Raw genomic sequence first — 53,861 nt, forward strand, 5'->3', positions numbered from 1 at the left:
TTCCCCATTCGGACATCCCCGAGTCAACGCGTATCTCCAGCTCGTCGGGGCTTTTCGCAGGTAATCGCGTCCTTCATCGGCTCCAGTGCCAGGGCATCCACCGTGGACCCTTAGTATCTTGACCCTTCCATTCATTCACGCACGTCCCGACCCACCCAGGCGAACCTGAGCGGCGCCCGGAAGGCGCTTTCTGTGCTTGTTCTCTCGCACACCTCTTCGCTTGTCATGCTCCCCGCCTCGCTTGAGGCTCAGAAAAGATACAGGCGCCGCCCGAACTTGTCAACTCTCCCCACCGAGTCCTAGAGAAGGGTTCAGAAAATGGCGTGCTAGCCTCCTTCTATGCGGGTTCATGTGGTCTTCCTGGCGCGGCTCAAGCGGGAGGCGGGACTGGAGACGGCCAGCCTGGAGGTTCCCGATGGCACGACCGTGCGCGACCTCGCAGCCCTGGTCGAACAGAGCCACAGCTTGAGCCTGCGCGGCTGCATGGTGGCGGTCAATGAAACATATGCCCGGCCTGAGCAAGTCTTGGCGGCTGGAGACGAGGTGGCCTTCCTGCCTCCTGTGGCTGGGGGTGCAGCACCTGAATTGGAAACGCGTTGCGAGGTTCGGGACACGCCCCTGCTGCTATCGGAGGCTGAGCCTTTCCTTATCCGGCCTCAGTACGGAGCGCAGGCCTACTTTGTCGGGACAGTGCGTTCACCCAACCAGGGCAAGGTCGTAGATTTCATCGACTACGAGGCCTATGCGCCGATGGCGATCCGGGTTATGGAGGCGGCGGCGGGCCGGGCACGCGAGCAGCATGGAGAGTTGCGCGTCCTGATTCAGCACCGAATTGGACGCCTGCGGCCTGGGGAAACGAGCATCCTGATCGGGGTTGCCAGCGCCCATCGCCGGGCGGCCCTGGAAGCCTGCGACTTCCTGATTGAGTATCTGAAGGCTCACCTGCCCGTCTGGAAGCACGAGGCGGATCAGGACGGCACTCACTGGGTTGACGGACAGAGCGAGCATCCCACCCTGTAGCCGTCAGGGAGACTGGGGATTGTCGCGGGCATGGGCCTCGAAATGCCGGTAATAGCGGCCCGCGAGAAGCGCCATTAGGCACAGTACGGCAGCCAGGGCCAGGAACTGAGTCCAGCCCGCCGCTCCTGTCAGCAGGCCGTTGAACACGAAATGCAGCGTGATGCTGAGGAGCAGGCCCCGAGAACGCCACCAGCGACCGCCCCGCAGGTGGCGTCCGCCCAATGCGTAGCCCTGGGGCGCACTGAAGAGGGCGTGAACGAGCGTGGTGAGCGGCGCGTGCCAGGCAAGGGCCGAGGCCCCGAAGCCCAGGGAGTAGGTCACGTTTTCCACGAAGGCGAAGCCCAGCGCAGCGGTCACGGCATAGACCAGGCCGTCCATCGGCTCGTCGAACTCGTGCTCGGTGGTCGCCGTGATGGCGGCCAGAAACTTGCTGCCTTCCTCGACGATGGCGGTCAGGAGGAGTACCAGGAATGGAGTCAGCAGGCCCAACTTGGCGGGGAGGTGCTCGAAGGTTCCGCCGAACGCCGCCGAGACGCCCCAGGCCACCATGCCCCATCCGAAGGTCCGGGCCAGCAGCCAGGCGGGCTCCGGATGGCGGTCGCGCCGTACGAAAAACCACAGCCATCCCGCTGACAGAACCAATGAGACCAGCAGAGGCCAGAACAGGGGCATGGTGTGCTCGGCCCGGCGTCAGCCCAGATGCTAGGCCCGCACCAGACGCTTGGCCGCCGCCTGCATAGGCTGATGGGCCAGGTGCGTCAGCGCGAGCGCCAGGGCATCCGCCGCGTGGTTGTTGAACAGCTCGCGGACTCCCAGGGTGGCCTTGACCATGTAGATGATCTGCTCCTTGTCGGCGCGGCCCGTTCCCACCAGCGAGCGCTTGACCTGCATGGGGCCATAGGCGTGGATGGGCACCCCCGCCTGGGCGCAGGCAAGTTGAACGACCCCAAAGGCCTGCCCCACCTTGAAGGCCACGTCGGCCTGACGGCGCAGAATCTGGTCCTCGATGGCGACGGCGTCGGGCTGGTATTCGGCCAGCAGGCGGGAGACCTCAGTGTGCAGGTATTGCAATCGGCGGGGCATCACCCAGGCACTCTCGGTGGTCAGGCAGACGTGGTAGAGGTGACGGGCCTTGCGCACGTCGCCCTCCACCAGTCCCAGACCCAGATTCGCCAGTCCAGGGTCCACCCCAAGCACGATCATGCCCGCAGCATAGGGCAAAAAAAGGACCGGCCGTGCTGAAGCCCGCCGCACCACAGGGGAACAGGCCACCCAGGACTGTCCTGGGTGGCCTGCTAAAAGAACCTGACTTAGCGGGTGCCGCAGCCTCCGCTGCCCTCGCCGTCGGGCGACTGGGCGCCGTCGGTGCGGAAGGAGTGGCCGCAGCCGCAGTTGCTGGTGGCGTTGGGGTTATGTACGGTAAAGCCCCCGCCCATCATGTTCTCGACGAAGTCCACCTCGCTGCCGCGCAGCAGGGGGAGGCTCATGCGGTCGACGAGCAACTTGACGCCCCGGTCCACCACGATGGTGTCGCCGTCGAGTTCGCGGTCGTCGATCGCCATGCCGTACTGGTAGCCGCTGCAGCCACCGCTCTTGATAAAGACCCGGACGCCCGCATTCTCCTTACCGCTCTGGGCCAGGATACCGAGGGCCTTCTGGGCGCCGAACTCGCTGATTCGAATGTCCTGGGTCGGCAGCACGCCGCCAGATTCGGGAAAAGAGGTCGCCGTCATGGGTGAAGCGTAACACCATTGGAACAAGAAAAAAGTGTCCGACTGGCAAAGTGATCCGGCCTTGCCAGACAAGCCTGTCCTCATCGGCGCTTACATTCCTTGAGCGTCCTTCTGTTAGGATGCGCCCATGACGAACCCCTACGCCGAGTGGTTCGAGCAACTGCGGGCGGAGTATGGCGACCAGCTTCAGGCTATGCCGCTGCCCGACGGGTTGCCCGAGCATCTGCACACCCTGATCGAAAGCGGGGATCAGGAAGCCATCCAGTTCATGATCAAGCTGGCCTGGCAGTTTGGTGCCCAGGTCGGCTACGCGGCGGGTGCCCGCCAGCAGGGCGGCGAGGTCAGCCCGACCCGGCCACCCCGCGTTCAGGCCTGAACGCCCCCGCACGACCCGAGACGCCGAGGATCCGGCGTCTTTTTCATGGTCTTCCTGGTCCCGACGCTGTGAAATCAGTTCGTCCGCGAGCGAGGACGGCTCCAGCATCCGACCTCCGACCCTCCGGGCATCAGGCCACGCGCCGCGAGTTCCTCCAGCACGACCAGGGCGAATGATTGGAGCGCCTCGGCATCGGCCTGCTCCAGGGCGGCTCTTTCCAGGCCAAGCTGCCGGGCTCGCCGGGCCAGCCAGAAAGCCAGGCTCTCGTCGGTGGAGGACATACCCGCGCACCATAAAGCAAGCCGCCCCGGCGGGAGCCAGGGCGGGATTGAGAGAGGGGGGTTCAGTCGTCGGCGGCCTGGAAGTTGGCACGGTCGCGGGCGTCGGACTCACGCAGGGCACGGATGCCGCGCACGACCGCCTGCACGAAGAAGTAGGACAGCGCCGGAACCAGGAAAGTGGCGATCCACAGCACCGTGTTGGCGTTCTCGGTAGTCAGGATGCCCGCGCTGATCAGTTCCGGTTTGTAGCCTGCCACCGACCACACCGCCAGCAGCATCATGAACGCCACGCCGATCCCCAGCCGCACCGGGTGGTTGGTGGGGTTTTCCGCGTAGTAGAGGTTCTCGCGGCTGCGGTCAAGCATGGGCACGGCGAACATCGCGCCCAGGGTCAGGGTCGGGAGCAGGATCGCGCCCACGAACTCGGAGTTGATGTTGCCGCCCAGAAAGTTGAACTCGAAGCCGGGAATGATCGCCAGCACCCCGAAGACCCACAGCAGGTACCAGTCAGGCTTGATGTTGTCGATCGGGGTGGTGCTGGGCGGCCCGAAGTACTCGACCGGGTGCACCGGGATAAAGGCGCTGAACAGCACGATGATGCCTGCGAACAGCAGCGTCAGCATCAGCATGATGGGGGTCTGCTGGGTCATCAGCGGCACGCCCACGATCTTCTTGTAGGCGATGCGCTTGGCGTACTGCGGCTGGGTGTGCTTCTGCTTGATCATGATCAGCATGTGCGCGGCCGTCAGCGCCAGCAGGATGCCGGGCAGCAGCATGATGTGGTAGCCGTACACGCGCGGAATCACCCCGTCGCCGGGGAACTTGCCCGCGAACGCCGCCTGCGCGACCCACTCGCCCACCCAGGGAATTGACGCGGCGATGGAGTAGATCACCTTGAGGGTGTTGTAGGCGTAGTTGTCGTAGGGCAGCACGTACCCGGTCACGGCGGTCAGCGCCGCGAAAATCAGGAGCAGCATGCCGATCCACCAGTTGATCTCGCGCGGCTTCTTGAAGGCACCCGTGAAGTAGATCCGCATCATGTGGATGACCGAGGCGGCCACCATGATGTTCGCCGTCCAGTGGTGGATGCGCCGCAGCATGTCCCCGAAGGGGGCGGCGTTGATCTTGAGCGCCGAGTGGTAGGCCGCCGGAACGAGGTTGGGCGCGTCGGCGGTACCGGGGTCAAAGGAGTTGACCACCATGGAGTTGCTGGGCTCATAGGAGAGCGCCAGCAGGATGCCTGTCAGGATCAGGATGATCAGGCTGAAGAGGGTGATCTCGCCCAGAAAAAAGGAGTGGTGGACAGGAAAGGCCTTGCGCAGGAACTTGTCGTTCAGGCGCGAGATGTGCAGACGGTCGTCGAGCCACTGGTTCATGTGAGCGCCTCCTCCACTTCCTGCTTGACGTTGTTCCACTCGGCTTCACTGTTGTGGTAGGGGTAGGGCGGCGTCAGGAAGAAGCCTGCGACCACCAGCCGGTCCCCGTCCTGCCGGATGGGAAGCTGCGCGAGGGGCTTGGGAGGCGGCCCACCGGTGACAATGGCCCCGCGCTTGGGGTCGTACTCGCCCGAGTGGCAGGGGCAGCGCATCTGCCCGGCGTTGATGTCGCTGTCGCTCACCGAGCAACCGGCGTGGGTGCAGATGTCGCTGTAGGCCACGATCTGCCCGTCCACCGTCGCTTCGAGGTTGGTGGGAGCCACGAGCTGTCCCTGCGGAAAGCGGTAGAGCGCGAGGATGTTGTTGGGATCGCCCTTGCGAATCACGTCGTTGCCATCCTCATCCTTGCCCATCGCCCAGGCCCGCACGAGCTGCGTGCTGAGGTCCGCGACGGTGATGGGACGGCCCTCCTTGCTCTCCTCGGCGTGCACGAGGATGTCGCCTTCGAGGGGCGGCATCTTGTCGGCGGTGAGGCGGAAGACGGGGTTGGCGGCGCCCAGCGTGCTGAGCAGGCTCACGCCGCCCACGGCCGCAGTGGTGCCCATCGCCACGTTGATGAACTTGCGGCGGGTGATCTCGGGGTCTTGTCTCTTGTAACGGGTCATCTGTGATTCCTCCGGTCGGGCGTCGGGGGGAGCGGCAGGCTTACCAAGGGAACTCGCCGCTGGCGTCCTCGACGAGCACCTCGCCGTCCATAAAGAACTTCTTGTACAGGCCAGTCGCCACCGCCAGGGTCAGCAGGATCATGGCGGCGTAAAAGCCTTCCATCGCCACGTTGGGCATCACCCGGTCGGCCCAGCCCGCGTAGTCGGCGACCATCTGGCGCACGAACAGCACGCTGAACAGCAGGCTCAGGCCCAGGGTCACCACCATCGCCAGCGTGGCGACGGGCGTAGCGCGGACCTTGTGAATGCCGGGATGCAGTTCCTGGCCCTCGGCCCAGACGCTGTACAGGCCGATCAGCCCGTAGGTCAGCAACACCATCACGAAGGTCGCCAGGAAGATCTCGGGCAGCTTGATGTCCTCGGGGACAAAGCGGCTGCGGTTTTTCAGGACGGCGGGGTCGATCTTGCTCTGGCCCTCGGCAACCTGCGCGGGCGTCAACGGCTCCTCGATGGAGTTCCCCCACGAGTTCAGCACGTAGTTGGCGACCGCGTACACTTCCTCGTCCTTGAGCTGGTTGAACGCAGGCATCTGCCCCTTGCCCTCGACAATGATGGTGTGCACATACACCGGGTCCTGGGTGATGCGCTCGTTGCCCGCGAGCACCGGGCCTGCACCGCCCTCGCCATTGGCGCCGTGGCAGCCCACGCACCCGGCCGAGGTGTACACCTGCGCTCCCAGGGTCGGCCACGTCTGGTTGATGGTGGCGACCACCTCGGGGTCCACCACGACGGGCTCGGGCGCTGTTTCCTTGTTAAAGAGGAACAGCAGGATAATCCACATGATGGCCGCACTGACGATGGCGACCCAGGGCATGACAGCGTCGTTTCTCTCCACGTTCCTTCTCCTCGCGCTCCCCAGGGGTGTCCCCCCCAGAGTGCCTCCCCGGTCTCGCCTTCATGTCTAAAGGCAGTCGGCTGGCGGCCAGCATAGCACGCACGATTGGCGCCTCCCGCCGTGCCATACGGCGAAAAACGCCCCTTCCTGGAGTCATCAGCCTAGTCCCTGACCGAGCGGTTAAATGTCCCCCGCGTGAGGCCCGTGAACCCCGCCCAGAAGCGCCAGCAGGGGCCACAGCGCTCCGGCCAGCGCTTCCACATCGCGGTTGTCGGGATGCTCACGGGGATCGAGGCCGCCTTGCGAGAGCAGGGCCACCACCAGCGGACGCGGGGTAAAGAGCACCCCCACATCGTGGTGGACGCCGCGCAGTTCGCCGCTCTTGCTCGCTACCCGGTAGAGGGGTTCGCCGTCGGCGTCACGTGGCACGTGCCGTCCCAGAATGTCCCGGAACTGTTGCCGGGTCAGGATGGACAGGGCCAGCTCGGTGTGCGGAGGATCAAGCAGTTCTCCACGGACCAGCCGACCCAGCAGGGCGACCTGATCCTGGGCCGACGTGCGGTTGCGCTCGCCCCGGCGCTGGGCCTCGTTCTGGCGCTCGGGGGGCAGTTGCAGCTTGCCGATGAGGTGGGTGTGGGTGAGCCCACGCAGCGCGAGCCAGGCGTTGACCGCCCCCTCGCCCAGACGGCCGATGACGAGGTTCGTGGCCGTGTTGTCGCTCACCACGGTCATCAGGGTAAGCACGTCCTGCCAGGTCAGGGCCAGACCCGCCCCCAGCTCGTGCAGCACTCCCGAGCCCGGCACCCGGTCCTGCGCCGTCATCGTCACGCGGGCCGAGAGGTCGAGTCGCCCCGCCTGCGCCTCCTCCAGCGCCTGCACGAGCAACGGCACCTTGACCGTGCTCGCGGCCGGAAAAGAGCGGTCGGGGTTCAGGGCGAACAGTTCGGTTTCCGCGAGATCGGTGACGAGAAGGCCCACCTCGCCCACGTACCCGCGTGAGCGCAGGTCGGCGAGCCACAGGTCAGGTGAGGTCATTCGGGAAGGTGCCATCCGGCGAGGGCCGCAAACGGATGGGCCGCACCGACGGGGCGGAGGGTGCAGAAGGGCAGCGTCCCCTCCGGCTCGACCCGGTGGGGGCAAGTGGGGCACTCGGGAAAGGCCTGCTCGGTGTACGCGAGGTCGGCCTCGGCGGACGCCAGGGTCCACTCGCGGGCACAGCCCGACCGGAAGGTGACGGGGGAAGCGGCAGGAGCAACTTTGGCGGGACGGGTCGCCGACTTGGACCGGGCCACGTCTCCCCTAGTCCAGATTGGCGATGCCCTCGCGGATCGCGTAGAGGGCCGCCTGGGTGCGGTTGTTGAGTTGCAGCTTGGTGAAGATCTCCGAGAGGCGGTTCCGGACCGTCTTTTCCGAAATGTCCAGCCGCAGGGCGATGTCCTGGTTGGAAAAACCCTGGGCCAGCAGCTTGAGGATCATCGTCTCGCGCTCGTTGAGGTCGGCGTGCTTTTCCGAGGGCAACTCCTCGCGCTTGTCGCGGAAGTCGTCGAGGACATTCTGGGCCATGTCGGCGTCGAGCAGGGCCTCTCCAGCGGCCACCCGGCGGATCGCGTCGATCAGGGTGGCTGCGTCGGCGTCCTTGAGCACGTAGCCGCGGGCCCCGGCCTTGACCGCCTCGAAGACGTAGCGGTCCTGGCGGTACATGGTGATCATGATGACCCTCGACTTGGGGTCGATCTCGAGGATGCTCTGGGTGGCCTTGACCCCGTCAAGTTCGGGCATCTGGATGTCCATCAGGATCACGTCGGGATGCGTCTCGGCGGCGTAGCGGATGGCCTCGCGGCCATTGGCGGCTTCCCCGATCACCCGCATGCCCTCGCTTTCGAGCAGGCTGCGCAGCCCCTGACGGAACAGCGCGTGGTCGTCGACAAGCAGGACACGGATCATGCCCCCAGTGTAGACGCCCCTCCGCCGGGGACGGCAGCCGCGCCCACCATCTCCCGGCTGGGCCGCTAGACTGCTCTCCGTGATCACCTGGTTCGACGCCCTGCTCGTGACGGTCTGGGCCGTGTTGACGGCGCTGGGTGCCCGGCGGGGACTGGCGGGGCTGGCCTGGGGCGCGGGCGGCGTGCTGATCTGCTGGCTTGCCAACCGGGCCGGGCAGTCGGCGGGCGGGTGGCCGCTGGCCCTGGGCGCCGCGCTGGTGCTGGGGCTGGCCCTGAGCGTGGGGCTGCGCCGCTTGGTGCTGACGCAGGCGGGGCCCACGCCGCGCTGGCATGCCGGGGCTGGGGCGGCAGGCGGACTCCTGCTGGGAGGCGTGCTGGTGGCGACCCTGACCCTGGGCTTTCCGCTGGGGGTGCGGGTGGGTGCCCAGGGGCGCACCGGGGTCTATCCGTCGGCCGACCTGCCCGCCCCGCTGCACACCGCCGTGCGCCGCTCGATGTTCCGCGAGGGCCTGATGGGTGTCTGGAACGCGTCTCCAGCGCTGCGCACCCTGCTGGTGCCGGACCGGCGCTGAGGCTTCAGGAGGCTTCGGCCTGTGGGGTGGGCGTTTCGGGGTGCGCCTCGCCCGCCCGCTGGCCCAGCAGGGTGGCGACCACGACAAGCAGTCCGCCAAGTGCGCCGCGGAGGCCGATGCGCTCCCCGATCAGCAGGAAGCTGAACAGGGCAGCGGCGACGGGTTCGAGCGCGTAGATCAGGCTGGCTTCGGCGGCGCTCACCCGGCGCTGGCCCACCGTCTGCAGCAGCGTGGTCACGGCGGTCGCCGCCACCCCCAGGTACACCAGCGGCCCCCAGGCAGCGGCGGGCGGCCAGAGCTTCCCCGGCTCGGCCAGCAGTGCCCACACCCACGCGAGGGCAGTCACGGCGAGCAGTTGTGCGAAGGTAAAGCGCAGCGCCCCATGCCGACTCGCGGTGCGCTCCAGCGCGATGATGAATCCCGCGTAGGTCACCGCGCAGGCCAGCGCCCAGGCGTCCCCGACGACGAGGGCGCCCCCCTCCCAGGAGAGCAGGGCCAGTCCACCCACGGCCAGCGGCAGCGCCAGCCACAGCGCCCAGGGCAACGGGCGGCGTTGCGCGACGGTGAGCCACAGGGGAACGAGGACCACGCTCAGGGCCGTGAAGAAGGCGGCCCGGTTCGCCCCCGTCGTTTGCAGGGCGATGGTCTGGGTGCCGTACCCCGCGATCAGCCACGCCCCCAGAATCAGGCCGTCGCGCCAGAGGGGCCGGGCCGGGTCGGTGGGGGCCGTCGCCGTCCGCTCCCGCGAGAGCAGCAGCGCGGGCAGCAGCGCGAGGGTGGCGATCAGGAAGCGCCACGCGATCAGGACGGCGGGCGGCAGCAGCTCCCCGAGTTCCTTGACCACCGCGAAGGTGCTGCCCCACAGCAGGGTGACGAGCACGAGCAGCAGCAGGCCACGGGCGTGAGAGGACACGGGGAGGATTGTAGGGCGGCCCAACCAAACAGGTGCCACTCCTGAACTGCTCGGAGTGGCACCGGGGAACGTGGAAGATTCGGCTTACTTCACCCGCACCTGGAAGCAGGTCCGCACAGTCTCTCCGGCGAGCAGGGTCCCGAGGGTGACGGTCAGGGTGCTGTCGGTGAGCCTGCCCGCGTCGGCGTCCGCCGCTGCCGTGAGGTTGTCGGTGATGGGCGGTCCGCTGGCGGGCGTGCGGGTCCGCTTGATGGCCCTGCCGCCGTAAGCGGCATCACTGGCGATGGGGACCGCAGTCACCGAGGTGCCGTTGCTGTTCAGCGCGTCGCTCAGGACATAGTTCAGCAGGTCCGCGCCGCCCCGGTTCTGGGTATCGATGCAGTACTCGAGCAGGTCGCCGGGGCGGATGGAGGCCGCCGTGCCGAAGGTGCCCCCCGGCAGGGTCCGCACCTGCTTGGTCACTTCCGTAAGCACCAGGCGCGTGACGAACTCTGCCCCGTTGTCGTCGGTCTTCGTCTCGCCCGGATTGCTGACGGTCGCCTTGTTGGTGATAGTAGGACCCGCTGCCGCGCCCGCCGCCACCTTGACGTTGTTCAGGGTGATGGTCTGGGGTTTACCGACCTCGATGGGGCTCGTCGTCGTGCAGGTGATGGTCTGCGCAACAATGCTGCACGTCCAAGTGCCGGGAGTCGCCGTGTAGTTCGGGGTGCCCCCCGTCGCCACCGTCCAGCTTAGTCCCGGGGGCAGGGTGTCGGTCACGGTGGTGGTGCCCGTGGCGTTGGCGCCCGCCGTGTTCACGGTCAGGGTGTAGCTGATGAAGCTGTCCTGCGCGGCCACCACGGGACCGGCGGCGGGGTTGGAGTTGGCCGCGGTGCTGGGGCGAGCGAAGGCAGGGCCTTTCTTGGTGAGGGTGAGGTTGGGGGTGATGACGGGCGCGGTCACCGTGAAGCTGGCCGTGGCATTGGTAGCCGCTGGGAGCGCCTGACTGTTGATGGTTCCCGTCACGCTCGTGCCGACGATGGTGTTCGTCTTGCTGCCCGTGGTGGCCGAAGTGGGGACCTGCACCGTGAGGACGACAGAGCACCCCGCCGCAGGAAGGGTGCCGCCCGTAAGAACGTACTTGCCGGAGGCCGTCGTGACCGTGCCGCTGCCCTTGCAGGTGTCGCTGCTCACAGCGGTGATCGTCAGGCCCGTGATGCCCATCGTGCCCGCCACGTCATCCGTCAAAGCAAAGGCGGTGGCGTCTGCACCGTTAGGGTTCGTCACGGTGATCGTGAGCTGAGTGGTGCCCCCCTGAGGCACGTTGGGTGAGTTGAAGCTCTTGCTGACCCCAGCGGCGAGGGGCCTGACCGTTAGGTTCGCAGTGTTCGAGACTGTACCGGGCGTGGGCGTCTGTGTCGAGGTCACCCCGCTGGTCGTGTTGGGATTCACGCCGATCCGCGTGCCCTTGACCTGCACGGTGATGGTGCAGTTGGAGTTGGCTGCCAAACTTGGAATGGTCAAGTCCAGCGCAGTAGCGCCCACAGTGAGCGCCGAGGCATTCGTAACCGAGGCGCAGGTGCCGCCCAGGGTTGTATTCGCCACACTCATCCCCGTGAGGGTATCGGTGAACTTCAGGTTGGTCAGGGCGCCACCGGTATTGGGATTGGTGACCGTGAAGGTGATGGTACTCGCGACGTCGAGAGGTACGCTCGCTGGCGTAAAACTCTTGGTGATGGTCGCGGTCTGGGGAGGCAAAACCGTGGTGGGATCGCTCGAACAGTACGCGCCCGAAGTGCAGCTTGATCCTGGTTCAGGTGCCGTCCCGTTCTTGTTGGGGCCAGGATCACCGCCACCGCCCACTGAGACGTAGTTCGTCACGTTCCCCCGGGCAGCCAGGTTGACGTTAACCGTCAGCGTGATCTCGTGGGACTGTTGCGGGATGAGGGGAGATGTGGGAGTGAACGTAAGACTGATGGTCCCCGCTGTGCCTGGTGTAGGTCCCGATACCGTACCAGTGCTGGAGCTGGCACCGGCATAGGTCATACCGTTGGGCAGCGCGTCCTTGAGGACAATCGCCGAAGAAGTAGCGAACTGACCATTGTTGGTCACTTTGATCGTATACGTTCCCTGCTTCCAGACCTCAAAGTTTCCAGTATGGGTCTTGCTGACACTGAGGGCAGGTTTGGGGTAGTAGCACGAGCCGAGGTCGGTGATGGCGTTCTGACCGTTCACCGGTGTGACGCCATCCTTAGCCACGGTAAGGGTGCCTGCGACAGTGTTGTACTTGTACAAGTCACTGCCGGAGGTAGAGATGTAGAGCAAGCCGTCAGGACCGAAGGCGGCGCCAGTCACCCAGTTCGTCGTGGCCGAGAGCGCCCCCGCTGTTGGAGCGAAGGAAGCTACCTTCTTTGCCTGGAATGCAGTGGCACTTGTGCGCGTTACCATGTAGATGACGATGTTGGTCGTGGTGGACGAAACGAACCACATCCGGCCCTGGCCCACCCCGTCGAACACCCCGTCGAATGCCATATCGCCGTCTTGAAGGGAGTTCCACTCGGTCGCGTCCGCCGCGACGGCGGGAGCCGCGATGGCATTAAGATAGCGGGTGACGGTCCCGCGCGAATACTGATAGATATCGCTCGGCGCAGCCCAATCGGTTGCCCACAATGTCCCTGCCTCATCCACACCTGCCTGGTGTTCAGTTGTGGGATTAGAGAAAACAGGCGCCCCCGACGCATCTACGGTGAGCTGGGTGAAGGTGTCGCCATCGTAGTCATAGAGACGGGCGTATCTGGCGGTGTTGTACCCTGTCCCACCGTAGCCGTCCACGTAGTAGATGCGCTTGTTCACAGGATCGACGCCAAAGCCGGCCGTGACGCTGCGGCCCCTGACGCCGCCGTTGGTAGTGCTGGTCTGATCTGCACTAGCGGGTAACTGAACGGCGTTGCCGAGAACGCCCCCAGTGCTAAGGGTGGTGAGATAACTGCCCACCCCAGCACGAGCCGGATTTGTCCCGACCGCAGCATAGATCGTGTTGCAATCGAGGGCCGCCGCTGCCGCCATTTGGAAAGCCCCCAGGCTAAGCAAGGCCATGGCAGCCACTCCCCCGCGGAGAAGGTTGGTTTTCACCCTCTGGTATGAAATTCGACTCATGACTCTTCCTCGTTGTGACGCACAGCGGTTCGCCGGGGGCTGTTCATTTCCTTCGAGCTCATCGGCGGCTCACCGTCTCGTCCACCGTCAAATCCAGTCGCAGGTACAGGCCCTGCTTCGTGTATGTCCCCGCGCTCGGCAGGCCCTCAAAGCCCGCGAAGTTGTATCCGGCGGTCAGCCAGGTGCCCGGCAGGGCGCGGACGCTTCCCTCCAGTCCGTAGCCGAGCTGGGTGGTGCCCGTGGCAGGTTGGGTGAGCACCCGGCCCCACGCACCGACACCGAAGCGGTCACTCAGGTAGTAGGTGCCGCCCAGATAGCCCTGCGCCGTGAAGCTGCCCGCGTCGTTCAGCAGGGCGTGGGTGTCCACGCCGCCGCGCACGGCCCAGCTCGGCTGGCGGTACTCGGCGCTGACGCCCGTGTTCAGCTGGGGGGTGCCGCCTGCCAGCGTGCCCTGCACATACCGGACATAGCCCAGGCTGTTGAGCGTGCGGTTCCGGTAGGCGTAGCCCAGCGAGAAGCGCTGCCCGTTCTTGCCCAGGCCGAACTCAGCGAGGCCGTCGGCGCTCAGGGTCAGGTGGTCGGTCACGCTCCCGGTGATGCCCGCCCGCAGGACGGTCCCGAAGCCGCCGTCCCGGTAGATCAGGTCGGTGCCCGCCGTCACGCCGAAGGTGTCGGCGCGGTGGGCGAGGTCGGCGCCCGCCGTGACTTCCAGCTCGCCCCCGCGCACGTCGTACAGGGCGCTGCCGCGCAGGCCCACGGTGGTGCGGTCGTTCAGCGGCAGGGTGGTGAACACCCCGAAGCGGGCGCGGTTGCCCTCGCCGCTCGCGGTGGGCAGCTCGTAGCCCACGGCGTAATTGGTGTTGCCGATCCGGGTGTCGAGCGTCAGGGCGGCCACGTGGCCCTTGCCCCAGGTCACGTCGTCGCGCAGGCCCAGGGTCACCTGGTCGGTCAGGCGGTAGCGCACCGCGAAGGAGGTGGTGGGGTCGAGGTTGCCGGTCAGGGGCTGGGTGTGGGTCACGTCCACGTCCAGCGGCTGCTGGTGGTAGCCCGCGCTCACCACGGCGCCCAGGCCGTAGGTGTCCCCGAAGGCGTACTTCAGGCCCGCACCCACGCTGAAGGGCGCGAGGCGGTAGTCGGCGCGGGCCGTCACGCTGCCCCCCTGCGCGGTGGGGGTGCGGTGGTACTCGCCGTCCACGGAAGCGCCGAGGTTCGGCCCCAGCCGCGCCGCATAGCTGCCGCCCACGTTCAGGCCCACGGCAAAGGGAGCCAGGCCCATGTATCCGGCGTCCTGATAGCGAATCCGGAAGGAGGCCGAGTCGTCCCCGATGCGGGTCTGGAGGTCCGCGCTCGCCTGGACGCCGCCCGAGTAGGCGACGCGGCTCTCGGCACGGGTGGTGCCGTTGTCGAAGGTGCCGCGCACGCCGAAGGTCGCCCGACCGTCGAGGCTCACGACGGCGGCGCCGACGGTGTACCCGTCGCCTTCTCCCTTGACCTGCACCCCGTAGGCGAGGGTGCGCCCGGCGGTCGCGGTGCTCAGGCGGTAGCTGGCGAGGACGAGCACGTCATTGAAGTCGGCGTCCACCCGGTCCAGGGCACGCACCAGCGTCACGATGCCGGTGGGATAATCCACGAGGTAGTCCACGTTCCGGACGAGGCGGCGGCGCTCCAGCTCCTTGCCGCTCCCGCGCTCGCGGGTCACGACCTCCAGCGTCTCGCTGTCCGGGGCAAGGCGGGCGTCGGGCAGGCGCAGGATGCGGGTGCCGTCCGGCGTCACCTCCGCCTCCGACACACGGTCGCCCGGCACGCCCGCCACGAAGCCGGAGACGACCGGATTGCTGCGGGTCACGGCGGTCAGCCCAGTGAACTGCTCGCCCACGGGCAGCACGTCAACCGGCACCGGGGCGCGGCGGTAGGCCACCCGGAAGCTGGGGTGGTCGTACACGGCGGCCACCGGGTCGGTGCCCTGCAGGGGAATCTGCTCGGTGCTGGCGTCCCCGTACACCGGGGAGCGCACGGTGGGGTCGGTCGTGAGGGGCAGGCCGTCCTTGTCGGCGGCGGCGTAGAGCTTGCCCGCGCCGACCGGCGTTTCCACGTAGCCGCGGGCCTGCCAGGTGAGGTCTTCCGCGAGGTTGAGCTGGCCGTCCAGCCCCAGGGTCGCGCTGAGCACGCCGACGCCCACGCGGGAGCGGTCGGGCGTGACCTCGAAGCGGCGGGTGAGCACCTGCTCGCCCAGCAGCACGTCGAGGCGCAGCGGCGTGGGGGCCGATTGCGGTTGCAGTTCCAGCACGCCCTCGCCGTCTTCGAGGCGCACCTGGTACCCGGCCTCGCCGGGGTTGGCGTCGGGGGTACGGGGTTCCAGGCTGGGGCGTACGGTCAGGGTGGACTGGCCCGAGGGGGTGCCGAAGGCGTCCAGGGTCCGCACCCGCAGGCGCAGCGGCGTGCTGCCGTCGGCGATCAGGCTCAGCGGGGTGACCTCGACCTGGGCGGTGGCGCCAGCCAGCATGACCGTGATTTCCTCAGTACCCACGCGCAGCCGGTTGGGACCGGGACGCAGCGGCACGCCCACGTAGGTCAGGCGCTGCACGCCGCGTTCGCCGTCCTGCACGTCGGTGCCCAGACGGTCCTCGCCCACGGGGGCGCCGTTCACGGTGAGGGCAGGGCGCTCGCCCTGCGGCACCTCGACAACCACGTTGATGCGGTCGCGGATACGAATCACGCTGTCCGCGAGGGGGAGCTTGATCGCGCCCGCATTCTCGGTCACCTCGTCGGCCTGCGCGGAGAGGAGGACCGCGCCCCTGAGGTCGGCGGCGTCGATCTGCCCCATCAGGAGTTCGGTACGGTCGCCCGGCAGCTGGACCTGCAGGGCAGGAGCGGGAAGCGCCCCCAGGGGAGCCGTGTGGGTCAGGTCGTAGGTCAGCACGCCGCGAGGCTGGGCGGGCAACACCCAGTACAGGGTGCCGCTTGCGCCCCGGCGGGGGTCGGGCACAGGCTGGCCGTCGAGACGGCTGCTGCCCGGCAGGTAGGCCGCGCCTGCCGGGGGCTGGTGCGCGATCACGACCTCGCGGGCCTGAACGGGGACGTCAAAGGGGAGCAGGACGTTGCTGGTACGCTGTTCACCCGTGGTCACGGCCGACGGCAGCGCAGAAGCGTCCGCGCCTTGCGCGTGCGCCGGGCCGACGAGCAGCAGGGCTGTCAGCAGGGCGAGGGTGGTAGGCAGGGGGGCAGGCACGGTCAGTTCCTCCAGCGGACGGCGGGGTCGGTCAGGGCCGCGCCCAGCTCGCCCGTGAATGCGAAGTCATAGGTCAGGAGCGTTTCTCCGGCCTTCAGGGTGCCCGAGAGGGTATTGCGGCCCTCTTTCAGCACGGCCCCGGCGGGCAGGGGGTCTTGCAGCTCGAAGTCCGCGAGGTCCGAGGCCGACACCAGCCGCAGGGTGACCCGGTAGACCCCGTCCACGAGGTGCAGGCTCTTCTCGACCCGCAGCCCGCCCACGGTCAGGGTGGTCCGGCGCATGGCCGCGATCTCGCCGCCGAGGGGCGCGAGCGGGAAGTCCACCCCAGTCAGGCCCCGGACATGCACGGTGCGGGTGCCCGGCAGCCCGCCGTCCCCCGGCATGTTCAGCGGCAGGTAGGGCGCAGAGTTCGGGTCGAGGCGCAGCGCGTGCGTGCCCAGCGGCACATTGGCGAAGTGGTAGCGGCCCGCCGCGTCCGTCAGCACCAGGCGGCCTCCGGCCAGCAGCACCCGCGCCCGCTCAACCGGGGTATCGAGGCCCTTGTCGAAGCGGCCGTTGCGGTTGCGGTCCACGAAGACCGTGCCCAGCAGGTCGGCCAGCGGCGCGAAGGTACCCAGGTTCAGCCGGGTCACGGCGGTCGCCACGTTGCTGGCGATGGCGCGGGCGTTGCCCCCGGCCCCGTTCCCCACGACCTCCACCCGGTTGACGAGTTCGCCCGTCGCGTCGGCAGTCACGCGGGTCTGGTAGGTGATCTCGACCGTGCCACCGGCCGGAATCGTGCCGATGCCCCAGCGCAGCACGCCGCTTGTGACCGTCGGGTCGGCGAGGGGCTGGCCGCCCAGGGTGCTCGTGCCGGGGAGGTACTCCAGCCCACGGGCCGGGGTATCGGTGACCACCGCATCCACGATGGCCGTGCTCGCGGAGAGGTTCTGGATTTTCAGGGTGTAGGTCAGGCGGTCGCCGGGCGCGGCCTGGGGACTGCTGACGGCCTTGGTGATGCGCAGGGCGGCGGTCCAGACCGGGCTGCTGACCTCGTTGCTGGGCAGCGGCGTGGGCAGCTCGGTCGAGACCATGTTGAAGATGTTCTTCAGGGCCTCGCCGTCCACTGCCCGCACGCTGACCCGTGCCCGCACGGTGAAGGTGCGCGTTTCGCCGGGCGCGAGGGTGCCCACCGCCCAGCTCACGGTCTGGGCGCCTGCCTCGCCACTCACGCGGCCGCCCGCCGACGCCTCCACAAAGTCGACGTGCCCCGGCAGGGGGTCGCTCACGGTCACGCCGGTCAGGGGCCGGGCGTAGGGGTTGCGAACCCGCAGGGTATAGGTCAGCTCCTCACCCTGGGACACGGTGCGTTCGGGGCCGGGCGAGACGGTCTTGAGCAGTTCGGGCAGCCCCGCTTCGACGGCCTGCACCACGTCGCGGGTGGTGTTGCTCGTTCCGCGCGTACCCTTGGCCGTGATCAGGGCCTCCAGCCCTCCTGCCTGGGTCGCGTCGTAGCACACCCGCACCAGCGCGGTGGCGCCGGGGTCCAGCGGGAGGGGCTGAACCAGGGGGGCGCCGTCCGCTCCGGTCATGCGGGCCGTCGCCGCGCCCTGCGGGTAGGTCACGGTGACCGTGAACAGGTCCCGCACGTCCCCGGTGTTTTTCAGGGTGTGATCGAAGCACACCTCCTGTCCCACGACCGCGAAGGGCCGGGTCTGGGTGTCGGCCGGGGTGTTCTCGGGCGCTTCGGGCTGTCCGAGGGGACCGATGGCGACACCGGGCTGGTAGCGCACGTCGGCGCTGGCCGTGCCCTGGGCCTGCTGGCGGCCCGTGACCGCGGTGGCGACGTTGGGAATGATCCGGTTCTCGGCGGCGTCGGTGGCCCGCATCCGGAAGGTCAGCGTAAGGCCCTGGCCCGCCGCGAGGCTCGCCGCCCGCACGCGCACGCCGCGCACCCCGGCGGGTTCGGTTGCCTGCCAGGTCACCCCGTCGGCGGTGTATTCGAGGGTTCCGGCGCTCGCCTGGGCGCTGCCCGGCACGAAGACGAGGCCCTGCGCGATCTGCTCGCCGAGGGGGTCGGTCAGGACGACCTCGCGGCTGCCCCCGTTCCCCGCGTTGCGGGTGGTGACGGTCACGGTGGTCTCGGTGCCGGGCCGCACCAGCGCGGGCGTGAAGCTCTTCTGCACCGCCAGCACGGGCGGTGGGCCGACGCGCACGCGGCTGACGTTGTTGGCGTCCTGCTGCCCGCCGCCGCAGCTTGCCACCAGGTTGACGAAGGCGTCGCCACGGGCGCTGTCGGCCGTCTCCACAACCAGCAGGACCCGCGCGGCAGCTCCAGCCTCCAGGGTCAGGGACGCGACCTCGCCCTCTCCCGCGTCGGCCACGCCGTTGCGGTTGGCATCCAGCACCAACCGGGTGGCGGGGGTGTGGGCGCTGCCCGCCTCGGTGCGGGCGGCCAGTGGGAGCGTGAACCGGTCATTGCCACTGTTGACGACCGTATAGCTGAAGGTCGTGCCCTCTCCGGGGAGCAGCGTGGCGCTCTGGCCGGGGGCCTGCACCGTGCCGTCGGGGGACACGCTGACCGCGCACACCGCCTGCACCACCGTGCGAACGATGTTGGACTCGGCGCTCGACTCGCCGCCGGGCGTGACCGGCTCGAAGGTGGCGGTCGCCTGGTTGGTGATCTCGGTCCCGGCAGGAGTGGGAACACTCGCGGTCTGGGCCTGCGCCCCGACCACGAATGCCCCCACCAACAGGCTGGGAAGCAGCAGAGCTAGGGAGGTGTGTTTCAAAACGGGTCAACTCCTCGGGAGGGAACTCTGGAAAGGGGGTGGGACGCTTGGTGCGCGGAAAACTGGCAAAAAAGAGTCTGATGTTGGAAGAGGGCGCACCCCACGGGGGAGGTGGGATGCGCCGGGAGAGGGGTTACTTGATGGTGACCGTGAAGTTGACCGTCAGCGTCTGGTTGGGCTCGAGGGTATCGGCGGCAGTGATGGTGTTGTCGTTGTTGCTGTCGATCGCCACGTCCACACGCGTGACTGCGCTCAGCGCGATGGTCGGCGTCTTGCTGTCCTGCCAGGCGCCGCCATTGAAGCGGTACATCACCTTGGCCGTACCGCTCAGGGCAGGGTTGGCGACCTCGCCCAACACGCTCTTGAAGGTGCCATACTGGAAGACGTTGGTGGTTTTGCTGCTGTAGCTGCCGTCCTGCTCGGTCAGGATGAAGTTCTTGACCGGGGTGTTGTAGTTGTTCTTGGCGACAATCCGGTAGGTCAGGTCGTTGCCAGGGACGACGGCGGCGGTGCTCGTCTTGGTCTTCTGGATGGTGATCGCGGTGCCCGCCACGACGCCCACCGTGATGGTGTCGTTGGTGTCGGTCGCGATCAGGCCGCTGCCGCTGCTCACGGTCTGGTTCAGGGTCACCGTCTGGGTGAGCACGTTGGCGGGGACCTTCACCTGCGCGATCACGCAGGCCGTTTCGCCCGCAGCAATCGTCACGCCCGGCGAGGTGATGACGGTGGCGTTGTCCGCGGTTCCGTCACAGGTTGCGTCGAGCAGGTACTCGACCGGGACGGACGTGGGAGTCTGCGAGCCTTTTTCGTCTACCACCGTGAAGCTCAGGTTCGGAGCACTGGGGAAGAACGTGTCCGAACCTCCGCCGGTGTTCTTAATCTCCATCGGGAAGGTCACGGTCTGGCCCCCCGTGGTCGTGACCGACCGGGTGACCACCGTGTTGACCGGGTCAGTTGCCCTGTCGTCGTCGCTGTCACCAAACAGGAACCCCGGCACGTTCACGATGTTGGTGGTCGTGTCTTCAGCGGTGGTGTCCGCGTCGCTGACACTGTCGATGCCCACGGTGACGCTCTGGGCACCGGCGGTGGCGGCGTGGGTCACCACCGTGCGGAAGTCAGCGCTGGCGTCTACCGCGACGCCGCGGATCGTGGGCAGCTCACCCTCCAAGATGTAGGTGAGCCCGCCGATGATTTCCCCGGCCGTCGTGAACGGATTGCCGTTGGCCGTCTGGAAGGTGACGCCACTGGGGCCGGACAGCACGAACGCGTCGGTCGCCGCGCCCTTGTTCTTCAGCGTGTTGATGAAGGTGGTGGTGGTGTCGTTTGCCTTCACCGCGGCCGTCTGAACGTCGCCGCTGCGGGTGATGGTCGTGTTGGCGTCCACCGGGTCGGCGTACGTTCCCGTCGCTCCCGCTTCAGGCGCACCACTCGGGCCGACAACGGCCACCGGGGTGTAGACCACGACGGCGCTGTACTGGAGGAAGGGCGAGGTGTTTTGCGCCTCGGTGACACTGGGGTTCGTGGTGCCGTTCCAGATTTTGCCGGTGCCGACCGGAGTCGCGCCCACTGTACCCCCCTTGGTAGAACCAGTCGGAACGGTGTACACCAGCCAGAACTCTTTGACCCCATCGGCGGCGAGCGAAACCGAGGACAGGGCCGTGGCGCCGTCTACCGCCGCCTTCTGCGTGGAAGTCAGCGTGGCGAAGTTCCCCGTCACGCTCAGCACCGAAGCGTCTACCAGCTTGGCCCCCGTGGCTCCTGCCGGTGCCAGGGTGATGGTCTGGGTGTCGTTGCCGGTGTTGACGACCTGATACTTGAAGGCGACCGTGTCGCCCTGGTTGGCCGTTTTCTTGTATTCGGCAGGGAGGGTGGAGGTCGCCGTGCCCGTCGTGGCGCTGTCGCTGTTGGCCACGCTGCCCACGTAGGTCACGTTGAAGCTCGACTTGTCCGACACTGTGGTGACGACCTCGTTGGACGTCTGGCTGCTGGTGGTGTTGCCAGTGGGATCGCTGGGGTCCTGGAAGCTCGCCGTCGCGGTGTTCTTGATCTGGGTGTTGGCGGGCGTACCCACCGCTCCCGCCACTCCCACTGCCAGCGCCACAGCCAGAGCCACAATCTTCGTATTCACTTTCATCTTCTTCTCCTTGGATTCGCTTCGGGCGTCGTGGCCCGGTGACGACTGATGGGTGTTACTTCACCTGCACGCGGAAGCCGAGCGTCTTCTCGGTGCCGGCAGGTAGGGCGGCGATGGTCCAGCGCACCGCCTGGTACTCGCCCGGCTTGACCTCAACCTCGCGGGTCACGGCCTTGCCGTTCTCGGTCACGGTGATCTTTTTCTTGAGGGGGGCGGGGGCAAAGGTCTTGCCGCCGTCGATGGAGTACTCGGTGCGGACGCCTGCGGCAGCGCTTCCATCTGGCGCGACGTACACGTGACCCGCCGGAACCGGCAGCTTCACGGCGACGTTTGCCAGCGTGCGGGCGCTGACGTTGCGGGCGGTGACAGTCTGTGCGAGCAGGTCGCCGGGGCGGACCTTGGTGTAGTTCGGCGTGCGCTTTTCGGTCGCCTTGCCGTCCACCTGAACGGTCTGAATCAGCGACTGGGCGAGGTCGAGCACCAGGGGCGAGGCGCCCTGGGCCAGGGCCAGGCCGGGCAGCGCGAGCAGGAGGGGAAGGGTCAGGCGATTCATATCAGCGGCTCTCTCCTTGGCAGGAAGGGACGCCGACACGACAGACCGGCGCACGCTTCCCCTGGGTGGGGGGTCCGTTTCGCCGGTCGCACCACTGGCTCCTCATGCGGCAGGTGCCCGAAATACACCGCATGGCTCTACGCCCGAAACGACAGCAAGGTATTCAGCAAGCCATAACAGTTCCCTTACGTGATTTCTAGGAACTCTCATTAGATTCTCATTTGTAGGATGGTGATGCGGCGATTTGGTCCGGGGGCGTCCCTGTTACAAACCGTTGGAGCTGGGCACGCCATGCTGTCGCGTACGGAGGTCACCGGTATGGCGCGTGTCACGCGGTACAGCAAGTTCGAGGGCGAACTCGACCAGCTCGACTCCAGCGAGCTGATGCAGATGATTCAGGAAGCGCTGCTGGGGCAGGGCATGAACGATCCCTACGACCCCGATCCCAACGCCCGGCCCAGCATGGACGACCTCTTCGACGCGATTCTGGAGGCACTGGCCGACCGGGGCATGATCCCGGAAGAGCAGCTTCTAGAAGCCCTGCAAGCCGACGACGTGCGCGAGACGCCGCTGGGTCAGCAAATCGAGCGGCTGATGGACAAGCTCCAGCAGGACGGCTTTATTCGCAAGGAGTTCGACGAGGAGCCGGGACAGGGCGGCCAGGGCCAGAGCGGCGAGTCGCGCTTTCAGCTCACTGACAAGAGCATTGACTTTCTGGGCTACAAGAGCCTGCGCGACCTGATGGGCGGCCTGGGCAGAAGCAGCGCGGGCGCCCACGACACCCGCGAGTACGCCTCAGGCGTCGAGATGACGGGCGAACTCAAGAACTACGAGTTCGGGGACACCCTCAACCTCGATACGACGGCCACGCTGGGCAACATCATGGGCAAAGGCTTCGACGCGCTCGAGGAATCCGACCTCGTGATCCGGCAGGCTGAATACAACTCGTCGGCGGCGACCGTGGTGCTGCTGGACTGCTCGCACTCCATGATCCTGTACGGCGAGGACCGCTTCACGCCCGCCAAGCAGGTCGCGCTCGCGCTGGCGCACCTGATCCGCACCCAGTACCCCGGCGACACGGTCAAGTTCGTGCTCTTCCACGACTCGGCCGAGGAAGTGCCCGTCGCCAAGCTCGCGCAGGCACAGATCGGGCCGTACCATACGAACACGGCGGGGGGCCTGCGGCTCGCGCAGCAGCTCCTGAAGCGCGAGAACAAGGACATGAAGCAGATCGTGATGATCACCGACGGCAAGCCCTCGGCCCTCACGCTGCCCGACGGCCGCATCTATAAAAACGCCTATGGCCTCGACCCCTACGTGCTGGGCGCCACTCTGCGCGAGGTCGCCAACTGCCGCCGCTCGGGCATCCAGGTCAACACCTTCATGCTGGCCCGCGACCCCGAACTCGTGGGCTTCGTCCGGCGCGTCTCCGAGATGACGAAGGGCAAGGCCTACTTCACGACGCCGCAGAACATCGGCCAGTACGTGCTGATGGATTTCGTGACGAACAAGACGAAGCTGGTGAATTAGGCGGAAGGCTGAAAGCAGAAGGCAGATGGCTCATGATTCACGGCCATCTGCCTTCTGCCTTAGACCTTCTGCCCTCCCCTACCCCATCTTCACGAACATCGGCGGCTTCAGGCCCACCATCCGGGCCATAACCCAGACCTGGCCCTTGTGGTGGGCCTCGTGGCCGATCAGGGAGTCAAGCAGGGCGGCGACGGGCATCTCGCGGCCCCCGAAGGCCGGAACGCGGCGGGCGAGGTCCTCGGGGCTCAGGGCAGCGATGGCGGCGGAGACCTGATCGGTCGTCTGGCGCAGGCGCTCGCGCACCTCGGCCACGCTGGCGCTGCCGTCGCCGGGCGCGGGGCGCTGGGGGGCCTGCCCGGCGATCATGGCGAGCATCATCGCGCTGCTGGCCGCGAGGTGGTCGGCCTGACCGATCAGGCTCATGCCGCCCTCCCACGCGGCGAAGGTGCCGTGCTCCTCGGGCAGCTCGGCATACAGGTCCATCAGGGCCTCGCGGTGCATTCGGAAGGTGCGGGCGTGCAGTTCGGCCGGGTTCATAGGCATGGGCCAAGGATAAGGCAGTCGGCGGGCCTCAGGGCCTGCGCCGCAACTCGTCGCGAATCTCGGCCAGCAGCTTTTCCTCGTTGCTAGGTTCGGCGACCGGCGGCTTCTGCCCCCGCCCGAAGCGTTCGTTGATCCGGTTAACCGGCGTGACCACCAGGAAATACAGCACGGCCGCCACGATCAGGAAGTTCAGTAGCGCGGTGATGAAGGCGCCGTAGTCGAAGACGGCCCCATTCAGCGTGAAGGTGCCGCCCACCTGTGCCCCGCCCCCCGTGACCGCCTTGATCAGCGGGTTGATGAAGCTGTTCGAGAAGGCGGTGACGATGCCCGTGAACGCCGCCCCAATCACCACACCGACCGCGAGATCCACCACATTGCCGCGCAGCACGAAGTCCCGGAAGCCCTGAAGCATGCCCCAGCTTGCCACGAGGCGCAGGTCCTAGCAACGTAGGCACTAGGACGGGGCTTACGCCTGACCCCGGCTCTCCTTGACCGCGTGGGCGCTCATGCCCCACTGGTGCCCGCTGCTCTGCACGCCGTCCAGCACCACGCGGGCGAGTTCGCCCAGGGTGGCCCCGCCGGGGCGCACGTCCATGCGGAACTCGGTTCGCAGCTCGGTCAGGCTGGTGTCGTCCAGCATCAGCTCGGTGCCGTAGCGCAGGGTGGTCGGCGGCACGATCAGGAGGTCGGCCTCGCCCGGCTTGACCGCGTGCCGGAAGCATCGCCCGGTCAGCAGGCCCGCAACGGTCGTGACCTTGCCGAAGGTCTTGTTCTCCACCGCGCGGACCTCCAGCTCCAGCCCCTCGATCTGGCGCAGCGGCTCCACGGCCCGGTCGAGCGACTCGGCGAACAGCAGCCCCGTCCCCAGAATCACCTTGCGGGGCGCAGGCAGCGCGGCGGGCAGCTCGGGCAGCCCCTCGGTCAGGAAGTCGCGGATCATGCCCACGCCGTTTTCCAGCATGGGGAAGCCCTCGTATTCCTCCTCGGTGGGGAGGGGCTCGCCTGCCAGGAGGTACAGCTCGTCGGAGGGGAAGACGAAGCGGGTGCCGCGCTCCGCCAGGAACTGCCGCCGCCAGCTGTTCAGGCGGGCGAGCGTGTCCTGCGCCTCCTCGCGCGTGAAGGTCCGCACGTCGGGAAGGTTCTTGCGGTGCCCGGTCAGGCCGATGGGCACGACCGCCGCCGAGATCACGTTGGGGCGGCTCGACAAATATTCCACCGTGTCGTCGAGATGCTCGCCGTCGTTGCGGCCAGGCACGAGGACGATCTGGGTGTACAGGTCGATGGGTTCGAGCCGCTCGATCATGCCGCGAATCTGCACGGCCTGGGGGTCCTTGACCTTGAGCTTCCACCACTTCATCAGATCCTGGCGGAGGTCCTGGTTGGCCGTATGGACCGACACGTACAGCGGCGAGAGGTTCTCGTCGAGGATGCGGTTGATGTCGCCCTCGGTCAGGTTGGTCAGCGTGACGAAGGAGCCGTACAGGAAGGACAGGCGGTAGTCGTCGTCCATGATGTAGAGGCTCTTGCGAAAGCCGCGCGGCATCTGGTGGACGTAGCAGAAGTCGCACTTGTTGGCACACTTCTTGATGCCGTCGAACAGCACTTCCTCGAAGTCGAGGCCGGGGTCCTCCCACTCCACCGCGAAGGTGAAGGTGGGCGCCGCCGGGTCGTATTCCAGGCGGTGGTGGTCCTGCGCCACGCCGAGGACGCCGGACAGGACCGAGGGCCGCTCCACCGGGCGGCTGATTTCCAACTCGGCCCGCCCCTGCGACAGCAGATGGCGGTAGGCCAGCACGTCGGTCACGGATTCGCCGTTCACCCGGATCAGCAGGTCGCCGGGGCGCACGCCCGCCCGTTCGGCGGGGCTGCCCGGTTCCACGGTCTTGATCGGTGCGGGAAACACCTCGGTCGGTTGCGGTCTGGCTTCGGCTGCGGTCACGTCATCCCCCTGTGCGGGACACGTCAAGGCCCCGGTTAAACGGGGAAGTTTAACAGGTGGGGGCGGGGGGCGGGTGTGACAGGCGTCCCGGTTGGGGTGGCTAGCCCTCCCCCATCAGCGCCGCCAGCCCCCGTGAGGCCACGTCCCGGACGCTGTAACTCATGTAGGGCGTGAGTTCCGTCTCGTCGGGGTTGACCTCGATCACCACGCCGCCCGCCCGTCGCGTTTCCAGCGCGAGGCCTGCCGCCGGGTAGACCTGCCCGCTGGTGCCCACGATCAGGGCCACGTCCGCTTTCTCGAAGGCGCGGGTGGCGGCCTCCAGCGCCAGCTCGGGCAGAAACTCCCCGAACCAGACGATGTTGGGGCGCATCCGGGCACCGCACACTGGGCAAGTCGGCGGGGGCGTGAAGGTGTTCGGCTCGGGCAGGGGCGCGACCGTCCCGCACGCCTCGCAGCGGGCGGTGCTCAGGTTGCCGTGCAACTCCACGAGGCGCTCGCTGCCCGCCCGCGCGTGCAGGCCGTCCACGTTCTGGGTGGCGAGGAAGAAGCCGTCGCCCTTGTCCCGCTCCAGCCAGGCGAGGAGGTGGTGGCCTTCGTTGGGCTGCGCGTGGGTCACGTTCCGGTAGCGACCCGCGTACCACTCCCAAACCATTTTCGGGTCGCGGCGGTACGCCTCCGGGCTGGCGAGGTCCTCGGGGCGAAAGCGTGCCCAGTGCCCGGTCTGCGCGTTGCGGAAGGTGGGGATGCCGCTCTCGGCGCTCACGCCCGCGCCCGTCAGGACGGCCACGCGGCGGGCGGCTGCGAGGGCGGCGCGGGCCTGTTCCAGGGTCATAGGGTCAGCCTACTCTGGAACCTCCAGAAACTCGGGCGGCACGGCCTCGGCCAGCCACACCCCGTTCTCGCTGCGGTAGAAGGGGTGCCCGGCCTCGTACATCCGCCCGGCCTGCACGGTCAGCACGACGGACCTTCCCCGCCGCGCCCCGACCTGCCGCGCTGTCGCCTCGTCGCGGGAGAGGTGGACGTGGTGACGGCCCATCGGCTTGAGGCCCCCGGCGCGGATCGCGTCCAGCACGCCCGCATGGGTCCCGTGGTACAGCAGGGGCGGCGGCACGGTCAGCGGCAACCGCAGGTCCACGTCCACGCTGTGGCCCTGATTGGCGCGGATGCGGTCGCCCTGGAGGGTGTAGCGCCCCTTGCGGTCGGCGGCGACCACCCGCTCCAGCCGGGGCCGGGACACCCGCAGGGTCCGCAGCACGGCGTCCACGGGTGCCCAGCCGCCCGGCTCCAGCGTCACATTCATCTTCTCGGGCGCGTGCCGCAGCAGGTAGGAGAGGCGGCGGGAGAGTTGCTCGTCGGTCATGCCCCATTGTCCAGGCCAGAAAGCAGCTCTGCTGGAGTGGGACGCGGTAGGCTGACGGGCGTGACCACAACCCATACCGATACGGCCTGGGCTGAACTCCAGACCCGGTTTCAGGAACTCGCCGACCTCGGCGGCATCGGCTCGCTGCTGGGGTGGGACCAGAGCACCTATCTGCCCGCCGGGGCCGCCGCCGGACGCTCGCGGCAACGGGCGCTGCTCTCGCGGCTGCGTCACGAGCGGGCGACCGACCCGGCCTACGGGCGGCTGCTTGAACACCTCGGCGGACGCGGCGACCTTTCCCCTGTTCAGGCCCGCATGGTCGCAGTGGCCCGCAAGGACTTTGAGGAGGCGACCCGCTTTCCCGCCGCCTTTGTCGCCGCGTGGAGTCAGCACGGCGGCGAGAGCTACTCGGCGTGGACGGGGGCGCGGCCGGGGAACGACTTCGCGCGGATGGTGCCCTACCTGGAGAAGTCGCTGGACCTGAGCCTGCAAGCGGCGAGCTACTTCCCCGAATTTTCCGACCCGATGGACTACTTCATCGACCAGTCCGACGAGGGCATGACCGCCGCGCAGGTGGGCGAGGTCTTCGCGGCGCTCAGGGAGGCGCTGGTCCCGATGGTGGACGCCGTGACCGGGGCCGAGGCGCCCCGCACCGACTTTCTGGCCCGACACTACCCCGGCGCCGACCAGCTCGCCTTCGGGGAGAGCGTGATCCGTGATTACGGGTACGACTTCACCCAGGGGCGGCAGGACCTCACCCACCACCCCTTCATGACCCGGCTGGGCGGGCAGGACGTACGGATCACCACGCGGGTGAAGGACAACGACCCCACCGAAGCGCTGTACTCCACCCTGCACGAGTCTGGCCACGCGATGTACGAGCAGGGCGTGGCGGAAGACCTTCTGGGCACGCCCCTCGGCGGCGGCGTCAGCGCCGGGGTCCACGAGAGCCAGTCGCGGCTGTGGGAGAACCTCGTGGGGCGCAGCCGGGCGTTCTGGGCGGCGTACTTCGGCAAGTTCCGGGACGCCTTCCCGGAGCAGCTCGCGGACGTGACCGAGGAGGAGATGCACCGCGCCTCCAACGTGGTCGCCCGCTCGCTGATCCGCACCGACGCCGATGAGCTGACCTACAACCTGCACGTCATCACCCGCTTTGAGCTGGAACGCGAGCTTCTGTCGGGGCGGCTGGCAGTGCGCGACCTCGCGGACGCGTGGCACGCCGCCTACGAGACGAACCTGGGCCTGCGGGCCGAGAGCGACGTGAACGGCGTCTTGCAAGACGTGCACTGGTACTTCGGGAGCATTGGCGGGGCCTTCCAGGGCTACACGCTGGGGAACGTGCTCAGTGCCCAGTTCTACGCGGCGGCCGAACGGGTCAATCCCGGCCTGGAAGGCGACATCGCCCGCGCCGACTTCGGGCGGCTGCACGGCTGGCTGCGCGAGAACGTGTACGCGCATGGTCGCCGCTACACGCCGAACGAGTTGCTGGAACGGGCGACCGGACAGGGCATGACGGTGGAGCCGTACCTGAAGTACCTGCGCGAGAAGTACGGAGCGCTGTACGGCGTGACGCTGTAAGGCAGGGCAGGCGGGCGGCGGACACGAGGCTCCGCCGCCCTCTCCCCTTGTCCTACCGCAAGTGTCCCAGCCGTGCCCCCTTCGTCGCCAGATACCCCGCGTTGTGCGCGTTCTGGCCGACATGCAGCGGCACCCGCTCCACGACCTCCAGCCCGAAGCCGCCCAGCGAGTGCAGCTTGCGGGGGTTGTTGGTCAGGACGCGCAGGCGCCGGGCGCCCAGCAGATGCAGCATCTGGGCGCCGATGCCGAAGTCGCGGGCGTCGGCGGGGAAGCCGAGTTGCAGGTTGGCGTCCACCGTGTCGGCCCCGCCGTCTTGCAGGGCGTAGGCGCGAATCTTGTTCAGCAGGCCGATGCCCCGGCCCTCCTGACGCAGGTAGACGAGGACGCCCCGGCCCTCCTCGGCGATGGCCCGCAGCGCCGCGTCCCGCTGCGGCCCGCAGTCGCAGCGCAGCGAGTGGAAGGCGTCCCCGGTCAGGCACTCGGAGTGGACCCGCACCAGCAGCGGCGTTTCATCCACCTCACCCATCACGAGGGCGACGTGCTCGGCCCCCGACAGGCTGTCCTCAAACCCGACCAGCCGGAACTCGCCGTACTCGGTGGGCAACTTCGCCTCGGCCGCCACCCGCAAGAAGGGATCGTGTTCCATCCGGTAGGCGATCAGGGCCTCGATGGACCCGACCAACAGCGAGTGCCGCTCCCCGAAGGCGAGGAGGTCGGGCAGGCGCAGCATCTCGCCGCTGTCGCCCATGATCTCGCAGATCACGCCCGCAGGCGCGAACCCCGCGAGCCGGGCGAGGTCGCAGCCCGCCTCGGTGTGCCCGGCGCGGCGCAGGACGCCACCGGGCCGCGCGACCAGCGGGAAGATGTGCCCCGGACGGCGGAAATCGGCGGGGGTCGCGGCGGGGTCGGCCAGTGCCCCGATGGTCGCCGCGCGGTCGTAGGCGCTGATGCCGGTGGAGTTGCTGACATGGTCCACGCTGACCGTGAAGGCGGTGCCGTTGGGGTCGGTGCCCGAGCGCACCATCGGCGCGAGGTTCAGCTCGGCGGCCCGCTCGGGGAGCAGGGTCACGCAGATCAATCCCCGGCCCTCCCGCGCCATGAAGTTGACCCACTCCGGGGTGGCGGTCTCGGCGGGCATCAGCAGGTCGCCCTCGTTCTCGCGGCCCTCGTCGTCCACCAGGATGACCGGGCGCCCGGCCCGCAACTCGGCCAGCAGGTCGGGGATGGAGGCCAGGGTCACCGCGCCACCTCCGGCTGCCCGAAGTCACGCATCAGCAGCAGCCGCTCCACGTACTTCGCTATCTGGTCGGCCTCCAGATTGACCACCGTGCCGGGGCGCCAGTCGCCCAGGGTAGTGACCTCCAGCGTGTGCGGCACCAGCCAGAGGGTGAACTCGTCTTCTCTCAGGTCCGCGCGGCTGCCGCCGGGGCCGCCCGTGTCCACGACGGTGAGGCTCACGCCGTCCACCGTGACGCTCCCCTTGGGGACAAGGTAGCGGGCCAGATGCGGCGCGGCGCGGACGCGCAGGGTGTAGGCGCCGGGCTCCTCGCGCCTCTCCAGAATCTCGCCTGTCCCGTCCACATGCCCGCTCACCACATGGCCCCCGAAGCGGCCCGAGGCGGTCATCGCCCGCTCAAGGTTGAGCCGGGCGCCGACTCCCCAGTGCGGGGCAGTCTTGGCGAGCGTCTCACGGCTGAGGTCCACCCTAAAGCCCGTGTCATCCCAGCCCGTCACGGTCAGGCAGGTGCCCGAGCAGGCGATGGACTCGCCGAGCGCGAGGTCGGACCACATCCGCTCCGGCGTGACGGTGAGGGTAAGGGTGCCATTGTGCTCGGCGGCGTGCGTGACGCGGCCAACCTGTTCCACGATTCCGGTGAACATCAGAGGTCTCCTCCCGCGCTCAGGCGGGGAATGTCGTGCAGCAGGCCCGAGATCAGGACATCCGGGCCGAGGGGTTCAACGTGGGGGTCGCGCAGGGCGGCGGCGTGGCCCATGCCCCGCGCGGGACTGTTTAGCGGAGGAAGGCCCGCGCCGAGCAGTTTCGGGGCGATCAATGCCCGCACCTCGTCAATGAGCCCAGCCGCGAACAGGGCGCTCGCCAGAGTGGGGCCGCCCTCCAGCAGCAGGCTGGAGAGGTTCAGGCGGCCCAGCCCATGCAGCGCGTCGGGCAGGCCGGTGACCCGCAGCACGTGGGCGCCCCGGTCTTCCAGGGCGCGGGTGTCGGCTTCGGGGGCAGTCACGAGGAGGGTGCCGGGACGCAGTGCACGGGCGCTGAGCGGCGTGCGGGCGCGGGAGTCAAAGATGACCGGGCGGGGATCGCGCCCCCCCTCCACCCCGCGTGTGGTGAGTCGGGGGTCGTCGGCCAGGACGGTGCCAATGCCCACGGCGATGGCGTCCGCCTCGTCGCGCCAGCGCATGACCCACGCCCGCGCTTCAGCGGAGGTGACGGCCCCATTCGCCTCGCCCGCCGCCGCGACCTTGCCGTCCAGCGTCACCGCGTACTTGTAGGTCACCCAGGGCCGCCCCCGCGTGACCAGCGAGCGGAAACCTGATTGCTGGCGCAGGGCCTCGGCCTCGCCCACGCCGACGGTGAAGGGAATCCCGGCCTCGCGCAGCCTTGCCAACCCGCGCCCAGCGACTTGCGGGTTGGGGTCCAGGGCGGCGACGACCACCCGCCCCACGCCCGCCGTGACGAGGGCGTCGGCGCAGGGGGGGGTGCGCCCGAAGTGGCTGCACGGCTCCAGGGTGACGTAGGCGGTCGCGCCCCTGGCCCGCTCGCCCGCCTCCCGCAGCGCGAAGACCTCGGCGTGGGGGTCCCCGGCGCGGGGGTGAAAGCCCCGGCCCACCACCTTGTCCCCCCGCACGAGCACGCAGCCCACCGGGGGATTGGGGGCGGTGCGGCCCAGGCCCCGCGCGGCTTCGGCCAGCGCGAGGGCCATGCGCTCTGCGTCTTCCGGGCGTGACGCCTCTCCAACGGGCAAGACGCCAGTCCCAGGACTGTTCATTCCAGACATACGGTGTCGCCGCCCGCCGGGGTGGCGGGCAAGGCGGCCTCCTTCTTCCATCCGGACTTCGGGAGTGACCGCCGCTTGGCCCGTCACATCCCTCTTACCGTCGGCCCCGGAGTTGCACCGGGTCGGGCCTGCGCGTGGTGCAGTTTGCGCGGGCTTCGCGGGCTGACCAGCGTGGAAAACTGGATCACCGCCGGTGGGGAGTCTCACCCCGCCCCGAAAGAGGTCGGCCCCGGTCCCGCACGGGACGGGAGCCAGGGCCGATGCTAGCGCGGGGGCGGGAAGCGCACTGTGTGGGGTTATCCAGCCTGCACGTGCGCCAGCATCAGCCGGGCGGTGGCCTCCAGCGCATCCGTGTGGGTGCGCTCATAGGCGTGGCTGGCGTCCACGCCGGGGCCGATCAGGGCGACCGGGTAGTCGCCGCCCGCCCGCCACGCCGCCGTACCGTCCGAGGCGTAGTAGGGGTAGAGGTCCACCCGCAGCTCCAGCCCGGCCCACCGCGCCGACTCGCGCAGGCGGTTCCCGAGCGCGTGGTCATACGGCCCACCGCTGTCGGCCACGCAGAGAGTGACGTGGTGCTCGCTGCTGGTCTGGCCCTCGCCCACGGCGGCCATGTCCACCGCGATCAGCTCGTCGGTGTGGGGCGGGATGCCGGTCGCGGCCCCGTGCCCGACCTCCTCGTAGGTGGTGATGTGGAAGGCGACCGTGCGGACGGGCGGTGCCCCCAGCAGGGCGCGGGTCACGCCCACGAAGACGGCGACGGCGGCCTTGTCGTCGAGGTGACGGCCCTTGATGTACCCGGCGTCCGTAAGCAGGGCGCGGGGCTCGAAGCTCACGAAATCTCCCACCTCGACCCCAAGTGCCCGCGTCTCCTCCGGGGAGGCGGTGCGGGCGTCCAGCCGGACCTCCATCACGCTCTGCTCGCGCCGCAGCTCGCGCAGGGCGGGGCCGTGGACGTGGGTGCTCTGGAGGGTGTTCACGACGGTGCCGGTGAGGGCCGCACCGCCCTGAGTGTGGACCTGAACGTATGCTCCCTCCACCGTCGCCCAGTCGTAGCCCCCTAGCATGGCGAGGCGCAGGCGGCCCGTGTCCTTGATCTCCTTGACCATCGCCCCCAGCGTGTCCACGTGGCCGCTGAAGGTGGTGTGGCCCGCGCCCGTTCCCGCGACCTCCCAGGTCAGCGCTCCCTTCTTCGTGCGGCTGTGCGGGACGCCGAGGGTGTCCAGCTCGGCCTCCAGCAACTGAATCGCCCCCTCAGTGAATCCGGTCGGGCTGGGGGTGTTCAGCAATCTCAGCAGCAGGTCCACGGTGGCGGGGAGGTCAAAGCTCATGGGGAGCAGCATACCGGCGGGGGGCGCTTGACCCTCCCCCAGGGGCAGGCCGCATGCTGCCCTCACCTCCGGAGGGCCGCATGACCGACACCCAGGACACGCTTTCTATCGGCGCTTTCGCCCGCGCCTCGCGCCTGAGCCTCAAGGCGCTGCGGCTGTACGACGACCTCGGCCTGCTGCCCCCCGACCGGGTGGACCCGGACACGGGCTACCGCTTCTACGCGCCCGGTCAGATCGGCACAGCCCGCCTGATCGGCCTGCTGCGGACGGTCGAGATGCCGCTGGCCGACATCCGCGCCCTGCTGGACGCCCCGGCGCCCGAGCGGGCCAGGCGGGTGGAGGCGTACTGGCGGGAGGCACAGGCCCTTCACCTTCAGCGGGCCGCCGTCGCGCGGCACCTGATCCACACCCTCCGAGGAGACCCCATGCCCACGAGTTACGAAGTCCAGTCCCGCGACGTGCCCGCCCAACTGGTCCTGACGACCGGGCGCCGCGTCTTTCTGCCCGACCTCAGCGCCTTTATCAGTTCCTCGATGGACCGCCTGCACGCCGAACTCCACGCGCAGGGGGCCGAGGTCGCCGGACCGCCCGTCGTGATCTACCACGGCGAGGTCAACGCCGACTCCGACGGCCCGGTCGAGGTCTGCGTGCCCTACCGTGGGCAGGTGCAGCCGGGCAGCGACCTGACCGCCCGCGAGGAACCGGCCCACACCGAGGCCTTCGTGACCGTCCGCAAGGCCGACTTCGACTACCACGAGCTGATGGCCGCCTACGACGCGGTAGACCGCCACGCCCGCGCCCACGGCACCCGCAGCGCCCTGTCCTGCCGTGAGGTCTACCCCTACGACTGGGACGCGGCGGGGCCGGACGACCCGGCGGGCGAGGTGGCCTGCCCGTACCAGCCGCGCGGCTGACTTTTCTCCTCCCATTGCCCCCGGTTCTGCCCGCCGGGGGCGGTACGCTGCCCCCCATGAGCTACGCCGACACGCTGGGCATGCGGGTGTTGGAGGCCACGCCGGGGCTGACCCGCGTCACGCTGACCGTCACGGACGCTGGACTGAACATGCACGGCACCGCGCACGGCGGCCTGCTGTTCAGCCTTGCGGACGAGGCGTTCGCGGTCATCAGCAATCTGGAGGCGCAGGCGGTCGCGGTCGAGACGCACCTGAGCTTCTTCCGGGCGGCGCGGCCAGGAGACGAACTGGTGGCCGTCGCCACGCCCGAGCGGGTGGGCCGCACCCTGGCGACCTACCGGGTGGAGGTCCGGCGTGGCGAGCAGGGGCCGGTGCTGGCGCTATTTCTGGGGACGGTGTCGCGGCGGGAGCGGGGTCAGTCGGAGTGATTCTTAGGACGGTGGAATTGTGCTGGACGTGCCAGGTCGTCGATCCAGACGTCCCAACCATTTTTTGAGCCGCCGGACACTGCTCCTGCGGCAGCACTCGGAGATGGGTAGACCACATCTACCGTGTACTCGATCTGGTCGCCGTGTTGAAGTAGTTGCCCCGTACTCAACAGTTGTTCCCGGTGAAGTTGTACGCCCGTCGCGTAGGCTTTGACCTCGGGGACGAGCGTACTGCCTGCTTTCACGGTCCATGTTCCGTCGGCAGGACAGTAAACGGCGTGAGCCACCGCCTCCAGAATCCGGTAGGTGAAGTGGATTTCTTCGGTGGGTTGGGCAGGCTGCTCTGCTTTGCCGGTGGTCTGATGGGGCTGAAGTATGGGTATGGGCGGCTGCCGTCGCGGTTTCGTAGATGAGTTTTGCGCGACGACCTTCTGTTTTCCAGGCCTGCCCAGCAGCACATCTCGCTCCGCTTCAGTAATTTTGCCTGCCTCCACCGCGTTCTCAGCGGCAAGTTCAAAGGTGGGCATCTGATACTTCGCTTGCAACGCTTCCACGACCGGGCGCTTTTCCCGCTGAATGCGGGCCTCGTCGCGGCGTTGGCGCTGCCGCTGCTGCACGGCGTCCACAGCTCCGGCAAAGGCGTCGGCCCGCCATGTCTCCGCGTCCAGCAGCGTGGCGAGGTCGTCGGCGAAGGTCTCGCCCTCCTGCGCGAGTTCCACCCGCAGGGCGACCCGTTCCTCCCATTTTCCGGGCAGATGCTCGTCAATGACGATCCAGACCCGGCCGTTGGTGACGATGGCCCAGCGGGTGCCCTCGTTGACGGCGTAGGTGGCCGCCTGCTGGAAATGAACTGCGCCCAGCGTTACGCCCATGCCCTTGATCTCCAGCGCGAACTTGCCCGCCCCGGCCCGAATCAGGAAGTCTGCGCGGTTGCCGGTGGCGTTCGTTTCCTCCGGCACCACTTCCGTCGGGTTCCAGATGTCGAAGCCTGCCGCCTGCAACAGCCGCAGCACGATGGCCTGCCGCACGACCGCCTCGCCGGGATTGGGCGAGGTTATCAACCACCCCTGAATGTCATTTACGGCGTCATGGAGACGGGCAACCGGGCTGGGCATCTGCGGCGAGTCTAGCAGCGCTCCTCCACGGCCCGAACCAAAAACAGAGAATGTCTCCTATCAACTCTTTTACTGGTAAACTGTTCCCCTATGAAAGAAGTGCAGGTGGGCGCCGGGAGAAGATGGGGGTTCTGGCCAGCCCTGGTCCTGACGGTGCTGGCCGGGGGGCTGCTGCCGCTGCAATTCGCGGTCAATGGGGCATTGGCCGACGAGGTGGGGTCGGTGACGCTGACGGGCACCCTGTCTTACGCGGCGGGCACCCTGGGGCTGCTGGTCCTGCTCGCGTTGAGCCGACAAAGGCCCGACTGGGCGGCGGCCCGGCAAGCCCCGCCCTGGAGCTGGTTGGGCGGGGTGGTCGGCAGCGCCTACGTGGTGGGCAGCGTGGTGCTCACGCAGGCGCTGGGCACCGCCGTGGCGACCACACTGGTGATCGCCGCGCAGGTGGTTACCGCCATCCTGCTCGACCACCTGGGGGTGCTGGGGCTGGAGCGGCGGCGGGTCAACCCGGCGCGGGTGGGGGCGCTGGTGCTCGTCCTCGCTGCGCTGGGGCTGCGGTTGTGGGGGGCGGCGTGAACCTCGGGCTGTTGCTGGGCACGCTGGGGGCGGGCATCGGCCTCGCGGCGGGGCTGGCCTTCAACGTGCGGCTGGCGCGGGCGCTGGGCACCCCGCTGGCGGCGACCCTGGTGAATTTCGTGGTGGGCGGCGTGCTGCTGGCCGTTCTGTGGCTGGCCGGAGTTGGGCGGGAGGGTCCGGCGCATCTGCCGCCCCTCTGGATGCTGACGGGCGGGCTGCTGGGAGCCACCTACGTCACCCTCAACCTGATCGGGGCGGCCCGGCTGGGCGTGGGCGTGGGGACGGTGGCGGCGACGTTGGGGCAGCTCATCGTGGCGCTGCTACTCCCCGCGCTGGGCTGGCTGGGGCAGGCTCAGCGGCTCCCCTCCGCCGCCGAGGGCCTGAGCGCCCTGCTGCTGCTCGCCGCCGTCGCCCTGCTCGCCGGGGACCGCCAGCGGGCAGCCGGGGGGCGCGGATGAAAACCGCCGACCTGCTGGCCCGCATTGAGAGGGACTGGCGCCGAGAGCGGCCGGACCTCAACCCCGACCCCATGCTCACCGTGATTGCTGTGCAAAGGACAAATCAGACGCTGCAAGCCGCCCTCGACGCCTTTTTCGCCCGGCACGACCTGACCCCCTCCGCCTTCGATGTGCTGGCGACCCTGCGCCGCTCGGCCCCACCGGAGGGCCTGACGCTGGGAGACCTCGGCACGCTGATGGCCGTGACCCCGCCCGCCGTCACCAAGCGGGTGGACGGGCTGGAGCGCCGGGGCTGGGTGGCCCGCCTGCCCGACCCCCGCGACCGCCGCACCATCCGCGCCGCCCTGACGCCGGAGGGCCGCGCCGCCGTGGACGCGCTGCTGGAAGCCCACGTCACCCACGAGGAAGCCCTGTTGCGGAACTTGACGCCGGACGAGCGGGCCACCTTGCGGGAACTGCTGCTGCGAATCGCGCCTCCAACCAAGTGACGATGCTGCAAACCCACCTGGCCTGTGTTATGTTATTTACGTAAGGAGGCAGCATGCTGCACATCGAATTCATCACCGATCTGGGCGCCCGAGTCACGGTGGACGTGGAAAGCGCCGACAAGCTGCTCGACGTTCAGCGGCAGTATGGCCGCCTGGGGTGGACGACTGGCGACATCCCGTCCGGGGGCTACCAGTTCCCGTTTGACAACGAACCCGACTTCGACTGGAACCTGATCGGCGCCCGCAAGTGGACCAGTCCCGACGGCGAGGAACTGATCATCCACCGGGGCCACGCCTACCGCCGCCGTGAGCTGGAGGCCGTGGACAGCCGCAAGATGAAGCTGCCCGCCGCCGTGAAGTACAGCCGGGGAGCGAAGAACACCGACCCCGAGCACGTCCGCGAGAAGGCTGACGGCGAATTTGAATATGTGACGCTGGCGATTTTCCGGGGCGGCAAGCGCCAGGACCGGTACGCGACTCCCGGCAGCCGCCCGGCCTCCGCTGGCCCCCGCCCGGCTCCGGCTGCCGCAAGCCGCGCTCAGCCTCAGACCCGCCCTGCGGCGGCGGCCGTGGCGGACGAGGAAACGCCGTTCTGACCGCTTGAGGGGAGGGGGCGCCTGCGCTAGCCCCTCCCCTGCCCCTCAATGACGCCCCGCACGTCGGCAGGCTGCCAGCCATCGGGCTTCAGCAGCTTGCCGTCTTCGCGTTTCGGGCCGCCGAGTTTTGCCATGTTCGCGCGGTGGACCTCGGCGAAGACGGTGTCGGCGTCAATACCCAGGGCATCCAGTGCCCCGTAAGTCACGTACAGCAGGTCGGCGAGTTCATGGGCGAGCGGGGCGAGGTCGCCGGGCAGAACCGCTTCGTTCGCTGAAAGCCGTGCGGCCAGCGCCGTGAACTCGGCCTCTACCTCCTGCGCCTCCTCCCGGATCAGGGTGCCCCGTAGGGCGAGGAGGTCGGGGCCGGGCACGGTCGGGCCGTCCGGGGCTACGAAGTCGGCGGCGCGGTGAAACTCGCGCAATAGCGCGGCGTTGGTGGGGGACAGGTCGGGCACCCGCCGATGCTAGGCCAAAGGGAAAGGGAGAGGCCGTGTGGACTCTCCCTTCGTGTCTGGTGCGGGTGACTGGACTTGAACCAATCGGGGACCGGCCTCCGGCCCGCTCGCGCGCCCGTTTGATGAGAGGTGGGCGTCTCCCTCCGGCCCCTCTCGGAGCCAGGGGGAAGTATGCCGCCCCCACCCCCACCCCACATGTGCCGAATGGTCACCCGGCCTTAAGACAAATGGCGTGCTGGCGCGAGAATCGCGAGCGTTCCCACAGTCCTGAATCACACCTCCAGCACCCGGTACCCGTAGGCGTTCACCACGCGGGCGCCGCTGGCCTCGTCCACGTAGTCGGGCTTGCGGCCCTCGTACTCGTGGACGTGGCCGTGGACGACGAGGCGGGGGCGGCGGCAGGCCATGAAGCGGGTGATCTCGGGGCAGCCCCGGTGGGCGTAGTCGCTGCCGGTGTGCGGCCCGAGCGGGGGCGCGTGCGTGAGCAGCACGTCTACCCCCCGCCGGGCCTGCCAGCCCAGCCACCCCAGACCGCGCCGGGCCTGCGATGGCGAATACTGCCCTTCGCCGCCGGGCCGGTAGCGCGGCACCCCGCCCCAGCCCGCGACCCGCAGCCCCGCCGCCGTCACCACCCGGCCATGCGCGGCGATGACCCCGCGTGGAGGAATGGGGCCGTCCCCCTCGTCCACCGACTCGTCGCCGTGGTTGCCGTGGACATACAGGATGGGCACGGTCAGCACGCTCGCCAGAAACTCCAGGTAGTAGCCGGGCAGGTCGCCCGCCGCGAGCACGAGGTCCACCGCCGGGGCCGAGCGGGCGAAGCCTTCGCGGTACACGAAGGGATGCACCATGTCGGCCAGCACCAGCACGCGGCGGGGCGGGACGGGGGGCGGGGGGGTGGAGGCGGGCACGGAAACTGGGGCCGAGTGTAGCGTGCCCGGCAAGGCCCGCTGTGGCCGGGGGCATAATTTTGCAGCCCTGAGGCATACCCCCGCCCCGCCCTTAGCCTGATGGGTATGGACCTGAGCATTCTGGGCATTCCGATGGACCTCGGCGCGGGACGCCGGGGGGTAGACATGGGGCCGTCGGCGCTGCGAAATGCGCACCTCGCGGGCACGCTGCGCGGGCTGGGGCACACGGTGACGGACCTCGGGGACGTGGAAGTACCCCTTCCCGAGACGGTGGACAAGCACGCGGAGGGCGGGCTGATCTTCCTCGACCCCATCATCGCGGCGTGCCGCAGCGCCGCCGAGCGGGTGGCTGCACTGCCGGAGGGCACCTTCCCGGTCACCCTGGGCGGCGACCACTCGGTCAGCATGGGCACGGTGACGGGCAACGCCCTGCGCGGCGGCTCCCCCCGGCGCACCGGGCTGATCTGGGTGGACGCCCACACCGACTACAACACACCCCGGAGCAGTCCCAGCGGCAACATCCACGGGATGCCCGTGGCGCACCTGACCGGGCTGGGCGACCCGCAGCTTTCCGGCCTGGGCGGGGGCTGGCACCTCCAGCCCGAGGACATCGTGATGATCGGCATCCGCAGCGTGGACGCCCACGAGCGCGAGCTGCTGCGCGGAGCCGGAATCAAGGCCTACACCATGAAGGACGTGGACCAGCTCGGCATCACCCGCATCATGGACGAAACGCTGGAGCGGCTCTCGGGGACCGAGCGGCTGCACGTCTCCTTCGACGCGGACGCCCTCGACCCCTCGGTCGCGCCCGGCGTGGGCACCCCGGTCCCCGGCGGCCTGACCTACCGCGAGGGGCACCTGCTGATGGAACTGCTCTCGGAGTCGGGCCGGGTGACCAGCCTCGACATCGTGGAGGTCAACCCGGTCCTCGACACCCGCAACCAGACTGCCGAGGTGATGGTCGGCATGGCCGCCAGCCTGCTGGGACAGCGGATTCTGTAACCTGCCCCCGATGCCCTACGCCGTTCGCCTGCAATACGTCCACAAGGACGCCCACGGGGACGATGCCCTGCTGGACGAACCCCACTGGCTGGAGAACGACGCGGGCGAATGCCGGGTCTTCCCCAGCGCCGACGCAGCCGGGGCCGCCGCGCAGGAGTGGATCACCGAGGGCTGGCGGGCCGAGGTGGTAGAGGTCGCGCCGGGTCAGTCCTCTGAGGAGAGGTAGGGCTGCGCCGCATCAAAGCCCGCCAGCACCCCCGGCCAGAGCTGCCAGTCGTCCCCGTCGCGGCTGGCCCGGCCCGCTTGCACCAGCCGGTTGAGTTCGGCCTCCACCCGCTGCCCCACGCGGCGCAGGGGCATCTCGGCGGCCCCCTCCACCCCGCGCCAGGCTAGAAAGGCGCGGTGAAAGTCGGGCAGGGCGTCCAGGCCGACGCGGGTTTCCAGGGCACGCCACGAGAGGGGGTGGGGGGACATGCCCCCCGTTCTACCGCGCCCCGCCCCGGCGCGTACAATGCCCGCATGACCGGCGGCCCTCCCTCCCCTGACCCCTCCTCCCCGGCGCCTCTGCCCCCGGAGTTGACGCGGCAGCTTGAGGCGCTCGGCGGGCAGCTCGTGTGGCGCGTCGGCAAGGACGAGGTCAGCGACGAGGTGGTCGTGCGGCTGGGGTACGCCTCGGCCACGCCCCGCTTCGCGCACCTGCCCCGGCTGCGTAGCGCGAACGACGCCGAGCTTCAGGCCGCGCTGAGCGAGAACCGGGTGGTGATCGAGTGGGTGGACTGAGCAAGCAGTCAGCGGTCAGCCGTCAGCCGTCAGCTCTCCCCCACTGGAGAGCGCGTGCTGTTTGAAGCCCGGCAAGCCTTCACGCTGACCCACCCCGGCGGGGAAGACGCCGCGCTCGCCTTCGTGCGCGACGCGGGCGTCTCGCTCTCGCGGGTGCGCTTCCTGCGGGACCTGCGGGCGGACGCGGCGGGGGTGCGCGGCGAACTCGTGGTGCCGGTGCCGCTGCTGGGGGAGGTGGACCTGCCCTTTTTCAGCACCCTGCATCCCACCGGGGACGGGGCGGAGTTGCAGCCCCAGCCCGTCACGGGCGAACGGGCCTGGGTGGAGGTCGCGGGGCAGGCGCGGGTGAGCGCGGCGGGCGAGATGGCCTTCGACTTCCAGTTTCGCGCCCACCTGCGGCTCCCGGAGGCCGAGGGGTGGGGCGGCGCCGCTTTCGAAAAGATGGTGCGCTCGGCGGCAGAGCGCACGCTGGAGCGGCTGGCGGGGGAGTTGCCGCAGGGGATTGCGGCGGCACTTCCGGAAGCGGCCCGGTAGCCGGACGCCCTTTTCCCTCCCGGCGCTGCTGGAGTAGGCTGCCCCGGTGCCGCCCCCGCGCTGGAGGGCAGCCACCGTGCGGGGACCGCAGCGACATCCCTCTCCAGGCGGTTCTGTGAGACGCCCCCCCGCACGAAGGAGCATTCATGCGGAAGTACTACACGTCGGAATCGGTCTCGGAAGGTCACCCGGACAAGCTCGCGGACTTCATCTCGGACAGCATCCTGGACGAGTTTCTGCGCCAGGAACCCGCCAGCCGGGTCGCGGTGGAAACGCTGCTGACCACCGGCATGGCGGTCGTGGCGGGCGAGGTCACCGCGCAAAACGCACGGGTGGACGTGCAAAAGACGGTGCGCGACGCCGTGATGAAGGTGGGCTACACCCGCGCCAACTACGGCTTTGACGCCGAATACAGTGCCGTGCTGGTCGCCCTGCACGAGCAGTCCCCCGAGATCGCCGGGGGGGTCAACTTCTCGGAGGAGTGGCGCGAGATGTCGGAAGATGAACGCGCCCGCCCTGAACACGAATACTCCCGCATCGGCGCGGGCGACCAGGGCCTGATGTTCGGCTACGCGACCGACGAGACGCCCGAGCTGATGCCGCTGCCCATCAGCCTCGCGCACCGACTGACGCGCAAGCTGGCCGAGCTGCGGAAGAATGGCGCCCTCCCCTACCTGCGCCCCGACGCCAAGGCGCAGGTCACGGTGGTCCGCGACGGCGAGCCGCATGAGGCGCGGGAAACCTTTGTGGATACGGTCGTCATCAGCGCCCAGCACAGCGAGTCGGTCACGCAGGAGCAGATTCGGGAAGACCTGCTGGAGCACGTCGTGCGGGCCGTCATCCCGGCCGAGCTGCTGACCCCCGACACCAAATACTTCATCAACCCCAGCGGGCGCTTCGTGATCGGCGGGCCGCACGGCGACACCGGCCTGACCGGGCGCAAGATCATCGTGGACACCTACGGGGGCGCGGTGCCGCACGGGGGCGGGGCCTTTTCGGGCAAGGACCCCACCAAGGTGGACCGCTCGGCGGCGTACTACGCCCGCTTTGTCGCCAAGAACCTCGTTGCGGCGGGGCTGGCGCGTCGGGCGCTGGTGGAGGTCGCCTACGCGATTGGCCGGGCGAATCCCGTCTCACTGCGGGTGGACACCTACGGCACGGGCACCGTGAGCGACGAGCGGCTGGCCGAGCTGGTGGGCGAACACTTCGACGCCCGCCCGCAGGCGATTATCGCCGAGCTGGACCTGCTGCGGCCCATCTACGCGCAGACGGCCGCCTACGGGCACTTCGGCCGCCCCGAGTTCCCCTGGGAGCAGACCGGGAAGGCGGAGGCGCTGCGAGACGCGGCGCAGGCCGTGACGACCGCCTGAGCGCAAGCACTCCCCTCTCCCCCACGGCCCGGCGGGTGCGTGGGGGCTTTTTATTCCGTTCCGGCCGCTCGCCCGGCGTCCCGCGCCGCGTACACGTCCGCGAACTTGCGGCGCAGGGCGGCGGCCGAGGCGCGGGGCACCATCTCGGAGATGTCGCCGCCGTAGCTGGCGATCTCGCGGACCATCGTGGAACTGACAAAGCTCCAGCGGGTCGCCGCCATGATGAACACCGTCTCCACTTCCCCGATCTGGCGGTTGAGATGCGCGATCTGGAGTTCGTACTCGTAGTCAGACACCGCCCGCAGCCCGCGCAGGATCAACCCCTGCTGCTGCTGCGCCATGTAGTCCACCAGCAGCCCGCCGAAGGTGTCCACGCCGACGTTGGGCAGGTGCGCGGTCGCCTCGTGCAGGATCGCCAGCCGCTCGTCCAGCGTGAAGAGGTGCTTGCCCTGCTTGCGGGCGTTGTGCATCACGGTGACGGTCACGTGGTCGAAGATGCGCGAGGCCCGCGTCAGCACGTCCATGTGGCCGCTGGTGATGGGGTCGAAGGAACCGGGAAAGACCGCGTTCATGTGGCCCCGATCTTATCCGCCCCGGCGCCTTCCTCCCGCCGGTAGAGGGTCAGGAGGTTGCTGCCGTACACCCGCTCCTCTCGCTCCCAGCCGGGGGCATCGTCCAGGCGCACCTGCACCGGATGCTGGCAGACGAGCAGGCCGCCGGGCGCCACCACGCCCGAAGCGAGCAAGCGGCGGGTCAGCGCCGGGATGTCCTGGGCGTAGGGCGGGTCGCTGAACACCACGTCGAACTCGCCGAGGCGCCCCAGCAGCGCCGACGCGTCCCCGCGCACCACCCGCACGGGCAGGTCCAGGGTGCGGGCGTTGCCCTCGATGGCCCGCACCGCCGCCGCGTCCTTTTCGATCAGGGTCGCCGCATAGCCCCGGCTGGCGGCCTCCAGCCCCACCGCGCCGCTGCCGCCGTGCAGGTCGAGAAAGCGCCCCGAGGGAGCGCGGGTGGCGAGCAGGTCGAACAGGCTCTTGCGGACCCGCGCCCCACTGGGCCGGGCACTCGCAGGCACCTTGAGGGCGCGGCCTTTGGCGCTCCCGGCCAGAATGCGGACACTCATCGGCAGGCAGGGTAACGCACCCAGGGCACCGCCAGGAAACGCCATGTGCGCCCCTGCCGATTTCGCGGCGGCCCGATGCTCTAGCCTGAACCGAGTCCAACTTCGCCATTGCACCGCGCTGCTCGCCTCCCGGGAGGAGTCCCCATGACACAGCCCACGTCTGCCGACCTTCAGGCCCTCTTCGAAGCGCAGGGGCGGCACCGTTGGCGGGCCGCGCGGGCCACCGCCCCCGAGCGGCAGGCCCTGCTGCGGCGGCTGGGGGCAGGCATCCAGCGCCACCGGGCCGCACTGGCCGAAGCACTCGCCCTCGACCTGGGCAAGAGCCGCGCCGAGGCGGAAATCACCGAGCTGCACGCGACGATGGAGGAGCTGAACCACGCCGTGCGCCACCTCCCGCGCTGGATGGCGCCCCGGCGGGTCCGCACGCCCGCCACCCTGCTAGGCACCCGCAGCGAGGTCGAGTTCCAGCCGCGCGGCGTCACCCTGATCCTGAGCGCGTGGAACTACCCGGTCAACCTCGCGCTCGTGCCCCTGATCGCCAGCCTCGCGGCGGGCAACACGGTCATCCTCAAGCCCAGCGAAAAGGCCCCGGCCACTGCCCGCGCCCTGCGGCACCTGCTGGAGGAGGTCTTCGAGCCCCGGCTGGTCGCGGTCGTGGAGGGGGGCGCGGGCGTCGCCCAGTCATTGACCGAGTTGCCCTTCGACCACATCTTCTTCACCGGCAGCGGGGCCATCGGGCGACAGGTCCTCGCCGCCGCCGCGCCCAATCTGACGGGCGTGACGCTGGAACTGGGAGGCAAGAGTCCGGCCATCGTCCACGAGAGCGCCGACCTGGGCCTCACCGCCGAGCGGCTGGCGTGGGGCAAGTTCCTGAACGCCGGGCAGACCTGCGTGGCGCCCGATTACGTGCTGGTGCCGGAGGTGCTGCGCGGCAGCCTCCTGGCGCGGCTCGCGCAGGTGATCCCCCACCGCTTCGGGGAGGCTGAGCGGCTGCGAAAGGGCACCGACTACGGCCGCATGGTGGACGGGCGCAGCGTGGAGCGGCTCTCGCGCCTGACGCGGGACAGCGTGGCGATGGGGGCACGGGTGGAGCTGGGCGGCGACTTCGACCCCGCCTCGCGCTTCATCTCGCCCACGGTGGTGACGGGCGTGACCCCGGAGATGCCGCTGATGGAGGAGGAACTGTTCGGCCCGGTGCTCCCCGTGCTGACCTACCGCGACTTCGGAGAGGCGCTGGCCCTGGTGCGGCGGCTCGACCCCCCGCTCGCGCTGTACACCTTTGCGGAGGACGGGGCGGCGGTGGAGCAGGTTCGCCGCGAGACGACGAGCGGCGGCCTGGTCATCAACGGCACGGTGGTCCACCTCAGCAATCCGCACCTGCCCTTCGGGGGGGTCGGTCCCAGCGGGATGGGGCGGTACCACGGCGAGTACGGCTTCCGGACCTTCAGCCACGAGCGGGCCGTGCTGCACGAGGGCCGGGGCAGCGGCGTGCGCTTTCTGTACCCGCCCTACGGCCGCCCGCTGCCCCGCTTCCTGGCCTGGGCCATGCGGAAGATGGAGGGATGACCCCAGGGACGACCCCTCGGCTGGACCTCGTGGGGGCGCTGACCGCCGGGGGCCGCTCCCGCCGTTTCGGAACGGACAAGGCGCTCGCCCGGCTTGAGGGCCGGACCCTGCTGGAACATGTCGCGGCCAGCCTGGAGGACTGCCGGGTGCGGCTGCTCGTCGCGCCGCCCGGACGCTACCCCCTCCCCGGCTGGCTCCCGGTCCCCGATACCCGGCCTGACGAGGGACCGCTGGGAGCGCTGGAGGCCGCCCTGCTCGCCGCTGAACGTCACGTGGGACCGGGCTGGGTCGCCTTCGCGGGCGTGGACCTGCCCCGCCTGACCCCGGCGTACTGGGCGCTGCTGGCCGGAGCGCGGGCACCGGGGGCGCGGTCGGTCCTCACCCTGGACGCGGCGGGGCGAGCGCAACCGCTAGGGGCGCTGTACCACACGGCCCTCCTCCCCCACGTGTCCGCCTTGCTGGACGCGGGCGAACGCCGCCTGCGCCTCGCTGCGCGGGACCCGGTGACGGTTCCCTACAAGGCAATCACGTGGGTCAGCCCGCAGGCGCTCCACAACGTGAACACGCCTGCCGACCTCGCGGCGCTGGAGCGGACACCGTAGCCCCCGCCCCCCTACCGAAAGCCAGCCGGAGAGCCTTCTGCCATCCGCGCCCCACGGAGCAATAAAAAAGCCGCCTCTTCGGGCGGTGATAAAACCAACATAGCGCGGTATGCAGTATTCGTCAACCGTAACGCTCCCGGTGTTCGCGTTTCATCCGGGCGTACTCCTCGTTGGCCTCGGCCTCGTCCCACTTCGCCTTGAAGATGCGGGCGGACTCGGCTTTCACGGGGTCCTCGGGCTGGCGGGGGAGTTCGGCGCGGCCGTGTGCCCCGGACTGGCCCTTCTTGTCGTCGGGCACCGGGCCGTCGTACTTCTTGCCCCCCTTGTGGTTGGCATAGCGGCGCGAGCGGGTAAAGCCCATCTGGAGAAACTTGCGGGCCATGTCCGCGCCCACGAAGTCCCCCGCCCGCAGGTAATCTATGAACATCGCGTAGATGGCCTCGCTGCTCTCGCGGGCGACTTCCGGTGTAGCGAAGCGCCAGTGCGGAAGAATCTCGGACTTGTACGGCTGGACCAGCAGCACGCCCTGCTCGCCTATCCCGACCCGGTACAGCTCGGGGTGTGCCCGCAGGTCGAGTTCGGCATAGTTCAGCGAATAGTCGAATTTGGGACGGGGCATGGGGGCTCCTTTGGGGGGCTGGAGAAAACCACCGGGGCGGCCCGGTGGTCTCTTCGGCGTCTCGCTTCGCTCGGCCCTGCGGGGGCCGGTCAGTTCATCCGGTCGTCGTCCATCATCGCCTGAAGCATCCAGCGGATCTTGTCGATGGTGGCGGCGTAGCCGGTGTACAGGTCGGCGGTAACGGGATCGTTGGCCTCGTCCACGGTCTGCGAGTCGTCGCGGTAGCCGCGGGCCACGCGGGTCAGGTCCCCCACGAGGTCGGCGACCTGGGTGCGGGCGTCGCGCACCGTCTCCTGGGGCACCTGCACGAGGCTGAAGCGGGCAATGTCCTCGGGCGCGGCGATGGGGCTGCCCCCCAGCGCGACGAGGCGCTCGGCCTGCTCGTCGATGCCCCCGAAAATTTCCTCGATGAACTCGTCGTAGGCGAGGTGCAGGTCGCGGAAGAAGCGCCCCCGGATGTCCCAGTGGTACTTCTTGAACTTGAGGTACAGGCTGATGGTGGTGGCGAGGTTACGCTGCAAGGTCTCGCTGACGGTGCCGAACTCCTCTTCGGAGAGGTAGCCGTGGTCCACGAGTTGGTTGTGAGGGGTGTCGAGGTGGGCGGCGTCGGCCTTGGCCTCGCCCTGCGGCATCACCCCAGCGGCCTCGCGGCCCTGGGCCGTGTCCTGAGCTGCCACTGGCATCTGGTTCGCGTCGTCGGCCGTCTTGCGGCGGCCTCCGCCCTTGCTCCCCGCGGCGGCCTTGGTTCCTGCGCTCTTTCTGGTCATGCGGTCACGCTACGCCCCCGGCCGGGGGACCGCCCATACGGGCTTTCTTCACGCTTGCCGCACCCGCAGCACCCCGCCTTCCAGGTCCAGGGCCGCGCTTCCCAGAGCCAGCAGGTCGCCGAGGTGGGCGCTCACCACGGCCCGATTGAGGACCCAGGCACCGGGATTCGTAGCGGTGACGCCCAGCGCCGCACTGACCCGCGCCAGCAGTTCGTCCACCGTGGCCGGACCCCCCGCCAGCGCTGCCGCCACTGCGTCTGTCGTCCGGGCATAGGCGGCGAGGTTGGCAGCCACCAACCCGTCTAGGTCGGAGGTGGGGTCACCGTGGCCGGGAAGGACGACGCGCACTCCGTCCAACTCGCCCAACGCCGCCGCCGACGCCTTCTGCTGCGCCGAGTCCGCGCAGAAGGTCAGGGGATGCTTGCCCAGCGCCTCCGGCCCGAACAGGGCGTCGGCGGCATACAGCACCTCGCCCACCCGCACCGCGTACATTTCGGCGGCGTGGCCGGGCACTGCCATCAGCTCCACCTCCGCCCCACCGAGGGTCTGCCTGCCGGGGCCGACCGCTTGCGCGGGACTGGCGGGGGCCAGCAGGAACTTCGTTCGCAACTCGGCGGGCGGCGCGGCCCCCCACAGCGAGAGCGGTTCCAGCACCGGGTGGCGGATGATGGCGGCCTCCAGCGGCGGCGCGTAGACGGGCAGGTCGGGGAAGCGGCCCAGGAGAAAGGCATTTCCGCCGTGGTGGTCGGCGTGACTGTGGGTGTTCAGGATCGCCCCCGGCGTCAGGCCCGCCGCCTCCAGCGCCCGCAGCAGCTTTCGCGCGTGGGTGTCGTCCAGGCCTGTATCCACCAGCAGGGCGTGGCCCCCCGGTCCCTCCACGACCACGCTGTTCACCGTGCCGGGGAGGTAAGAGACGCCGGGGCCGAAGGGCTGAAGCGAGGGGGGCATGGGGACAGGGTAAGGGGGAGAGAATGCAAAACCCCCACCTCACGGCGGGGGCGTCCAGAGGAGCACGGTGACGCGCTGGGCAGGCGCCCAGAGGTTTTTAGGTCAGGGCAGGAGCTTTCCTAGAGACTGGATCAGCTCTGCAAGGGCAGTGACCACTGCCGCTACAGCGAGCAGAAACGCTGTCCAGGCGGCCAGGAGTTCCACCCGTCGCTGGAGTTGAGTTTGCCCACTTTTGCGGTCAGTGGTATGCTTCTTGTGGCCCAGAACTATCACCACCTTTCGGTAGCCCCCACGTGTTGACGCACATGGGGGTTGCTCCTTTCTGGAGCGGTGACCTCTGACCTACCCGACTTGTCATGCAACGCGCCACCTGGACGCCCGGAGTCTACACCCCCTCTCCCTGCCCTATCTTCAGGCGTACACTCGCCCGCGTGAGCCTGCCCGCCCCTGCCCTCCCCTTCCGGCCTTCGGGGGCGCAGCTCGGGCTGATTGCCGCCAACTTCCTGATGTGGGGCGGCTTTTTTGCGGTGATTCCCCTGGTCACAGTACATTTCGTGGAGGGGCTGGGGTGGGCGGCGGCGAGTGTGGGGCTGGTGCTGGGAATTCGGCAGCTCACCCAGCAGGGGCTGACGGTGTTCGGGGGGGCGTGGGCGGACCGGGTCGGTCCCAAGCCGCTGATTCTGGCGGGGTGCCTGATCCGCACGCTGGGCTTCGCGTGGATGGGCTTCGCGGAGACGCTGCCCGTGTTACTGGCGGCCTCGGTGCTCGCGGGGCTGGGGGGCGGGCTGTTCGACGCGCCCAAGAACGCCGCCATCACCGCCGTCACCCGGCCCGAACACCGCGCCCGGATGTTCAGCCTGACGAGCATCTCCGGGAACCTCGGCATGGTGACCGGGCCGCTGATCGGCGCGGCGATGCTGGGGCTGGGCTTCCGCACAGCGGCGCTCGCGGCCGGGAGTGTGTACCTCGTCGCCGCCGCCGTGCTCGCCGCCACGCTGCCCCACCTGAAGCCGGAAGGGGCTGTGGCCGGGGGCCTCGCGGGACTGAAGACAGCGGCCCAGGACCGCCGTTTCCGGCGTTTCACGCTGGTGCTGGTGGGCTATTTCCTGCTCAGCACGCAGCTCAACGTGGCGGTCACCCTCAAGGCGGTCGCCCTCGCCGGGCCGGGGGCGACCGGGCCGCTGTACGGCCTCTCGGCGGGGCTGGCGGTGGTGCTGCAATATCCGCTGCTGCGCTTCGTGGAGCGGCGGGTGCGGACGCGCGTGGCGCTGGTAATCGCCGTGCTCGCGGTGGCGACCAGCCTGGGGCTGATGGGCTTCGCGGTGACGTTTCCGCAACTGCTCGCCTGCGTCGCCCTCTACAGCCTGGGCACCATGCTGGTCTACCCCACCCAGCAGACCCTGACCGCACGGCTGGCCCCCGCTGGCTTGACCGGGAGCTACTTCGGCTTCTCCGCAATCAGCCTGGGACTGGGCGGCGCTGTGGGCAACGTGGTCGGCGGAGCGCTGATCGACCTGGGCGCCCGGATCGGCCTGCCGCTGCTGCCCTGGCTCACGCTGATGGGGGTGGGATTCCTGACCGCCCTGGGCCTGCGCTGGGCGCTGCGCGAGGTACCCACCCGCGAGCAGGCGGCGGGCTGAACGCAGGGCTGGCCCCCTCCACCGGGGAGGGGGCCAGCGGACCAGGGGAACTCAGGGCGTGCTGGGGGTCGCGGGGGCGGCGGGCGCAGTCTGGCTCTGGGCAGTCGCGAGCAGGGTCTGCGCCTCCTGGAAGTGGCGCTCGATCAGCGGGAGGTTCTGGGTGGCAAAGGCCACGACCCCCGCGTCTCGGCCCGCCGTCTGCTCGTTCTGGAAGATGCTGATGGTGAACTGGTGCCCCAGCACCTGCTCGCGCAGGTAGGCCACGTCGAAGGCCGAGCCGGTCAGGGTGTTCAGCGTGTTGACCTTGAGCTGCAGCTCGGGCGGCAACGCCTTGGGGAGCGGGACTCCCCGTGCGGAGGCGAGCGCCGCGACCTGCGCCTGCGCCGTGGTGTGCTCGTTGATCATCTGTTGGGCGAAGGTCCGCACCTGGGCGTTGGTGGAGCGGTTCAGCGCGACCTGCGACGACTGAATCTCAAAAAGGTTGCTGCCCGTCACCGACTGGAGAAAGAGGCCGTCCACCGTGGTCGCGTTGGGGGCCATCATGGTGCAGGAGCCGAGGGCAAGGGGCAGCAAAACCAGGGCTGAGCTTCGAAGCATAGCGTTCCTCCGGCGGAAGAGAGAAGACGGGCCGCGCCCGCACTGCCTCCCAGTCTGCCCGCCGCCTTCTCCCGGCTTGTGGCAATTGGGCGAAGGACTTCCCATCCGGTTCTCAGGTGGGGCACAGACGGTCTTGAGGCCCCGTTGAAACTGCTTCCACGCCTACACTTGGGGCATGCTTTGGGTCCACGTGCTGATGCTGCTGCTCCTCGCGGTGCTGGTGGGGTGGGTTCCGGTGCTGGGGCCGCTGGGGCTCGGTTTTCTGGCGGGCCGGGCGGTGCGGGGACCGGGCGCCGTGCTGGTGCTGCTGCCCGCGCTCGCCCTGCAAACGCTGGGGCTGCTGGGCGTGCGCTGGCTGGAAAACGCGGTGGAGGCACGGGGGCTGGAGGGGGGCCTGTGGACGGTCCTCGCGTGGCTGGGGAGCCCGGTCAACGTGGCGCTGGGAAGGCCGCTGGGCAACCTGATCGGAAACAGCGACGTGCTGGGGTTCCTGCTGCTGTTCACCTTCCCGGCGCTGCTCGGTCTGGTCCTGGGCTGGGTCACGGGCAAGCCCTCCCGTCGGCTGTGAACCGGGCGGGAGGGCCGGGGGAAGCTCGACTCAGCGGGCGGTCTGGGGGTCCAGGGTCAGCGGCGGGGCCGTCACCAGCGCCTGCACCCCGGCGGCGAGCAGGGTGTCCTGGCCGCGCGTGAGCAGGCGCACGTCCTCCTCGGTCTGCTCGCGGGGCTGGTCGGGCTTTACCCGGTCGGGGTAGGGGTCGCCGCCGGGCTTGGCGTAGTTCAGGATGGTGAGTTGCAGGGCCGCGTCCTCGCCCACCGGGAAGACGCGGGTGGCGGTGTTGCCCACGCCCGCCGTCGTCTCGCCGATCACCGGGCCGCGCCCGGCGTGCTGAATCTCGAAGGCGAAGAACTCACTGCACGAGGCGCTGCCCCGGTCGACCAGCACCGCGAGCGGCCCGGTCCACAGTTGGGGGCCCCGCACGCCGCCCACGTTGCGGCCATTTTCCAGGCGGGTGCCCCGGCTGACCACCGTGCGGCTCTCGCCCTGGGCGCCCCGCGCGACCCGCGCGAAGGAAGGCACGAAGGCGCTCACGGCGCTGTCGCACTCCGCGAGGCTGCCGCCCGGATTGCCGCGCAGGTCCACGATCAGGCCGGTCGCCCCGGCCGCGCGGGCCTCGCCCACGAGGTCGTGGACCCGCTGCGCGATCCCGCCCCCCGACAGGAAGGTGGGAATCCGCAGGACCGCCACGTTGTTCGCCGCTCCCGCGAAGCTCAGCCGGGGCAGGTCACGGGTGCTGCTCTCGCGCGACTGGAGGGTCAACGTGAGGGGCTGCCCGGCCCGCTCGACCTCCAGCCGGATCTCGCGGCCCTCGCGCCGGGCCTGCTGGAGCGCCGCGTAGGCGTAGGGCTTTCCGTCCAGTGTCCGCAGCAGGTCGCCGCGCTTCAGGCCCGCCTCCTCGGCGGCGCTCTGGGGCACGACCTCCAGCACCACCCGGTTCTCGCCGTCGAGCCGGGCGAGCTTCACGCCGAACTGCAGGCGGTTGCCGCCCGTTGCGCTCGCCAGGAAATCCTGAAAATCCTCCGGGGTCTGGAAGAAGCTGTGCTCGTCACCTAGGGCCGTGAGCTGCGCCTCGATCACCGGGTAGGCTTTCTCGACCGGGCAGTTGAGGGGCGTCGGCGCACACACGGCGTCGAGCCGGGCCTGGTACTCGCGGCCCAGCGTGGCCCGGTCCACAGTGGACAGGCCGCCGTACTCCTCCAGAATCAGACGGTTGACCCTGTCGAACGCCTCCTGCGCGGGCGAGGGGGCAGGTTGCGCGAGCGCCTGGGCACCCGGCAGGGCGGAGGCGGCGAGGGAGGCCGCCACCAGCACGGTGAGGGCACGGAGGGCCGGGAGGCCGGAAGCCGGAGCGCGGCGCAGGGTGGCGTTCATGGGTCCCCCCATTCTGCCCTGAACAGATGGGAAGTTGGTGGGGCGGGAATGCCGTGCAGGTCACAAAAAACCCGGTTCGGGTCTGGAGCGGTTCAGGGTACCGGTCGCCGCTGGTACAGGGCCACCACCCGCGACAGGAAGCGCAGCCCCGGCCCCAGGCTGCTGGCCTGCACCCACTCGTCCTCGCGGTGGGCGTTGCCGCCCCGGTAGACGCCGAGGGCGATGGCGGGCAGCCCGTGGGGAGCGGCGGCGTTGGCGTCGGTGCTGCTCGACGCCAGCCGCAACTCGGTGCGTCCCTCGCGGGCCGCTTCGCGGGCGAGGTCGAGGAGGGGGGCGGACCCCAGTTCCCCGCCGGGGCGGTCGCCCACCCGCTCCAGCCGCAAGTTCACGCCCACCGCGCGGGCCGCCGCGTGCAGCACCCCCTGCGCCCGGCGGTCGAGGTCGCTCAGCAGCTCCGGGTCCAGCGAGCGCAGGTCCAGCAGCAACTCGGCACTTCCCGCGATGGAATTCACGCTGGTGCCGCCCGACGCCAGCCCCACGTTCAGGGTGGTGCGCGGCGAGGCGGGGCGGTGCAGGGCGTACAGGTCATGAATCGCCATCCCCACCGCGTGCAGCGCACTCGGCGCCTGATCGCCCCAGGAGTGGCCCCCCGGACCCAGGAAGGTGGCCCGGTAGCGCCGCACCCCCACCGCCCGCGTCACAGCGACCCCCAGATAGCCGTCCACTGCGATAAAGGCCCCCAGCCGCTCGCGGTGCGTGGCGATCAGGTGCTTGGCTCCGCGCAGGTCGCCCAGTCCCTCTTCCGCGACGTTGGCAGCAACCCACAGCGGGCGGCGCAGCCCCCCCTCGCCCCCGCGCAGGTCGCGCAGCAGGGCGGTCAGCACCGCGAGGCTGGCGCTGTTGTCGCCCACACCGGGGCCAATCAGTTTGCCGCCCTCCTCGCGGACGGTCACGTCAGTGCCGCGCGAGAACACGGTGTCGAGGTGCGCGGCGAGCAGCAGCGCGGGCTTGCCCTCGGTGCCGGGCGGGGTCAGGCGGGTCAGGACGTTGCCGACCTCGTCGCGCTCGGTGCGGTAGCCCAGATCCTCCCACAGCCCGGCCATCAGCGCTCCCCGCTCCCCCTCGTCGAAGGTAGGCGCGGGGGTCTGCGCGATGCGCGTGAGGTACGAAAGGGGCATGTCGCGGGCGATTGTAGCGGGCGGGGGCGCGGACCTGACCTCCCGGCAGCCTTCATGAACCGCTCCACACCGAACGGCCTGGCGTGGAAACGCCCCCGGCGGGAAGGCCAGGGGCGCGGGGGAGGTCAGGGAGTCAGCGGCGCAGCATCTTGGAGCCGATCATCGCCGCGAGGCCGACGAGGCCCGCCTTAACCATCGGGTTGCCCAGCGCCCCGCCCTGCCCGAAGGCGGCTTCCAGCGGGCTACGTCCGTCCTGCGCCGGGGCCTGCGCGGTGCGGGTGTAGGCGTCGGCCAGGTCGTCGGGGTCGTCGTAGCGGACGTTCTGGACCGGGCTGTAGGGGCTCTGGACCATCGCGTCGCCCATCTGCTGGCGCTCCTG

The 53,861-nt window shown here is 69.3% G+C and carries 58 protein-coding genes, 1 rRNA gene and 2 riboswitches (1 of these 61 running past the window's edge); of the genes, 20 read left to right on the forward strand and 39 right to left on the reverse strand.

Features of this window, described 5'->3' with window-relative positions:
- Positions 1–124, reverse strand: a 23S ribosomal RNA gene (locus F8S09_RS06145); the annotation flags it as partial.
- A 215-nt stretch (positions 125–339) separates the two neighbouring features.
- Between F8S09_RS06145 and moaD the strand changes: the two genes are divergently transcribed.
- The gene (gene moaD, locus F8S09_RS06150) at positions 340–1,020 is read left to right on the forward strand and encodes a molybdopterin converting factor subunit 1 (protein WP_152870251.1); all 681 of its coding nucleotides are present in this window, start codon (positions 340–342) and stop codon (positions 1,018–1,020) included.
- Positions 1,021–1,023: 3 nt separating this feature from the next.
- Here the strand turns inward: moaD and F8S09_RS06155 are convergent, their stop codons facing one another.
- From F8S09_RS06155 to F8S09_RS06165, 3 genes are all read right to left on the reverse strand, one after another.
- A complete protein-coding gene (locus F8S09_RS06155; protein ID WP_152870253.1) occupies positions 1,024–1,692 on the reverse strand; it encodes a PrsW family intramembrane metalloprotease in 669 nt (222 codons plus the stop codon).
- 30 nt (positions 1,693–1,722) lie between these two features.
- Positions 1,723–2,223: a crossover junction endodeoxyribonuclease RuvC gene (locus tag F8S09_RS06160; RefSeq protein WP_152870256.1), complete on the reverse strand. Its 501-nt coding sequence runs from the start codon at positions 2,221–2,223 to the stop codon at positions 1,723–1,725.
- Between the two features lie 107 nt (positions 2,224–2,330).
- A complete protein-coding gene (locus F8S09_RS06165; RefSeq protein WP_152870258.1) occupies positions 2,331–2,753 on the reverse strand; it encodes a HesB/IscA family protein in 423 nt (140 codons plus the stop codon).
- A 127-nt stretch (positions 2,754–2,880) separates the two neighbouring features.
- On the opposite strand from F8S09_RS06165, the gene F8S09_RS06170 reads away from it, so the two are divergent.
- On the forward strand, positions 2,881–3,129 hold the full coding sequence (locus F8S09_RS06170; RefSeq protein WP_152870260.1) for a DdrH: 249 nt from the start codon (positions 2,881–2,883) through the stop codon (positions 3,127–3,129).
- Between the two features lie 74 nt (positions 3,130–3,203).
- On the opposite strand, the gene F8S09_RS06175 is transcribed toward F8S09_RS06170, so the two are convergent.
- From F8S09_RS06175 to F8S09_RS06205, 7 genes are all read right to left on the reverse strand, one after another.
- Positions 3,204–3,410 (reverse strand): hypothetical protein, encoded by a 207-nt coding sequence (locus tag F8S09_RS06175; protein ID WP_152870262.1) that lies wholly within the window; start codon positions 3,408–3,410, stop codon positions 3,204–3,206.
- A 62-nt stretch (positions 3,411–3,472) separates the two neighbouring features.
- Positions 3,473–4,786, reverse strand: coding sequence for a cytochrome b (locus F8S09_RS06180; RefSeq protein ID WP_152870264.1), 1,314 nt, complete (start codon positions 4,784–4,786; stop codon positions 3,473–3,475).
- Entirely contained in the window at positions 4,783–5,451 is a 669-nt protein-coding gene (locus tag F8S09_RS06185) for a ubiquinol-cytochrome c reductase iron-sulfur subunit (RefSeq protein ID WP_152870266.1), read from the reverse strand. The genes F8S09_RS06180 and F8S09_RS06185 overlap by 4 nt, the downstream gene beginning before the upstream one ends.
- 40 nt (positions 5,452–5,491) lie before the next feature.
- Entirely contained in the window at positions 5,492–6,346 is an 855-nt protein-coding gene (locus F8S09_RS06190) for a c-type cytochrome (RefSeq protein ID WP_322618591.1), read from the reverse strand.
- 180 nt (positions 6,347–6,526) lie between these two features.
- Positions 6,527–7,381 carry a serine hydrolase gene (locus F8S09_RS06195; RefSeq protein ID WP_227978542.1) on the reverse strand — a complete coding sequence of 285 codons (855 nt, stop codon included), beginning with the start codon at positions 7,379–7,381 and terminating at the stop codon, positions 6,527–6,529.
- On the reverse strand, positions 7,378–7,638 hold the full coding sequence (locus F8S09_RS06200) for a hypothetical protein (RefSeq protein WP_152870270.1): 261 nt from the start codon (positions 7,636–7,638) through the stop codon (positions 7,378–7,380). Before F8S09_RS06200 ends, F8S09_RS06195 begins: the two co-directional genes overlap by 4 nt.
- A gap of 7 nt (positions 7,639–7,645) precedes the next feature.
- On the reverse strand, positions 7,646–8,290 hold the full coding sequence (locus F8S09_RS06205) for a response regulator transcription factor (RefSeq protein WP_104991543.1): 645 nt from the start codon (positions 8,288–8,290) through the stop codon (positions 7,646–7,648).
- A 79-nt stretch (positions 8,291–8,369) separates the two neighbouring features.
- Here F8S09_RS06205 and F8S09_RS06210 point away from each other — a divergent pair, with 79 nt between their 5' ends.
- Positions 8,370–8,861: a hypothetical protein gene (locus tag F8S09_RS06210; protein ID WP_322618592.1), complete on the forward strand. Its 492-nt coding sequence runs from the start codon at positions 8,370–8,372 to the stop codon at positions 8,859–8,861.
- Positions 8,862–8,865: 4 nt separating this feature from the next.
- Here F8S09_RS06210 and F8S09_RS06215 read toward each other — a convergent pair whose 3' ends face one another.
- The 6 genes from F8S09_RS06215 to F8S09_RS06240 all read right to left on the reverse strand — a co-directional run bounded on the left by F8S09_RS06215 (position 8,866) and on the right by F8S09_RS06240 (position 21,596).
- Positions 8,866–9,774: a DMT family transporter gene (locus F8S09_RS06215; RefSeq protein WP_322618593.1), complete on the reverse strand. Its 909-nt coding sequence runs from the start codon at positions 9,772–9,774 to the stop codon at positions 8,866–8,868.
- A gap of 84 nt (positions 9,775–9,858) precedes the next feature.
- Entirely contained in the window at positions 9,859–12,885 is a 3,027-nt protein-coding gene (locus F8S09_RS06220; protein ID WP_194165248.1) for a DUF7933 domain-containing protein, read from the reverse strand.
- 82 nt (positions 12,886–12,967) lie between these two features.
- Entirely contained in the window at positions 12,968–16,138 is a 3,171-nt protein-coding gene (locus tag F8S09_RS06225; RefSeq protein WP_322618594.1) for an RHS repeat domain-containing protein, read from the reverse strand.
- 2 nt (positions 16,139–16,140) lie between these two features.
- Positions 16,141–18,909 (reverse strand): DUF11 domain-containing protein, encoded by a 2,769-nt coding sequence (locus tag F8S09_RS06230; protein ID WP_152870276.1) that lies wholly within the window; start codon positions 18,907–18,909, stop codon positions 16,141–16,143.
- A 133-nt stretch (positions 18,910–19,042) separates the two neighbouring features.
- Complete coding sequence (locus tag F8S09_RS06235; protein WP_152870277.1) at positions 19,043–21,043, reverse strand: hypothetical protein; 2,001 nt, start codon at positions 21,041–21,043, stop codon at positions 19,043–19,045.
- A gap of 55 nt (positions 21,044–21,098) precedes the next feature.
- Entirely contained in the window at positions 21,099–21,596 is a 498-nt protein-coding gene (locus tag F8S09_RS06240) for a DUF11 domain-containing protein (protein WP_152870278.1), read from the reverse strand.
- 71 nt (positions 21,597–21,667) lie between these two features.
- Positions 21,668–21,751, reverse strand: a riboswitch (cyclic di-GMP riboswitch).
- Between the two features lie 163 nt (positions 21,752–21,914).
- Between F8S09_RS06240 and F8S09_RS06245 the strand changes: the two genes are divergently transcribed.
- A complete protein-coding gene (locus F8S09_RS06245) occupies positions 21,915–23,126 on the forward strand; it encodes a vWA domain-containing protein (protein ID WP_152870990.1) in 1,212 nt (403 codons plus the stop codon).
- 78 nt (positions 23,127–23,204) lie between these two features.
- On the opposite strand, the gene F8S09_RS06250 is transcribed toward F8S09_RS06245, so the two are convergent.
- From F8S09_RS06250 to F8S09_RS06270, 5 genes are all read right to left on the reverse strand, one after another.
- A complete protein-coding gene (locus tag F8S09_RS06250; RefSeq protein ID WP_152870279.1) occupies positions 23,205–23,669 on the reverse strand; it encodes a DinB family protein in 465 nt (154 codons plus the stop codon).
- 28 nt (positions 23,670–23,697) lie between these two features.
- Entirely contained in the window at positions 23,698–24,081 is a 384-nt protein-coding gene (mscL, locus tag F8S09_RS06255) for a large conductance mechanosensitive channel protein MscL (RefSeq protein WP_152870280.1), read from the reverse strand.
- Between the two features lie 54 nt (positions 24,082–24,135).
- Positions 24,136–25,608, reverse strand: coding sequence for a DUF512 domain-containing protein (locus tag F8S09_RS06260; protein WP_322618595.1), 1,473 nt, complete (start codon positions 25,606–25,608; stop codon positions 24,136–24,138).
- A 100-nt stretch (positions 25,609–25,708) separates the two neighbouring features.
- Positions 25,709–26,440, reverse strand: a complete 732-nt coding sequence (locus F8S09_RS06265; RefSeq protein WP_152870284.1) for an SIR2 family NAD-dependent protein deacylase — start codon at positions 26,438–26,440, stop codon at positions 25,709–25,711.
- A 9-nt stretch (positions 26,441–26,449) separates the two neighbouring features.
- A complete protein-coding gene (locus tag F8S09_RS06270) occupies positions 26,450–26,968 on the reverse strand; it encodes an RNA 2'-phosphotransferase (RefSeq protein WP_152870286.1) in 519 nt (172 codons plus the stop codon).
- 60 nt (positions 26,969–27,028) lie between these two features.
- On the opposite strand from F8S09_RS06270, the gene F8S09_RS06275 reads away from it, so the two are divergent.
- Positions 27,029–28,546 (forward strand): carboxypeptidase M32, encoded by a 1,518-nt coding sequence (locus F8S09_RS06275; protein WP_322618596.1) that lies wholly within the window; start codon positions 27,029–27,031, stop codon positions 28,544–28,546.
- 52 nt (positions 28,547–28,598) lie between these two features.
- Here the strand turns inward: F8S09_RS06275 and F8S09_RS06280 are convergent, their stop codons facing one another.
- The 4 genes from F8S09_RS06280 to F8S09_RS06295 all read right to left on the reverse strand — a co-directional run bounded on the left by F8S09_RS06280 (position 28,599) and on the right by F8S09_RS06295 (position 32,888).
- Positions 28,599–29,786 carry a bifunctional 3,4-dihydroxy-2-butanone-4-phosphate synthase/GTP cyclohydrolase II gene (locus tag F8S09_RS06280; RefSeq protein ID WP_322618597.1) on the reverse strand — a complete coding sequence of 396 codons (1,188 nt, stop codon included), beginning with the start codon at positions 29,784–29,786 and terminating at the stop codon, positions 28,599–28,601.
- Positions 29,783–30,427: a riboflavin synthase gene (locus F8S09_RS06285; protein WP_152870288.1), complete on the reverse strand. Its 645-nt coding sequence runs from the start codon at positions 30,425–30,427 to the stop codon at positions 29,783–29,785. Before F8S09_RS06285 ends, F8S09_RS06280 begins: the two co-directional genes overlap by 4 nt.
- A complete protein-coding gene (gene ribD, locus F8S09_RS06290) occupies positions 30,427–31,485 on the reverse strand; it encodes a bifunctional diaminohydroxyphosphoribosylaminopyrimidine deaminase/5-amino-6-(5-phosphoribosylamino)uracil reductase RibD (RefSeq protein ID WP_152870290.1) in 1,059 nt (352 codons plus the stop codon). The genes F8S09_RS06285 and ribD overlap by 1 nt, the downstream gene beginning before the upstream one ends.
- Before the next feature lie 110 nt (positions 31,486–31,595).
- A riboswitch (FMN riboswitch) is annotated at positions 31,596–31,785 on the reverse strand.
- Between the two features lie 71 nt (positions 31,786–31,856).
- On the reverse strand, positions 31,857–32,888 hold the full coding sequence (locus F8S09_RS06295) for a M42 family metallopeptidase (protein WP_152870292.1): 1,032 nt from the start codon (positions 32,886–32,888) through the stop codon (positions 31,857–31,859).
- A gap of 80 nt (positions 32,889–32,968) precedes the next feature.
- Between F8S09_RS06295 and F8S09_RS06300 the strand changes: the two genes are divergently transcribed.
- On the forward strand, positions 32,969–33,802 hold the full coding sequence (locus F8S09_RS06300) for a MerR family transcriptional regulator (protein ID WP_152870293.1): 834 nt from the start codon (positions 32,969–32,971) through the stop codon (positions 33,800–33,802).
- Between the two features lie 56 nt (positions 33,803–33,858).
- The gene (gene paaI / locus F8S09_RS06305) at positions 33,859–34,230 is read left to right on the forward strand and encodes a hydroxyphenylacetyl-CoA thioesterase PaaI (RefSeq protein ID WP_152870295.1); all 372 of its coding nucleotides are present in this window, start codon (positions 33,859–33,861) and stop codon (positions 34,228–34,230) included.
- Here the strand turns inward: paaI and F8S09_RS06310 are convergent.
- Positions 34,218–35,345: a DUF4357 domain-containing protein gene (locus tag F8S09_RS06310; RefSeq protein WP_152870296.1), complete on the reverse strand. Its 1,128-nt coding sequence runs from the start codon at positions 35,343–35,345 to the stop codon at positions 34,218–34,220. The genes paaI and F8S09_RS06310 overlap by 13 nt on opposite strands.
- 90 nt (positions 35,346–35,435) lie before the next feature.
- Between F8S09_RS06310 and F8S09_RS06315 the strand changes: the two genes are divergently transcribed.
- From F8S09_RS06315 to F8S09_RS06330, 4 genes are read left to right on the forward strand one after another with little or no spacing between them, the layout of a single operon-like run.
- Positions 35,436–35,918 (forward strand): DMT family transporter, encoded by a 483-nt coding sequence (locus F8S09_RS06315; protein ID WP_152870298.1) that lies wholly within the window; start codon positions 35,436–35,438, stop codon positions 35,916–35,918.
- Entirely contained in the window at positions 35,915–36,376 is a 462-nt protein-coding gene (locus F8S09_RS06320) for a DMT family transporter (protein WP_322618598.1), read from the forward strand. Before F8S09_RS06315 ends, F8S09_RS06320 begins: the two co-directional genes overlap by 4 nt.
- On the forward strand, positions 36,373–36,864 hold the full coding sequence (locus F8S09_RS06325; protein ID WP_152870300.1) for a MarR family winged helix-turn-helix transcriptional regulator: 492 nt from the start codon (positions 36,373–36,375) through the stop codon (positions 36,862–36,864). The genes F8S09_RS06320 and F8S09_RS06325 overlap by 4 nt, the downstream gene beginning before the upstream one ends.
- Positions 36,865–36,917: 53 nt before the next feature.
- Positions 36,918–37,460: a single-stranded DNA-binding protein gene (locus tag F8S09_RS06330; RefSeq protein WP_152870302.1), complete on the forward strand. Its 543-nt coding sequence runs from the start codon at positions 36,918–36,920 to the stop codon at positions 37,458–37,460.
- Positions 37,461–37,486: 26 nt separating this feature from the next.
- Here the strand turns inward: F8S09_RS06330 and F8S09_RS06335 are convergent, their stop codons facing one another.
- On the reverse strand, positions 37,487–37,915 hold the full coding sequence (locus tag F8S09_RS06335) for a pyrophosphohydrolase domain-containing protein (protein WP_322618599.1): 429 nt from the start codon (positions 37,913–37,915) through the stop codon (positions 37,487–37,489).
- Between the two features lie 272 nt (positions 37,916–38,187).
- Entirely contained in the window at positions 38,188–38,826 is a 639-nt protein-coding gene (locus F8S09_RS06340; protein ID WP_322618600.1) for a metallophosphoesterase family protein, read from the reverse strand.
- 105 nt (positions 38,827–38,931) lie between these two features.
- Between F8S09_RS06340 and rocF the strand changes: the two genes are divergently transcribed.
- Both rocF and F8S09_RS06350 read left to right on the forward strand, forming a co-directional pair.
- Positions 38,932–39,828: an arginase gene (rocF, locus tag F8S09_RS06345; protein WP_152870304.1), complete on the forward strand. Its 897-nt coding sequence runs from the start codon at positions 38,932–38,934 to the stop codon at positions 39,826–39,828.
- Between the two features lie 10 nt (positions 39,829–39,838).
- The gene (locus F8S09_RS06350) at positions 39,839–40,054 is read left to right on the forward strand and encodes a hypothetical protein (protein WP_152870306.1); all 216 of its coding nucleotides are present in this window, start codon (positions 39,839–39,841) and stop codon (positions 40,052–40,054) included.
- On the opposite strand, the gene F8S09_RS06355 is transcribed toward F8S09_RS06350, so the two are convergent.
- Entirely contained in the window at positions 40,033–40,302 is a 270-nt protein-coding gene (locus F8S09_RS06355; RefSeq protein ID WP_152870308.1) for a hypothetical protein, read from the reverse strand. The genes F8S09_RS06350 and F8S09_RS06355 overlap by 22 nt on opposite strands.
- 45 nt (positions 40,303–40,347) lie before the next feature.
- On the opposite strand from F8S09_RS06355, the gene F8S09_RS06360 reads away from it, so the two are divergent.
- The 3 genes from F8S09_RS06360 (at position 40,348) to metK (ending at position 42,512) form a co-directional block, all read left to right on the forward strand.
- Positions 40,348–40,608: a DUF3248 domain-containing protein gene (locus tag F8S09_RS06360; RefSeq protein ID WP_152870310.1), complete on the forward strand. Its 261-nt coding sequence runs from the start codon at positions 40,348–40,350 to the stop codon at positions 40,606–40,608.
- Between the two features lie 54 nt (positions 40,609–40,662).
- On the forward strand, positions 40,663–41,142 hold the full coding sequence (locus F8S09_RS06365; protein ID WP_322618601.1) for a DUF3809 domain-containing protein: 480 nt from the start codon (positions 40,663–40,665) through the stop codon (positions 41,140–41,142).
- A 146-nt stretch (positions 41,143–41,288) separates the two neighbouring features.
- Positions 41,289–42,512: a methionine adenosyltransferase gene (gene metK / locus F8S09_RS06370; RefSeq protein ID WP_152870312.1), complete on the forward strand. Its 1,224-nt coding sequence runs from the start codon at positions 41,289–41,291 to the stop codon at positions 42,510–42,512.
- Positions 42,513–42,562: 50 nt separating this feature from the next.
- Here the strand turns inward: metK and coaD are convergent, their stop codons facing one another.
- Together coaD and F8S09_RS06380 are read right to left on the reverse strand one after the other, a co-directional pair.
- Positions 42,563–43,084, reverse strand: coding sequence for a pantetheine-phosphate adenylyltransferase (gene coaD / locus F8S09_RS06375; protein WP_152870314.1), 522 nt, complete (start codon positions 43,082–43,084; stop codon positions 42,563–42,565).
- Positions 43,081–43,635, reverse strand: a complete 555-nt coding sequence (locus F8S09_RS06380; RefSeq protein WP_152870316.1) for an RsmD family RNA methyltransferase — start codon at positions 43,633–43,635, stop codon at positions 43,081–43,083. Before F8S09_RS06380 ends, coaD begins: the two co-directional genes overlap by 4 nt.
- Positions 43,636–43,779: 144 nt before the next feature.
- On the opposite strand from F8S09_RS06380, the gene F8S09_RS06385 reads away from it, so the two are divergent.
- Both F8S09_RS06385 and mobA read left to right on the forward strand, forming a co-directional pair.
- Positions 43,780–45,201 carry an aldehyde dehydrogenase family protein gene (locus F8S09_RS06385; protein WP_152870318.1) on the forward strand — a complete coding sequence of 474 codons (1,422 nt, stop codon included), beginning with the start codon at positions 43,780–43,782 and terminating at the stop codon, positions 45,199–45,201.
- Entirely contained in the window at positions 45,198–45,803 is a 606-nt protein-coding gene (gene mobA, locus F8S09_RS06390) for a molybdenum cofactor guanylyltransferase (RefSeq protein ID WP_152870321.1), read from the forward strand. The genes F8S09_RS06385 and mobA overlap by 4 nt, the downstream gene beginning before the upstream one ends.
- Before the next feature lie 121 nt (positions 45,804–45,924).
- Here the strand turns inward: mobA and F8S09_RS06395 are convergent, their stop codons facing one another.
- The 3 genes from F8S09_RS06395 to F8S09_RS06405 all read right to left on the reverse strand — a co-directional run bounded on the left by F8S09_RS06395 (position 45,925) and on the right by F8S09_RS06405 (position 48,137).
- The gene (locus F8S09_RS06395; protein ID WP_194165250.1) at positions 45,925–46,422 is read right to left on the reverse strand and encodes a DUF4385 domain-containing protein; all 498 of its coding nucleotides are present in this window, start codon (positions 46,420–46,422) and stop codon (positions 45,925–45,927) included.
- Positions 46,423–46,511: 89 nt separating this feature from the next.
- Positions 46,512–47,189, reverse strand: coding sequence for a Dps family protein (locus F8S09_RS06400; RefSeq protein ID WP_194165251.1), 678 nt, complete (start codon positions 47,187–47,189; stop codon positions 46,512–46,514).
- Positions 47,190–47,237: 48 nt separating this feature from the next.
- A complete protein-coding gene (locus F8S09_RS06405) occupies positions 47,238–48,137 on the reverse strand; it encodes an MBL fold metallo-hydrolase (RefSeq protein ID WP_152870323.1) in 900 nt (299 codons plus the stop codon).
- Between the two features lie 437 nt (positions 48,138–48,574).
- On the opposite strand from F8S09_RS06405, the gene F8S09_RS06410 reads away from it, so the two are divergent.
- Positions 48,575–49,777: an MFS transporter gene (locus F8S09_RS06410; RefSeq protein ID WP_152870999.1), complete on the forward strand. Its 1,203-nt coding sequence runs from the start codon at positions 48,575–48,577 to the stop codon at positions 49,775–49,777.
- A gap of 51 nt (positions 49,778–49,828) precedes the next feature.
- Here F8S09_RS06410 and F8S09_RS06415 read toward each other — a convergent pair whose 3' ends face one another.
- Complete coding sequence (locus tag F8S09_RS06415) at positions 49,829–50,374, reverse strand: DUF4142 domain-containing protein (protein WP_152870326.1); 546 nt, start codon at positions 50,372–50,374, stop codon at positions 49,829–49,831.
- A gap of 175 nt (positions 50,375–50,549) precedes the next feature.
- Between F8S09_RS06415 and F8S09_RS06420 the strand changes: the two genes are divergently transcribed.
- A complete protein-coding gene (locus F8S09_RS06420) occupies positions 50,550–50,942 on the forward strand; it encodes a hypothetical protein (RefSeq protein ID WP_152870328.1) in 393 nt (130 codons plus the stop codon).
- A gap of 30 nt (positions 50,943–50,972) precedes the next feature.
- On the opposite strand, the gene F8S09_RS06425 is transcribed toward F8S09_RS06420, so the two are convergent.
- The 3 genes from F8S09_RS06425 to F8S09_RS06435 form a co-directional block, all read right to left on the reverse strand.
- Positions 50,973–52,304 (reverse strand): S41 family peptidase, encoded by a 1,332-nt coding sequence (locus tag F8S09_RS06425; RefSeq protein ID WP_152870330.1) that lies wholly within the window; start codon positions 52,302–52,304, stop codon positions 50,973–50,975.
- Between the two features lie 92 nt (positions 52,305–52,396).
- On the reverse strand, positions 52,397–53,482 hold the full coding sequence (locus F8S09_RS06430; RefSeq protein ID WP_152870331.1) for a M20/M25/M40 family metallo-hydrolase: 1,086 nt from the start codon (positions 53,480–53,482) through the stop codon (positions 52,397–52,399).
- 133 nt (positions 53,483–53,615) lie between these two features.
- Positions 53,616–53,861 carry the 3' portion of a hypothetical protein gene (locus tag F8S09_RS06435; RefSeq protein ID WP_152870333.1) on the reverse strand. Its footprint extends 180 nt past the window's final position, so only the last 246 of its 426 coding nucleotides appear in the window; its start codon lies off the right edge, out of view — the gene reads right to left on this strand; the stop codon is at positions 53,616–53,618.

This window comes from Deinococcus terrestris (genome assembly GCF_009377345.1).
Lineage (GTDB): Bacteria > Deinococcota > Deinococci > Deinococcales > Deinococcaceae > Deinococcus > Deinococcus terrestris.

Excerpts from the sequence above, each read along its gene's own strand:
- F8S09_RS06325 (WP_152870300.1), top strand. The coding sequence starts at position 36,373 with ATGAAAACCGCCGACCTGCTGGCCCGCATTGAGAGGGACTGGCGCCGA.
- F8S09_RS06175 (WP_152870262.1), bottom strand. The coding sequence starts at position 3,410 with ATGTCCTCCACCGACGAGAGCCTGGCTTTCTGGCTGGCCCGGCGAGCC.
- rocF (WP_152870304.1), top strand. The coding sequence starts at position 38,932 with ATGGACCTGAGCATTCTGGGCATTCCGATGGACCTCGGCGCGGGACGC.
- F8S09_RS06250 (WP_152870279.1), bottom strand. The coding sequence starts at position 23,669 with ATGCCTATGAACCCGGCCGAACTGCACGCCCGCACCTTCCGAATGCAC.
- F8S09_RS06155 (WP_152870253.1), bottom strand. The coding sequence starts at position 1,692 with ATGCCCCTGTTCTGGCCTCTGCTGGTCTCATTGGTTCTGTCAGCGGGA.
- F8S09_RS06395 (WP_194165250.1), bottom strand. The coding sequence starts at position 46,422 with ATGCCCCGTCCCAAATTCGACTATTCGCTGAACTATGCCGAACTCGAC.
- F8S09_RS06430 (WP_152870331.1), bottom strand. The coding sequence starts at position 53,482 with ATGCCCCTTTCGTACCTCACGCGCATCGCGCAGACCCCCGCGCCTACC.
- F8S09_RS06405 (WP_152870323.1), bottom strand. The coding sequence starts at position 48,137 with ATGCCCCCCTCGCTTCAGCCCTTCGGCCCCGGCGTCTCTTACCTCCCC.
- F8S09_RS06170 (WP_152870260.1), top strand. The coding sequence starts at position 2,881 with ATGACGAACCCCTACGCCGAGTGGTTCGAGCAACTGCGGGCGGAGTAT.
- metK (WP_152870312.1), top strand. The coding sequence starts at position 41,289 with ATGCGGAAGTACTACACGTCGGAATCGGTCTCGGAAGGTCACCCGGAC.
- F8S09_RS06165 (WP_152870258.1), bottom strand. The coding sequence starts at position 2,753 with ATGACGGCGACCTCTTTTCCCGAATCTGGCGGCGTGCTGCCGACCCAG.
- F8S09_RS06330 (WP_152870302.1), top strand. The coding sequence starts at position 36,918 with ATGCTGCACATCGAATTCATCACCGATCTGGGCGCCCGAGTCACGGTG.
- F8S09_RS06360 (WP_152870310.1), top strand. The coding sequence starts at position 40,348 with ATGACCGGCGGCCCTCCCTCCCCTGACCCCTCCTCCCCGGCGCCTCTG.
- F8S09_RS06355 (WP_152870308.1), bottom strand. The coding sequence starts at position 40,302 with ATGTCCCCCCACCCCCTCTCGTGGCGTGCCCTGGAAACCCGCGTCGGC.
- mobA (WP_152870321.1), top strand. The coding sequence starts at position 45,198 with ATGACCCCAGGGACGACCCCTCGGCTGGACCTCGTGGGGGCGCTGACC.
- F8S09_RS06400 (WP_194165251.1), bottom strand. The coding sequence starts at position 47,189 with ATGACCAGAAAGAGCGCAGGAACCAAGGCCGCCGCGGGGAGCAAGGGC.
- F8S09_RS06285 (WP_152870288.1), bottom strand. The coding sequence starts at position 30,427 with ATGTTCACCGGAATCGTGGAACAGGTTGGCCGCGTCACGCACGCCGCC.
- F8S09_RS06420 (WP_152870328.1), top strand. The coding sequence starts at position 50,550 with ATGCTTTGGGTCCACGTGCTGATGCTGCTGCTCCTCGCGGTGCTGGTG.
- moaD (WP_152870251.1), top strand. The coding sequence starts at position 340 with ATGCGGGTTCATGTGGTCTTCCTGGCGCGGCTCAAGCGGGAGGCGGGA.
- ribD (WP_152870290.1), bottom strand. The coding sequence starts at position 31,485 with ATGGCCCTCGCGCTGGCCGAAGCCGCGCGGGGCCTGGGCCGCACCGCC.
- F8S09_RS06195 (WP_227978542.1), bottom strand. The coding sequence starts at position 7,381 with ATGACCTCACCTGACCTGTGGCTCGCCGACCTGCGCTCACGCGGGTAC.
- F8S09_RS06240 (WP_152870278.1), bottom strand. The coding sequence starts at position 21,596 with ATGAATCGCCTGACCCTTCCCCTCCTGCTCGCGCTGCCCGGCCTGGCC.
- coaD (WP_152870314.1), bottom strand. The coding sequence starts at position 43,084 with ATGAACGCGGTCTTTCCCGGTTCCTTCGACCCCATCACCAGCGGCCAC.
- F8S09_RS06245 (WP_152870990.1), top strand. The coding sequence starts at position 21,915 with ATGGCGCGTGTCACGCGGTACAGCAAGTTCGAGGGCGAACTCGACCAG.
- F8S09_RS06380 (WP_152870316.1), bottom strand. The coding sequence starts at position 43,635 with ATGAGTGTCCGCATTCTGGCCGGGAGCGCCAAAGGCCGCGCCCTCAAG.
- F8S09_RS06265 (WP_152870284.1), bottom strand. The coding sequence starts at position 26,440 with ATGACCCTGGAACAGGCCCGCGCCGCCCTCGCAGCCGCCCGCCGCGTG.
- F8S09_RS06295 (WP_152870292.1), bottom strand. The coding sequence starts at position 32,888 with ATGAGCTTTGACCTCCCCGCCACCGTGGACCTGCTGCTGAGATTGCTG.
- F8S09_RS06315 (WP_152870298.1), top strand. The coding sequence starts at position 35,436 with ATGAAAGAAGTGCAGGTGGGCGCCGGGAGAAGATGGGGGTTCTGGCCA.
- F8S09_RS06270 (WP_152870286.1), bottom strand. The coding sequence starts at position 26,968 with ATGACCGACGAGCAACTCTCCCGCCGCCTCTCCTACCTGCTGCGGCAC.
- F8S09_RS06205 (WP_104991543.1), bottom strand. The coding sequence starts at position 8,290 with ATGATCCGTGTCCTGCTTGTCGACGACCACGCGCTGTTCCGTCAGGGG.
- F8S09_RS06185 (WP_152870266.1), bottom strand. The coding sequence starts at position 5,451 with ATGACCCGTTACAAGAGACAAGACCCCGAGATCACCCGCCGCAAGTTC.
- F8S09_RS06425 (WP_152870330.1), bottom strand. The coding sequence starts at position 52,304 with ATGAACGCCACCCTGCGCCGCGCTCCGGCTTCCGGCCTCCCGGCCCTC.
- F8S09_RS06310 (WP_152870296.1), bottom strand. The coding sequence starts at position 35,345 with ATGCCCAGCCCGGTTGCCCGTCTCCATGACGCCGTAAATGACATTCAG.
- F8S09_RS06415 (WP_152870326.1), bottom strand. The coding sequence starts at position 50,374 with ATGCTTCGAAGCTCAGCCCTGGTTTTGCTGCCCCTTGCCCTCGGCTCC.
- paaI (WP_152870295.1), top strand. The coding sequence starts at position 33,859 with ATGAGCTACGCCGACACGCTGGGCATGCGGGTGTTGGAGGCCACGCCG.
- F8S09_RS06180 (WP_152870264.1), bottom strand. The coding sequence starts at position 4,786 with ATGAACCAGTGGCTCGACGACCGTCTGCACATCTCGCGCCTGAACGAC.
- F8S09_RS06300 (WP_152870293.1), top strand. The coding sequence starts at position 32,969 with ATGACCGACACCCAGGACACGCTTTCTATCGGCGCTTTCGCCCGCGCC.
- F8S09_RS06160 (WP_152870256.1), bottom strand. The coding sequence starts at position 2,223 with ATGATCGTGCTTGGGGTGGACCCTGGACTGGCGAATCTGGGTCTGGGA.
- mscL (WP_152870280.1), bottom strand. The coding sequence starts at position 24,081 with ATGCTTCAGGGCTTCCGGGACTTCGTGCTGCGCGGCAATGTGGTGGAT.
- F8S09_RS06350 (WP_152870306.1), top strand. The coding sequence starts at position 39,839 with ATGCCCTACGCCGTTCGCCTGCAATACGTCCACAAGGACGCCCACGGG.
- F8S09_RS06235 (WP_152870277.1), bottom strand. The coding sequence starts at position 21,043 with ATGAAAGTGAATACGAAGATTGTGGCTCTGGCTGTGGCGCTGGCAGTG.
- F8S09_RS06385 (WP_152870318.1), top strand. The coding sequence starts at position 43,780 with ATGACACAGCCCACGTCTGCCGACCTTCAGGCCCTCTTCGAAGCGCAG.